Below are 57,671 nucleotides of genomic sequence, written 5' to 3' on the forward strand. Positions count from 1 at the left end.
CCGGTCCCATTCCGAACCCGGAAGCTAAGACCTGGCACGGCGATGGTACTGCACCCGGGAGGGTGTGGGAGAGTAGCACGCCGCCGCATTCATCGTTAGGGGGAGGCCCCGTGGCTCACGCCACGGGGCCTTTCCCGTTACCGGGCTCTTTCCCGGTCCCCGGAAACCGTTCCGGCCGGACCGGCACTGATATGACGGTTCCGGAGGCGGGCTTGTGCCCCTAGCATGCGTGACCGTTTCGGCCCCCTTTTCGGCCACCCATGCTGATGGGCTGTGTCGTCGTTAGCACGTGCGACTCCCTGAGCCTGTTTTATTGTTGGTACTTGATGGATAAGATTGCGACATGCATTATTTCACTCCTAAACGCTGCACTGAGTCAAATAAGATTATGTACCATGACAAGGCACAGGCACTGCAGGGCGCCGAACAAAGCCTGCGCGAACGCGGCGTTGAATTATGGGTGTACCGTTGCGAATACTGCGGCAGTTGGCATCTCACTCACCGTGATCCAGATAGTAGCTACCGTCACGTGCCACTGAATCAACAGCTCAAACCACATTCTCGCAAAAAGGGTTATAAGCCTCGCCGTCGATAGCTATCGTAGGAAGGCAATAGTCGTCACCAAGTAATGCGCAGTTTCTGCACCACTATTAGGCTACAGCCGGCACAATAATCATCATCCCAACACGTGCCGCCTATACAGATTAGCAAGCTTACTAATGCGCATAATAAGACACTTGTATAAATCTAATCGACAAACTAGTCGCTGCCGGCAGACGGTATAACGAGACCCCATAACAGGACGCTTAATCAGCCTTTTTTATTTTGGCGGCGACGATGCCGCATATCAACAAAAGCTTGCGATCCGCGATCGGACAACTGCGACACAACTGCGCCGAACGCTGCTGATAGCGCCGCAAATATCAGCCCCATCAACCACGTATCTTCCCCGCCGTTCTTCGCGCGGCGGCCTGCCGTACCGCGTTTCCACGCGATATCGAATAATTTACCAGCGGCAAGACCAATCAGCGCGGGGACTGCAAATTTGAACATCTTATCGCCCAAAGAATCCGGGTCATTGATGCGCTGCTCACGCATGGCGTCCACCTTTCTATCAATGGCATGAAACATGGCGACGGCGCGGTCGGCCGACGACTCAACTTCATATCCGGTATTGCTTTGAGGAATGCTGCTCATACGAAACATAGTAATAGGTCGCGAGGCAGGGCACCGAACGCGAACGCAACAAACTTAACGAATTCGTTGTAATCATCACAAGAAAACAGCCAAAGTCTACTAAAGTGAGCGATATGATTCAAACGAACCCCGGAAGCAACGAAGCCTCCACCGCAGCAGGCCGACAAGGACGCTTGGTGTTGTTGCGTCATGGACAAACCGTCTGGAGCGAATCCGGACAATACACTGGACGAACGGATATCCCGCTGACTGAAGCGGGAGAAAAACAAGCCATTGAAGCGGGTCTACGCTTACGCGAAACCTTCCCGGACGGATTCGCGCCAGGATGCGTATTCGCAAGCCCGTTACGCCGCGCGCGCCAGACCGCGGCATTAGCAGGCTACGGCGCCCACATGATTTTGGACGGCATTGCGGAATGGGATTACGGTCGTGCAGAAGGCCGCACGCGACGTCAGATCAAGGAAATGAGCGGACTGGATTGGAATGTCTGGTTGCATGGCCCGCAGGCGCTGGATTCGGCCATGGAGGGCGACTGGACGGAAACGTTGCCGTCCGGGGAGGAGATCCCCGTACATAACGGTGCCGGCGAAACCGTACAGGATGTGGCAGAGCGTACGCGCGACGTCATCGAACACGTGTTGCCGCTGCTTAATGAAGGACATGATGTGCTGCTGGTGGCACATGCGCATGTGCTGCGCGTTCTTACCACGCAATGGCTGGGCGTTGATCCGCTGCACGGTCGTCTGTTCCGTCTTGACACTGCGCATTACTGCGTTCTGACACAATATAAAGGCGACAATGTCATCGAGCATTGGAATATGTGAAGCGGCATCCTCAACCAATAATCAACAATCATCAGCGCAAATTTTTTACAAATAAATTATGACAATGCCCGGCGGCCTGCACTGCAGGCCGCCGGGCATTATATTTGCCGTGCTGTATGCGCTGGTATAGCGACGATACATCGCGAAACGCAATGTACGGCGTCATATAGATGATATCGCTATCAGCAGGCAATCCAAACGGAAGCATCCTGCGGCAGCATGCCATCATGCAATTCAACGGATGACAGCAGGATTTCGCCTTGCGGCAGCGACAGATCGGCGGCACCGAAATTCGTGTATGACATAAAAACGCGGCCATCAGACATTGCGCGCGAATACGCGATGACATCGTCACCGGCATCCAGCAGGGTGCAGGTGTGCGCTCCGGTTGCTGTCAGATCGTTTTGACGAATGCGCAACGCTTCGCGATACAGCGACAGCATCGACTGCGGGTCGGCGGATTCAGTGTCGGCGGCGAAATCCTTGTACCAGAGGGGCTGCGGCAAATGCGGGGCGACCGATGGCGTGCCATTAGGCCGTGTGGTCGGGGAGAAGCCGAAGGATGCGCCTTCGCCGAAATTCGCATTCCAAGCGGCAGGCCGCGGCTTATCGGCGGAGCTCCACGGCATTGGCACGCGGCAGCCGTCACGGCCTTTGTCGGTGAAATTGCGCAGCGTATTGAATGGCGTCGGATCCTCAAGTCGATCCCACGGAATGTCGGCGACTTCGAACAAGCCCAATTCCTCGCCTTGGTAGATGTAGACTGAGCCGGGCAGGCCCAGCTCCATCAGTGCGGCGGCGCGAGCACGACGCGTACCAAGCTCGCGATTCTCCACATAGCTGGTGCCGTCGCGCAGCAGCCAATCATGGGCGAGCTGATGATACATCGGCGTTTTCACTTGCGGCAGGCCGTAACGAGACGGACTGCGCGGCACATCATGATTATTCATCACCCACGTCGTGGTCGAATCACCGGTTTCCTCAGCGGACTCCAAGCCTTCGATAATGGCCGTGCGGAATTCATCCGCAAACCAGTTCGCCTTCGCGAATTCAAAATTGAACACCTGTCCCAACTCGGAAGTCGAGGCATACAAATGCTGGTGTTCCGGCACGACCCATGCCTCGCCAACGGCAAAGCGCGGCGGATTGTACTCATTGAAAACCTCGCGCCATTCCTTATAAATCTCATGAACTTCCGGGCGGTCCCACAGTGGGCTGGTGCCGTCATGGCACAAGCCGTTTTGGACCGCGAACGGGTCCATCTGATTGAGCGGCGTGCTTTCAAGGTCCTTTGCCAAACCGTGTGCGACGTCAATGCGGAAGCCGTCTGTGCCGTGATCGCTCCAGAATCGCAGCGTGCGCTTGAACTCCTCATGCACGTCCGGATTCTTCCAGTTCAGATCGGGCTGTTCCTTGGCGAAAATATGCAGATACCATTGGCCGTCTTCGACACGCTGCCATGCGGAGCCGCCAAACAGCGACTGCCAATCATTCGGTGGCAACTCACCGTTTTCACCGCGTCCTTCTCTGAAAATATAACGGTCGCGGGCCGTGGAGCCGCGTCCATCGCGCAAGGCTTGCAAGAACATCTCATGACGGTCGGCCGTGTGATTCGGCACAATGTCAACAATGACCTTGATTCCGGCCGTGTGGGCGGCCTGAGCCATACGATCGAAATCATCCATCGTGCCCAAACGCGGGTCCACATTACGGTAATCGATAACGTCGTAGCCGCCGTCGGCCAGATCGGAGGGATAGAACGGAGACAACCAAATCGCGTCCACGCCCAAGTCTTTGAGATAATCCATTTTTTCGGTGATACCGGCGATATCACCCAGACCGTCGCCATTCACATCCTTGAAACTACGCGGATAGATCTGGTAGACCACCGCCTGCTTCCACCAGTCATCATTGAGATTGTTAGCTGTCATTGATCGTCCTTTCATACTGTGGGTCCTTCATATTGCGGGCGGACGCCGCCATAGGTCGCCCGCCCGCAATATGTGTGCTATGCGCAGCCGTCTATGCGAACATGCCGTGTTTGCCGTTTGTGCAACTTCGCTTCTTCGTCGTTTTCGCCAGAGCTGAATACAGCGAATTCAGCTATTCATAACAGCTGCCAGCGATTTGACGCGAGGAAGCCGGAACACTTCGTCGGTGTGCACAACATGACCGTTTTCATCGGTAAGAGGCATACGCCAATTCGGATATTCCCAGCTCGTGCCCGGTTGATTTTGCGCCCTGCGCTCGCCGACGCCGTCGACCAGCGCGGCCTGGGAGAGTGCGGATGGTGCTTTGCGCAGCATCGCATGCATCGCTTCAACGATCTCCTGAACGTGATGTTCGACATCGTTCGCAGCCTCATCCGTGATATAGCCGCCTTCAAGCAGCAAATCAAGCATCGCCTGGCGTTCTGCGGTGGCGGATGCTCGGAATTCCTCCACCGGGCCATCCAGCAGATGCAACTGTTCGCGTAGCTTCACATGCTCGAACTGCAGATATCCGGCGGTCGGCGGCAAATCATGCGTGGTGACGGATGCCAACGCATACTTGCGATATGTGGACGGATCCGCATACGGATCTCCTGCATTCGGGGAGTCGTCCACGCGGGCAAACCATTCTACAACCGTGCCCAGCACGCCATGATCGGCCAGCACTTTCGACACATATTTCGGAACGGTGCCAAGATCTTCGCCGATCACCAAACCGCCGACACGGGTCGCTTCAATGGTCAGCACTGCCAACATCGCCTCATGGTTGTACATCACGTATGCGCCGCCTCGCGCGCCCTTGCCCTGCGGAATCCACCACAGGCGGAACAGGCCAAGAATATGGTCGATACGGATTGCGCCGGCATGGGAGAACATCGTATGCACCATGTCGCGGTATACGGCGTAGCCGGTAGCCTCAAGATATTTCGGATTAAACGGCGGCTGGCCCCAATCTTGTCCCTGCTGGTTGTAGAAATCCGGTGGGCATCCGACGGTGACCGAACCGACGGCGAAGCGTTCCGGATTCCACCAGGCGTCCACGCCAAGCGAATGTACGCCAACGGCCATGTCCTGCATCAAACCAAGCGCCATGCCGGAATCCTTCGCCGCCTGCTGTGCGGCGACGATCTGCTCGTCGGCGATCCATTGCAGCCAGCGGGTGAATTCAGCCAAATCGGCGTGATCGTGCAGAAGCTGCGCGATTTCCGGCGAGTTGCGGTTCGTATTGAAAATCCACGGATTTGCCTCTTCCCAAGGGGCGCCCCAGACCTCAAACGCCACCGACCATGCAGCGAACGCGTCCAAATCAGGGCCTGCCTGCTGTTTGAAGGCTTCAAACTGTGCCTGGCGTTCCGCGCTGCGCGGCGCGTCGAAAATAATGCGCAGCGCCTGACGTTTCGCTGTCCATGCGGCATTGATATCCAGTGGATTCGGGTCATCGTTCATGGCGGCGACGCTGGTATGCAGCTTGTTCACCGCGTTGAGCTGTTCTGCCGAAAGTTCGTCGTATTCGGGAATATCCTGCGGACGAATATAGGTGGCGTTTAGGAAACGGCGGGATTCCGGCAAGTATGGGGATGGTTCCAGCGGCGGAATCGGCGCGCAAGCATGAATCGGATTGATCAGCATGAAATCAGCGCCGGATTCACGGCCGGCATCCGCTGCGAGGCGCCGCAGATCGCCGTAATCGCCAACACCCCAGGAGTCGGCGGAACGTACCGAATACATTTGCGTCATCCAGCCCCAGCGCTGCTGCTCGGCCACGGCCGGCGGAAGTTCAATGCGGGCGGGCGCGCACAGAATAGTCGCATCCGCATCGCGTGTATTGCCCTCGGCGTCGGTGGCGGTGACATGCAGGGTGTGGTAGCCCATTGGCAGATCATCGGGAAGATTCAGCGTCGTGACGTCGTCGCTTTCGTCCGATACGGTGATGCAATTTGTCAGATCGCCGGCATATTCGTTGCCGTCTTCCAAGGTGATTGACATAGTGACAGCGGCGCCGTGTGCGCGGATTGGCGTTTCGCTGGGGGCTCCAATGAATTTGACAATGGTTGGTGGCACCACAGTATCGTCGATGGCCTGCAGCGTGGCGGCATAGGAACATTCGATGGCCTTGTCGCTGGAAGCGTCCACGCCAAGTGCGGCCAGAACAGAGACCAGCACTTCGTCTTCGATTTCAACATAGGCGCCCAGCTGATCGAAATACGATGTGGAGATGCCGTTTGCTTTGGCGAGGCGAATCAGAGGGCGAGCCAGACGCTCGGGGCGCTCTTGGATGGTGGTGGAGTCTGGAACGTCATTCGTTGCCATAGGTGTCTCCTTGTGTTCGTTTCTTGAAATTCCTTGCGGACGAGATATTGGATCTTGGTATTAGGTTTGCAATGGTGTCTCGTGGTATTGCCCTCGTTAGCGTTATTGGAGTGACATACATTGCTTTTTGTAATGATATATCAAAATGACATCGTTTGCAAAAATGTGGAAGTCGGAGTTTTGCTTGTTGGAGTGAGAAACCTTCGGGACAGCGTTTTCGTGGAATGATTTCTGAATAGTGCTGAATCGCAGTGGGGTATATATACAGAGTGTCAAGCTCGAGTGGCTCGGGTTGTTTTTCGCTGTGCAGCATAGAGGGAGTCTGAGTCGCGAAGCAATAACTGTGTTCCTGCGATTTCGTGAGGTTTTTCCAAGGCTCTGCCTTCGATAAGGGCCAGAGTCTTAGTCGCTGCGCATGCGCCCATGGAATAAGGATTTTGTCGAGTGGTCGTCAAATCCATGATGTCGGTGTAAGGGCTGTCGTCAAATCCGATAATGGAATAATCTGCAGGGGGCGTGGAGGCCATAGCGTGCTAGCTTCACCATGAGAGGGATCGCGATTGAGTCTGTTTGACAGCAGATTGCGTCTGGGAGCTTTTCGTCCGAAAGAAGGCTGGGAAAAGCCTCATTTGCGGAATTTTTGCCTCGGGAAGTGGTAAGAACCCGCCAAGTAAGGGCATTTTTCTTTGTCCTTGCGTTTTCGCATGCCCGTAGAAACCCCTGTGTTCGTGTGTCAATGCTGGCGTCCATGGGTGCGGTTGGCGTGGAACAAATATAAACAAAATCGTGATGTTTAAGATTGATTAAATGTTGCGTTGCTCGTTGCATTGTTTCTCCGTCGTTAATGCTGATCGACGCGTCAAAAGCTTTGGCAGAGGGGACGTTGATTCCAACAATCGGAACATGCGCGCGTTTGAGTTGTTTAACTTCTGAAGGCTCGATAGCAAAGGAACAGACGACAACGGCATCGACATTACGTCGCACTGGAAGATTGGCGAAAAAATCTCGCCGGTTTCTGGCGGTGTCGATGTTCTGGAACAGCGAAATATCGTAGCCGGCTGGATGAAAGACAGATTCAAGACCTGCTACTACCTGATTGTTGAACCAGCTGGTTATATTTTCGTTCATCAGGAGTGCGATGCGATACGTTTGCCCTGATTTCAGTGCTGCGGCGGAACGGGAAATATTGAAATCAAGCCTATCTGCTGCATCCATTACTTTTTGTCGAGTTTTCTGCGATACCAATTCTGGGTGGGTAAATGCACGGGAAACCGTGGAAACAGAGACGCCAGCCAATTCGGCGACTTCGTGGATTCCGGTTCTCTCCATTGGAGACTTCTTGTAGATCTATATGTGCTGAGGCCGGCAGGTTGCCGTTTCCTTGCGCGTGATAGCGGATCTGTTTTGCCATCGTTGGCTAGAAGTGAAATTGTCAGCAAATGCATGCGTAGTGAACGATAGTGATATCGATTGCAGCGCATGTTTGTCAATATAATGCTTTTGCAAATGAGGTTAAATCACTTGCGTGCGTTCTCGTCGTTCTGCGTCAAAGTTTAGCGCGACAGATTATTCTTCGAAATTTTGATTTGCTTGGCGTTTGAAAAATCGGTGAGATACCGCTATGGCGCAGCGTATCGAACGGTGTTGGGGCTGTGATAGTTTAATTTTCCGTTTTTGGGGATTGGGGGAGCATTTCTTGTGGTTGATTCGTCGGATATGTCATAGTTGGGATTGATTTATGGGGGTGCTGTTCCGCAATTTAAGACACAAGGGTTTCGCTGGTTGCGTTCGTTTGCATTTGTGTATATTCTAAATACTGTTCTAATCATTTGCATTCGTTTGCAAAAGAGAAGGTGATTTGAACACGGCGCGACGGAGTGCCGCACCGGTAGCACGCAGAAGTGCTTTAGAAAGGAATAATAATATGAGAAGGACTCAAAAAGCTATTGCTATAACGTCGGCGGCAGTCATGTTGCTGGGTGTGGCGGCGTGCGGCGGTGGCGACCAGACCGCGGCGGACGACGAACAAATTGTCATCAAGATCCAGAGCTTCTCGGGAGGCTTCCATTTCGATGACGGTGAAGGTGGTGTCGGCCTTTACTCTGAGTATGAGAAAGCGCACCCGAACGTTAAGATTGAAGAAACTGCAGTAGCTTCTTCTGATGATGCGCGATCTGCTTTCAATACGGCAATCGCATCGGGCACCAATGCTTTTGATATTTACCAGGCTGACGTTGCCTGGATGCCTTCTGTTACCGCTATGCCGGATAAGTTTGTGGATCTGGAACCGTACGCGGGAGATGACGATTGGCTTGACTGGAAGCAGGCGGACGCTACTTCTGCAGATGGTAAGTTGGTAGGTGCAGGATTGGACATTGGCCCGACTGCACTATGCTACCGTTCTGATTTGTTCGAAAAGGCTGGACTGCCGACGGACCGCACTGAGGTCGCGGAAATGCTTGGCGGAGACAACGCTGATTGGGAAACCTATTTTAATGTTGGCCAGCAGTATTACGAGAAGACTGGCTTGCCTTGGTACGATTCCATGGGCGGTATGTGGGGCGTGATGAAGGCCCAGATTGAAGAAGCATATGAAACCCGCGATGGCGAAATCGTTGCAACGTCGGACTCCATGAAGGAAAAGTTCTTCCAGCTTACGGATACCACCGACATGTCTTCTCACATCACTAACTGGACTGATGACTGGCATGCGGACTTCAGTGCTGACGATGGCTTTGCGACCACGTTGTGCCCGGCTTGGCTGCAGGGAACGATTGAAGCTGATGCCGGCGCAGATTTCACCGGATGGGATGTTGCTGATGTGGTGCCTGGTGGCGGCGCCAATCAGGGTGGCTCCTTCTTGGTCGTTCCTGAAAGCTCTCCGGTGAAGGAAGAAGCAGCTAAGTTGGCTGCTTGGCTCGCTGCCCCGGAGCAGCAGCTCAAGGCTTTCACTGTTCGTGGACAGTTCCCGAGCTCTGTCAAGGCAGCGTCTGATTCTTCTTTGACGACTGCTACCAACGACTATCTCAATGATGCCCCGACGGGTGAGATCTTCTCGAACCGCGCAAAGGCCATTACCGTTGCCCCGTATCGCGGTGCCCGCTACTACGATATCGACACCAAGTTCACTGACGCTCTGAACCGAGTCGATGTTACGCAGGAACAGACTCCTGAAGAGGCTTGGGACCAGTACGTCGATGATGTAAAGGCCCTGTCTTAGTGGCTAGAAGCTGAATCTGTGCGGGGTGGAATCGAATTTTTCGTCCCGCACAGGTTCAGATGTCATTCTTGCAATTTTCGTCATCGCAGACGTTTTGCAACAGCGCCTGCTTGGGAAGGACAAAACAATGTCAGCACGCACATCTTCGCCAAGTGCCGGACGTAACGGAGTTTCCGTGCCTGGAACGTGGCGTAATCGTTTGGGGCAATTTGAGTGGAAAGCTTCGCCGTATTTGTATATTGCCCCGTTTTTCATCTTATTTGCTTTAGTGGGCTTGTTCCCGCTGTTTTACACTTTGTGGATTGCCATGCGTCAGTACAATACGCTGACTGGCGATTCCGGTTGGGCTGTTTGCGGTGCTGTATGCAATGACGACACAGCATCATGGTACGCCAATTTTTCTTGGGTACTGCATCAAGATTCATTCTGGTATGCACTACGCAATTCGTTTTCCATTTTCATTCTGAGCTCTGTCCCTCAAATTATGCTCGCGCTGTGGATTGCGTGGATGCTCAATGCAAATTTGAAGGCTAAAACTTTCTGGCGCATGGGCGTATTGCTGCCTTACGTGATTGCTCCGTCTGCTGCAGGTATCATTTTCTCCCAGATTTTCTCTGATAACATGGGCGCGGTAAACGTTCTGTTGCAGTCTATCGGTATGGAACCAATCATGTGGCACAGCAGCCCATTTTGGGCGCACATCGCAATTGCCACCATCGTGAATTTCCGTTGGACTGGTTACAACACCCTGATTATTCTAGCCGCGATGCAAGCGATTCCTCAGGATGTGATTGAAGCAGCTGTTATTGACGGTGCGGGGCAATGGCGAATTTTCCGTTCTGTGGTGTTGCCCATGCTGCGTCCGACGCTGATTTTCGTGATTATTACATCGACCATCGGTGGTCTGCAGATCTTTGACGAGGCCCAGATGTTCCATAACGGTACTTCAGGTTACGGCGGTCCGAACCACCAGTACCTGACCCTATCGATGTATTTGTGGACGTTGGGCTTCAACAATGTAACCGTGGGACAGCCCAATATGGGTCGTGCGGCTGCTGTGGCTTGTTTACTGTTCGTTATTATCGTCGCGTTGGCAGTCGTGAACTTCTTGTTGACGAATCGAATGGCTTCTGGCGGCATGTCCAAGGTCAGTAAGGAAGTACTGGCAGAACGTGCGGCACGAGCTGAAGCAGAACGCCAGCAGGCTATTCGCACTGGTGTCGAGGGACGTCGTCGTTTGAACGCGTCTGCCATAGGTAATGCGGCTGCCGTGGGCGCCGTGGAAGGAGCTAATTAGTCATGACTGCTCAACGGCTTCAAAAAAATGATCAGCTTACCGACGAAAAAAAGAAAGAATACGGCGTTCAAACCCTGGAACAGGCATATGGTAAAGGCGTTGCCCGTGCTGCTGCGCGTAAGCGCAAGAAGTTGGGAATAACGTCAGAAGGGCGTCACGCTGGCGTGGGAACGTACTGTGCCTTGGGTGTGATTTTGCTGATTTTTCTTTTCCCTCTGTACTATGCGGTTTCCATTGCATCGCAGTCCAGTACGTCTAATCAGTATGGCGTTGCCGCTCTGAAATTCGATAGCGGTTTGTGGAGTAACTTACTTGACGCATTCACCGCCATCGACTTTTGGACGTCGCTGCGTGGAAGCTTGTTTGTCTCGTTGGCGACATCTGTTTCTACGGTATTCTTCAGCGTGTTGGCAGGCTATTCTTTCGCGAAGTTACGTTTCCGTGGTAGGAATGTGCTGCTTACCATTGTTGTCGGCACGATGACTATTCCGCAGCAGTTGAGCGTTATCCCACTTTATGTTCTTGCTAATAAAACGGGGCTTTATGGCTCTTTGTGGGCCGTTATCATCCCTTCATTAATTAGTGCGTTTGGCGTATTTTGGATGACGCAGTACTTGCAAGATGCTCTGCCTTACGAATTGATCGAGGCGGCTCGTGTAGACGGTGCTTCTATGTTCCGCACATTCATATCCGTAGGTGTCCCAGCTGCCCGGCCGGCAGCAGCTATGCTGTTTATTTTCACTTTTATCGGACAGTGGACCAACTACTTCTGGCCGATGCTGGTGTTGGGATCTAATAAGAATGCGACGCTGACGTTGTCTGCTGCCACCTTGAAGGGTATGTATTTCACTGATTACACGTTGGTGATGTCCGGTGTGATTCTCACGACGATGCCGTTGTTGATCATCTTCTTCTTTGCTGGCAAGCAGCTGGTTTCCGGTATTATGGCTGGCGCTGTGAAGGGATGATTACAATGTCTCGACATTTTCCTGAGAATTTCTTGTTTGGGGCTGCGACGGCTGCATATCAGATTGAAGGCGCCTGGAACGAAGATGGCAAGTCTCCGTCGATTTGGGATCGTTTCTGCCGCAGAAAAGGTGTGATTTCTGATGGAACTGATGGCACTGTCGTTTGTGACCATTACCATCGTTATGTCGACGATATCGCTCAGATTGATGCGATGGGGTTAGACGCATACCGATTCTCTGCAGCTTGGTCTCGCGTCCTTCCTGATGGAACTGGTCCGGTGAACCAGAAAGGTTTGGACTTTTACGACAGGCTGGTTGACGGGCTTCTGAGCAGAGGTGTAGAACCAGTTATTACGCTATATCACTGGGATTTGCCTTTGGCGTTGGCTGATCGTGGCGGTTGGCTCAATCGTGAATCTGCTGATTGGTTCGCGCAGTATGCACAAGTCATGGCTGAAACGCTTGGCGATCGTGTCCGCTACTGGACAACATTTAATGAGCCATGGTGCTCGGCTTTCTTGGGATATGGTACAGGAGATCATGCGCCAGGTATCAAAGATCCGGCTGCCGCACTGCAAGCTGCGCATCATTTGAGTCTGGCTCATGGTCGAGGAGTACAAGCATTGCGTGCTGCGCTTCCAGCTGAGGCGCAGGTATCTGTGGTGCTCAACTTGGCTACTCCGTATCCGGCTTCTGATTCGCAGATGGACAAGCAGGCGACTCACCGTCGTAAGGTGGTTGCTAACGATATCTTTCTTGCGCCAATGCTGGAAGGAACATACCCTGACGAGTTAAAGCGACTCACTTCTGATTTTACTGATTGGTCTTTTGTCCATGATGGAGATCTTGAAACAATCCATCAGCCGCTGGATAGTCTGGGAGTGAACTATTACTCGTCCCCTGCGGTGGCGTACCGTCAAGGTCCTCGTGATAAATCGGTGGATGAAGGAGCTGTGCCCGGTACTGGGGATACGGTGGATGTTGACAAGCATTTACCGGTCAGTGATATGGGATGGCCGATTACTCCTGATGGTTTGACAACATTGTTGCTTGAGCTGTCTGAGCGCTTCCCGGGGCTTAAGCTCATGGTTACGGAGAACGGTATCGCACTTAAAGACAAGCTTGAGAACACGAATGGTTCTCTAGCTGTGCATGATCAGACAAGGATCGACTATTTAGCCGCGCATATCGAGGCTGTCGGTAAGGCAATGGACGCCGGCGCTCCTGTTGTGGGTTACTTCGTCTGGAGTCTGATGGACAACTTCGAATGGGCTTTTGGCATGAGCAAACGTTTTGGTTTGCTGTATGTGGATTACGAGACGAAGCAGCGTATCTGGAAGGATTCCGCTTACTGGTATCAGAAGGTTGCTTCATCTCATATCGTGTCATAGCCGGTAAGTTGTGACATAGCAATATAACTTGAGCGTCATTCAGAAAAGGGTGATGCTCAAGTTGTATTTGAAGCATGCCGCTGAATGAGATTGGTCGGAGTTGACGAATTTTTGGCGCATGCGTTTGAGTAAACACTAACTGAGAAAGAACATGAAATGCGTGTAGAGAACCCTATACTTGCAGGTTTCCATCCAGACCCTTCCCTTATTCGCGTAGGAAATGAGTATTACATTGCTTCGTCAACTTTTGAATGGTATCCAGGAGTTCGGTTGCATCGGTCAACTGATCTGAAACATTGGATACCTGTACCGGGAGCTCTACGGACACGAGATCTGCTTGATATGCGAGGCATCCCTTCCTCGGCAGGTATCTGGGCTCCGGATTTATCGTACGCTGATGGTCGTTTTTGGCTTGTGTTCACTGTCGTCCGACAGCCGAATAATCCATTCAAGGACGTGACGAATTATTTGACTTGGGCTGATTCAATTGAAGGGCCATGGTCCTCTCCAATTCGTCTGAACGGAGTGGGCTTTGATCCGAGCTTGTTCCACGATGATGACGGTCGTAAGTATTTGGTGCAGCAAACTTGGGATCATCGTGAATGGCATCATGCCTTTAACGGAATTACTTTGACTGAATTAGATAACGTCACGTTCAAGCCTAAGAAGAACACCGCTCGCATTATATGGCGTGGTGATGATACGGGGTATATCGAAGGCCCTCATTTGTACAAGATTAATGGACGATATTACCTGTTTGTGGCACAAGGTGGTACGGGATATTCTCATCAGGAAGCGGTGGCTCGATCAGAGACATTGGACGAGCTTTCGTTTGAAGGAATGCCCGATAACCCTCTCATTACTAATATCGATACGCCACGTTTTGGCTTGCAAAAGCAAGGGCATGGGTCGTTGACAAATACTCCTGATGGGCGTTGGTACTACGCGTCATTATGCGCTAGGCCATGGCATCATCCGGAGGAGTCTCGGGTCGACCCACGTGGTTGGTCTTCTCTAGGCCGTGAAACTTCGTTGCAAGAAATTGTTTGGGATGAAGATGGTTGGCCTAAAGTAGTAGGCGGTCGCGCGGGATGTCTGGTGATTGATGTGCCTGATGTGCATTGTGCTTTTAGTGATGGGGCAGCGGTGCCTGAGGAATGCGGTTGTTCCTTGGACACAAGTTGTTTAAGGCATCAGCATGATGATTTTGAATCAGAAGTATTAGATAATGAGTGGAATACGTTGCGCGTTCCTTTTGATGAGGGGATGGGACAAGTTGGGAGTGGACGTCTGATATTGCGCGGTCAGGGGTCTCTCCGAGATACCTTCGAGCTGTCTTTAGTCGCCCGTCGTTGGCAGGCTTACTATTTTGATGCACAGACGAAAATCAAGTTTGTCCCGGACACGTATCAGGCGATGGCGGGCCTTACAAATTATTACAATGATCAGTGCTGGTCATGGGCATACATTACCTATGACGAAAAGAGAAAGTGTCGCGTAATTGATGTGGCGCAGTGTGATCATGGGGCCTCTCGGACATTTCTTCGTGATCAAGCTGTCGAGATACCAGATGATATGGAGTGGGTATGGCTGCGTACTCGTGTACGTTGCCATTGTTATGAATATGACTATTCCTTTGACGGTGCATCATGGAAGACATTACCAGTGACGTTGGATGCAAAATTGCTAACTGACGAATATGCTCCAGCTGGCAGCTGTGGATTCTTCACTGGGGCATTTGTTGGTATGGCCGCGGTGGACTATTCTGGTTACGAAGAACCGGCTGTCTTTGACCATTTTGATTATCGCGAGCTTGACGCTGATTGATTGCATTGTGTAACAGTGATGTCTGAATAAGAATTGTGGAGGGAAGGGTAATCCCTTCCCTCCCGCTTTGCGGACTTTAGCTTTCTGCTGAGGGGGCGTATGTGCATGGCTTAGTGGTGCTGGCTCGCATAATTAGTTGGGGACGGAACGTTACGAACCTTTGTTCAGGCTCGTTGCCGTTAATCAGATCAAGCGTGATATTAGCGGCCGTTTGAGCCATAGCAACTGGATCTTGTCGAATGGTCGTCAGCTGGGCATCTTCTGCATAAAAACTGTCATCGTAGCCGATGACTGATATATCGTTGGGAATATCGAATCCACTGCGTTGCAGCAAAAACATCAATGGCAGTGCTATGCTATCCTCTTGACACACAACGGCTGTTGGCATTGATGGTGATATCGTAAGTTGCGCAACGGCGTCAGCTACTCGCGATTCGTTTTCTTCAATGCTGATGATGTGAGGCTCAATGCCCTCTTCATGGCAGCAATCCAAAAAAGAGCGGAAACGGACGTCAACGCTGAAGCGTAAGGAACCACCGCTGGTTTTTCGAATATAAGCGATATTGCGGTGTCCAAGTGAGACAAGGTGTCGAACGGCCATTCTTGCGCCTTGAAAATCATCGATGTTGACGGAGGCGGAGAATCCTTGACAAGTTGACGGTAGCACTGAATTGATACCGATAATTGGCACATCTATTGTTGCGAGCTGTTGTGTCTCTGCTTCATCGACATCGAAAGAGACCACGATTACAGCATCGGCATTGCGAAGTACCGGTAGTGTGGTGAAGAATTCACGTCGCTCATCTATGCTGGAAATTTGGAAAATCGAGATGTCATACCCCTGCTGGTGAAAGATTTGATTTAATCCTTCAATGACAGAGGCGCTGAACCATAAACGAATGTGATTGCTTATTAATAAGGCGATGCGCAGAGCCTTTCCGGACTTGAGTGCGACTGCAGATCGAGAGAGGGAAAAATTTAGCTCATTGGCAATTTTCAGCACTTTTTCTCTTGTTTTGTTAGATACGAGTTCCGGCCGAGTGAATGAGCGGGATACTGTCGATGGGGATACGCCGGCTTCTTTGGCGATATCTTGAATATTAGTAATCATCAAGTCCTGTCTCTACATAGGTCAAATAAAGTAGGTTTTCTTGCTGCTGGACTACGAAAAGCACACAAATGCCAGCATCTACGAAAACCGACAGCGGAATCATCCTTTGACTGCGCTTCATTAGGTCAAGCAGATTGACATCTTAACACTTCGCCAGTCTATCATTGAACGGGGGGGGGGACGGTCTCTTTTTAGAAGAAATTTGAGATATTTGGCTTTACGCCTCTCTATGAGGCGATGCTAGTACGTAGGCGAGTGGATGTGGGGAAATTTACGTGTTGGAGTGTCGGAATAACTTGATTTATGTTTCACCTGCAGAACGCGGTAGACATAGTGATTACATGCAATGGTTGTGCCCGAAGTCTTGCGCAAAAGCGGTCTGGCCCGTTGCCGGGCCGGTTTCAGTCGGTTGTCTGCATGGTGTCACCGAGTCGGGACATGTCCAGGTAGCGGCGGCTCGACCAATCGTTGGCGGTGACGTATCGGATCCTGGCGCAGACGAGCATGAGCGCGCTCCTGCCGTCGGGGAAGCTGCCGACGACCCTGGTGCGTCGGCGGATCTCCCTGTTGAGGCGTTCGATCATGTTGTTCGTGCGGATCCGCCGCCGGTGCTCCGGGGGATACTCGTCGAGCAGATAGGTCGTGGTCTCGCCGATACCTTCCCTCAGGCAGGAGGCCGCCGCTTTCAGTCTCCTGGACTCCATCTCGCGGGCGACCTCCTCGGCCTTGGCGAGGGCGGACGCGCGTGATTCCATGGCGAAGATCGCCTTGAGCGCGGCGGACGCCCATTCGCGGTGGGTGGGCGGCACCTTGGAGAGCACGTTGCGCATGAAGTGGACCATGCACCGCTGGTATCTGGCCTGCGGCAGCATCTCGCCGACGGTGGCGACGAGCCCGGCGCACCTGTCGCTGACCACGAGCCTGACGCCCTTCAGGCCGCGCTCGATCATGGACCGTATGAACTGCTCCCAGCTGGCCTTGTCCTCCTTCATGCCCTCGGCCACGCCGATGACCTCCCGGTGGCCCGTGTCGTCCACGCCGATGGCGACCAGCACGCTCACGTTCTCGACCGACCCGCCCCATGAGCGCTTGTGCCACACACCGTCCATGAACACGTACGGGTACTCGCCCCCAAGCGGCCGGTTGCGCCATTCGTCGATCTGGTCGTACACCTTCCTGAGCTTGTCGGAAAGCGTCTGCGAGGGCATCCGCTCGCCCCACAGCAGCTGACTGATGTCGTCCACGCGGCGCGTGCTGACGCCGGCCAGATACATGTCGATCAACGACTCCTCGACGCTCTGCTCCCGCCGCCGGTAGCGTTCGATCACCGCCGACTCGAACAGGGCGCCCTTGAGCTTGGGCACCTTGAGTCCGAGCCTGCCGGCCTTGACGGTGAACCTGCGCGCGTAGTGGCAGGCCCGGTACGCCTTGCGTCCATCGCTTCTCTCGTATCTGGCGGCGTTGGCGATTAGGTCGGCCTCCTCGTCGAGCATCGCGTTGACGATCTGCTCGACCTTGTCGCGCACCATGGCGTCGAGCTTGGTCTCGAACATGGCCTGGTCGAACTGTATGATTTCCTTGGACATGGCCCGTGCCTCTTTCCAATCGCGGTTTTCCTGTGTTAGCGACTGAAAATCGTACCCGGTGCGGGCCATGTCCATATCCGGGAAGCCCGAATCACAAAGTGCGCAAAAACCGGGCCTTATCACTGCAATGAAGGAATATATCATGGCGAGTAATGGCAGCACCTCATCTCCCTTCGCGCAATATGTAAAGAATGCTCGGCCAACGATGCCGGCAGCGGTCACCATTCAAGGCGACCACTGGCGGATCGGCATCCTCACCGAATCGCTGATTCGACTTGAATGGTCCGACAGCGGCGAATTTGAAGACAATCCGACGCAAATCGTTGTCAATCGCACATTCGACGATGCGGAAACGCCACAATTCACCACATCTGAACGCGATGGCTTGCTCGTCGTCGATACGCCGTATCTGCATCTGACCTATGATCGCAAGCCTTTCAGCAAGGAAGGCCTGAGCATCGTCGTCAAAGGCGTCAGCTCGTCCCAGTTCAACACATGGCATTACGGCGACGAAGCAAAGGGTAATCTGAAGGGCACCGCCCGTACGCTCGACGAAGCCGATGGTGCGATTCCGCTGGGTGATGGCGTTATTTCCCGCGACGGATGGGCTGTCATTGACGATTCCGCGTCCAACGTGATTGTCATGAAGGACAGCATCAAGGGTAAGAAGAATCCATTCGGTGCGTGGATCAGCCCGCGCGGCCATGCTGAAACCGACCTGTATTTCTTCGGTTACGGCCACCGTTACATCGAGGCCGTGCAAGACTTCTATAAGCTGGCCGGTCCGACGCCGCTGCTGCCGCGCTATACGCTCGGCAACTGGTGGAGCCGCTACTACCGCTACCGTCAGGACGAATATCTGCAGCTGATGGACCGTTTCAAGAAGGAAGGCATCCCTTTCAGCACATCTGTCATTGACATGGACTGGCATCGTGTCGACGACGTCGATCCGAAGTATGGTTCCGGGTGGACCGGTTATACGTGGAATGGCGAACTGTTCCCCGATCATGTGCAATTCCTGAATGACCTGCATAAGAAGGGTCTTAAAACCACGTTGAACGTGCATCCGCGTGACGGCGTGCGCGCATTCGAGGACGCCTATCCGAAGGCTGCGAAGCGCGTCGGCATCGATCCGGCCGGCGGAGATACGGTCGAGTTCGACCTGACCAATCCGGATTTCGTCGACGCATACTTCGACATGCATCATGACATGGAGGACGAAGGCGTCGATTTCTGGTGGATCGACTGGCAGCAGGGCGGCGTCACCCGTCAGCCGGGTCTTGACCCGTTATGGGCGTTGAATCATATGCATTATCTTGATTCCGGTCGTGATGGTCGGTGGCCCCTGACTTTCTCGCGTTATGCCGGACCGGGGTCGCACCGTTACCCGGTCGGCTTCTCCGGTGATACCGTGATCACTTGGGAGTCGCTGGCATTCCAACCATATTTCACTTCCACCGCGTCGAATATCGGTTACGGCTGGTGGAGCCATGACATCGGCGGACACATGTTCGGCTACCGTGATGAAGAGTTGGAGGCGCGCTGGTATCAGCTGGGCGCGTTCAGCCCAATCAACCGCCTGCACTCCAGCTGCTCGCCGTTCTCCGGCAAGGAACCGTGGAATTTCAATGCGACCACGCGAGAATCAATGGTGCAGTCCCTGCGTCTGCGCCACATGATGCTGCCGTACTTGTACACGATGAATTACCGTGCCGCCGAAGAAGGCCTTCCGCTGGTCGAACCGATGTATTGGCAGGCGCCGGATAACGGCAGCGCCTACGATGTGCCGGACGAATTTCGCTTCGGCACGGAGCTGATTGTTTCGCCGATTGTCTCCGCAAACGACAAGGCCGTGCAGCGCGGCCGCGCCGACGTGTGGCTGCCGCAAGGCGAATGGTTCGATTTCTTCAACGGCCGTCGCTATGTGTCTACGCCTGCTGCCGGTCGTCGCCTTGAAGTATGGCGCTCGCTGGATACGATGCCGGTATTCGCCAAGGCCGGTGCGATCGTGCCGCTGCAGGAGCTGGCCGACGGGGAAGCGGTGAACGATATCGCCAATCCGCGCGCGCTGCGCGTGCTGGCCTTCCCGGGCGCCGACGGATCCTTCGTAATGCGCGAGGATTGCGGCACGTTGGGCGCTGCCACTGCGGATACTGAAATGTCGCTGGTTTGGAGTGACGCTGCTGGCGCTACGACATTCGAAGTCTCCGCCGTGCGCGGCGACGTCGCCGCTGTGCCTGAACGCCGCGATTGGACCATGGTGTTCCGCGGCGTGGCTGCCGTTTCGGATGCTGCCGCTGTGCAGACGACGGTTGACGGACAGGCTGTGCCGTGCGAAGTGTCATACGACGAAGACACGTTGTCACTGTCGGTGACGCTGCATGATGTTGCCGTGGCGTCTGTTGTGCGAATCGCAGTGCCTGCAGGATTGACGATTGCTGAAAATCCTGTTGTGAAAGATGCGACTGACCTGCTGTTGCATGCTGAAATGCTGTATATGACCAAGGAGGCTGCGCTGAACGCGGTGCGCGAATTGGGCGTGGCGGCGATTGGCACATTCCGCACGATGGAACGCCCTGCACGCGACGAGCATGATTTCTTCATCGGATCGATGCCCCAAACCGTTGCCGGCGCGCTGTCTGAAATTCTGCTGCGTAGCTGATTGGAGTTGGTGTAGTCAATGTAGTCGTCGTTGATTAAGGCCGCTATGGTGATACGCCGTAGCGGCCTTTTGTTGTATGTGGTGTTGTGTCGGTGCTGGTGCAATACGCTCACAAAACTTGAGTGAAGATTTATCAAGTTTCAGGGAATAAAAATTTGCTTTTGGAAGTTGAGTGGTGTAGGCTCAAGTTTTGGAAGCGAGAGAACCGCGAGGGAACTCGAGCAAGGACGTATAAGAAGCGAACCTATCTGCAAAGGAGATATGTTATGGGACGCGCAGTTGGCATTGATCTTGGCACCACTAATTCCTGCATCGCAACTCTGGAAGGTGGCCAGCCCACCGTCATCGTGAACGCCGAAGGCGCTCGCACCACCCCGTCCGTCGTGGCTTTCAGCAAGTCCGGCGAAATCCTTGTCGGCGAAGTCGCCAAGCGTCAGGCCGTCACGAATGTCGACCGCACCATCAGCTCGGTCAAGCGCCACATGGGCACCGACTGGACCGTGGAAATCGACGGCAAGAAGTGGACCCCGCAGGAGATCTCCGCGCAGATTCTGATGAAGCTCAAGCGCGACGCCGAAGCCTATCTGGGCGAGCCGGTCACCGACGCGGTCATCACCTGCCCGGCCTACTTCAACGACGCACAGCGTCAGGCCACCAAGGACGCCGGCACCATCGCAGGCCTGAACGTCCTGCGTATCATCAACGAGCCGACCGCGGCAGCACTGGCCTATGGTCTCGAAAAGGGCAAGGAAGACGAACGCATCCTGGTCTTCGATCTGGGCGGCGGCACCTTCGACGTGTCCCTGCTGGAAATCGGCAAGGACGAAGATGGCTTCTCCACCATCCAGGTGCAGGCCACCAACGGCGACAACCGCTTGGGCGGTGACGACTGGGATCAGAAGATCATCGACTGGCTGGTCGGCGAAGTCAAGAACAAGTACGGCGTGGACCTGTCCAAGGACAAGATCGCCCTGCAGCGCCTGAAGGAAGCCGCCGAGCAAGCCAAGAAGGAGCTGAGCTCCTCCACCTCCACCTCCATTTCCATGCAGTACCTGGCCATGACCCCTGACGGCACCCCGGTGCACTTGGACGAAACCCTGACCCGTGCCCGCTTCGAGGAAATGACCTCCGACCTGCTGGGCCGCTGCCGCACCCCGTTCAACAACGTGCTGGCCGACGCTGGCATCTCCGTGTCCAACATCGACCACGTCGTGCTCGTCGGCGGCTCCACCCGTATGCCGGCCGTTAAGGAACTGGCCAAGGAACTGACCGGAGGCAAGGAACCGAACCAGTCCGTGAACCCGGATGAAGTCGTGGCCGTCGGCGCAGCCGTGCAGTCTGGCGTCATCAAGGGCGACCGTAAGGACGTGCTGCTGATTGACGTCACCCCGCTGAGCCTCGGCATCGAAACCAAGGGCGGCATCATGACCAAGCTGATCGACCGCAACACCGCCATCCCGACCAAGCGATCCGAAGTCTTCTCCACCGCGGAAGACAACCAGCCGTCCGTGCTCATCCAGGTCTACCAGGGCGAACGTGAATTCGCCCGCGACAACAAGCCGCTGGGCACCTTCGAACTGACCGGCATCGCCCCGGCGCCGCGCGGCATCCCGCAGATCGAAGTCACCTTCGACATCGACGCCAACGGCATCGTGCACGTTTCCGCCAAGGACAAGGGCACCGGCAAGGAACAGTCCATGACCATCACCGGTGGCTCGGGCCTGGGCAAGGATGAAATCGATCGCATGATCAAGGAAGCCGAAGCCCACGAAGCCGAAGACAAGAAGCGCAAGGAAGACGCGGAAACCCGCAACCAGGCCGAAGCCTTCGCCTATCAGACCGAAAAGCTCGTCAACGACAACAAGGACAAGCTCTCGGACGACGTGGCCAAGGAAGTCACCGACAAGGTCAACGAGCTCAAGGAAGCACTGAAGGGTGAAGACATCGAGAAGATCAAGACCGCTCAGAGCGAGCTGATGACCTCCGCCCAGAAGATCGGTCAGGCCCTCTACGCCCAGCAGGGCGCCGCCGACGCTGCAGGCGCCGCCGGTTCTTCCTCCGCCCAGTCCGACGACGATGTGGTTGACGCTGAAGTCGTGGACGACGACAAGGACAACAAGTAATCATGTCCGAGTTCAATAAGGACGAATATCTCAACGACCTGCCCGATATCGACGACCTCGTCAACGGGCAGGCCGGCTCCGCCGACGCAGCGGCCAACAATAATGCCGCCGCATCGGCCACGGATGCCGCCGATTCCGCTGAATCATCCGCAGAATCCGACTCCGCGAACGCAGCATCCGAAGCGGCCGACACCGCCGACGGCGCTGCCAATGGCGAAACCGCTGAATCCGACGACAACACGCTCACTCCGCTTGGACAAGCCAAAAAGGAGGCCGCCGAATATTTGGAGGCTCTGCAGCGTGAACGCGCCGAATTCATCAACTTCCGCAATCGCGCCGCCAAAGAGCAGGACCGCTTCCGCCAGCACGGCATCATCGACGTGCTGACCGCACTGCTGCCCGCCCTCGACGACATCGATCGCATCCGCGAACATTCCGAAATGGACGACTCGTTCAAAGCCGTCGCCGCAAAAATCGACAAAGCCTTCGAAAAATTCGGCGTTGAAAAATTCGGCGAAAAAGGCGAAGATTTTGACCCGACCAAGCATGACGCGATTTTGCACAAGCCGGATCCGGAAGCTGAAAAGGAAACGGTCGACACCGTGGTGGAAGCCGGCTATCGCATCGGCGACCGCGTGATTCGCGCCGCCCGCGTCGTCGTCGCATCCCCGCAAAACTAAATATTCCAAACACTGAAACTGAGCGGATGCCGGGTCGGCGCGGTCACAATGGCACATGTCGCCAAAGTGATGCAGCGCAACCCGGCATCATCAATAATGACAGCAAAAACTTTCACCAAACCTCGAAAGGAGGCACGGCATGGCTGAAAACGAATGGCTGAGCAAGGATTTCTACAAGGTCCTCGGTGTCTCCAAAGACGCCTCTGAGGCGGACATCACCAAGGCATATCGCAAGCTCGCCCGTAAATATCATCCTGATTTGAACAAAACCAAGGAAGCTGAAGAGAAATTCAAGGACATCTCCGAAGCATACGATGTGCTGAGCAGCAAGGAAACGCGTCAAAAATATGACGCCATCAGGCAGTTCGGCGCAGGTGGTGCGCGCTTCGCAGGCGGTGCCGGCGGATTCGACGCCTCCGGATTCTCCGATATTTTCGGATCCATGTTCGGCGGAGGCCCCGGCGTACGTTACACGACCAGCGGCGGGCCGACCAATCTCAACGACATCTTCTCCATGTTCGGCGGCGGCGCTGCTGGCCCGGCCGGTCATGCTGGCGGTGCATCGTATGGCGCATACGGTGCAGGCCAGCCATATGGCGGCGGCTACGCGTCGATGCCGCAACCGGAGAACGGCGAAGACCGCAATTCCAACATCAAACTGACTTTCCGACAGGCCATCAAAGGCGCAACCGTCTCGTTGAGCGCCGACGGCAAGAAATTCAAAACGCATATTCCGGCCGGTGTGAAGGACGGGCAGAAAATTCGTCTTGCCGGCAAAGGCAAGCCCGGAAGCAACGGCGGCAAAGCCGGCGACCTGTACTTGCATATCAGTGTCGCCGACGACCCGAAATTCACGATGCGCGACCATGATCTCGTCATGACGCTGCCGATCACCGTCGGCGAAGCCGTGAACGGCGCGAAAATCGAGGCACATGATTTCGACGGGCAGTCCGTCACGTTCAAGGTTCCCGCCGGCACATCCAGTGGCGACGAAGTGCGCGTAAGCGGCAAAGGCGTCACCGTTGGAGGACACGCCGGCGATCTGATCGGACGCATCGCCATCCGCGTGCCCGGCAAGCCGGGCCTTGGCCTGAAGCATGCCGCCAAGGAATTCGACAAGGCCAGCGGTGATTTCGCCGAACAAATCGCACAGGAGCGCTGACTGCGATGGCGCGTGTAGCACAGCAGATCAGGCAACTGTATGAAATGTGCGCCATGGCTATCGTGGCCGGTCGAGCCGATTTGGACGGCGCAGACGAAGTCGGATTCGACGTCGTCATGCCAGTCTTCACCGTCGGACGCGCCGCCGAATTGGCGGATATCCACCCGCAGACGCTGCGACAATACGACAGGCTCGGCCTCGTCGTGCCGCAGCGCACCGAAGGCGGTGCCCGTCGATACTCATTACGCGATATCGATCGTCTTTCCCAAGCGCAGCAGCTCAGCCAGGAAGGCATCAACCTTGCCGGCATCACGCGCATCCTGCAATTGGAAGAGGAGAACCGTGAACTGCGCCGCCAAAACGAGCGGCTACGCAAGCCCGAAGGCGCCAGCATCTTCGCTGCGGACGCCGACGGCGGCATCGTCGAAATCGAACAATCCCGCCGCGCCCGTATGTGGCGACGCCAACTGCGGTCGCAGGCGCGTGAACTGCCATCCGGTACAACCGGCACATATGACGGTGACTCGGACGATTCCAAATCCGTCGTATTGTGGCGCTGGTAGTTGGCTGCCGTAATTGGTGGGCGTAGTTGGTAGGCTTTGTAGCGATTGACCGCAAACGTGACGTAACCACGATGCGGCATCACGCGTGGGCTCATTTTTGGTGGCCCTTTGACGATTTTGAAAGGACCAGACATGCTGAAAGCCGTGTTTTGGGACATGGATGGCACCCTCATCGATTCCGAGCCGTATTGGCATGAATCCGAAATGCGCATCGCCAAAGCGCACGGCGGTTACTGGGATCTTGATTTGGCATGGCAGGGTTCGGGTACGCCTGTGCCCGACGTGGCGCGTCGCATGATCGAGCATGGCTGCCAGCTGTCCGTTGAAGAAATCGGCCAAGGCATGATCGACTACGTTGCGCAGGCTGAAGCCGCGCATATGCCGTGGGTCGACGGCGTTACCGATGTGCTGCATTCATTGGTCGAGGCGGGGATTCCCTCCGTGCTGGTGACCACGTCGCCGCGCCATTTGGCGCAAGGACTGATCGATCAGGCTCCTGAAGGCGCTTTTGCCGGTTTTATTTGCGGCGATGACGACGTGGAGAAGAAGCCGTCGCCGGAACCGTATCTGGCCGCGGCACGCATGCTTGGCATCGCGCCGGAAGACATGCGATATTGCATCGCCATTGAAGATTCGATAAGCGGCCTTACCTCCGCGGCGGCGTCCGGCGCCACCACACTTGCGCAGACCGCATATATCCAGACGGACAACTCCCACGGCCCGCAATTCGCGTCTATCCACGGCTATGACGGCATCACCGCCACCTCATTGGAGGAATACGTGCGCCGGCGTGTCGAGAAGTGATTACGTGTGAGGCACCCGAGATGCGGGAGCCCGGCAGAAACTCTGCAGAGCCCGGAGAAGACTAAAAATAAATAAAGAAGGCCTCCCGCGGTGGAATGTGAGCGGGAGGCCTCCAAGTGGAGCTGATGGTAATCGAAACCACGACCTCTTCGATGCGAACGAAGCGCTCTACCAACTGAGCTACAGCCCCTTGGAATGTTGTCTTGCTTCGCAGGACAACATCGGTTACTATAGTGCGACCCGTCCCCAAACGCAAATCGACGAGGTTCGCGTGTGCCGTCATTCTGCGTTTGACACGATGGATTCAGGAATGCCCGCGCCGGTTGGCTGCTTTTTCCCGAATTTTGCTTTGAACAGTCCGACGAAGGTGGGGATCAGGGAAACTACCAGAATGGCGATGATGACCAGTTCAAAATTGTCCTGCACCACCGGAATGCCACCGAAGAAATAGCCCAGCAGCGTGAACAGCGTCGACCAGCACAGGCCTCCCAACACCGAGAACGGTGTGAAACGCGCCCATCGCATGCCGGAAATGCCGGAAATGAATGGCATGAACGTGCGGATGAACGGGAAGAACCGTCCGAGAAATACGGCAAGCGGCCCCCATTTTTCAATCATCGCTTCGGTTTTGGCGATGCGATCGGGAGTCATTGCCTTGACCCTGCCGGATTCGATAATGCGACGTCCGAAGAAATGACCGATGAAATAATTGCATTGGTCGCCGATGATCGGTGCGGCCCATACGACAGGCAGCAGTACCTGTAGCGGCAGCGCAGACGTGCCGGTTGATGCGTCGGGTGCGGCGAAGAAGCCTGCTGCGAACAGCAATGAATCGCCCGGCAGGAACGGGAAGAATACAACACCGGTTTCAATGAACACGATCAGGAAAATAAGGCCAAGCGTCGGCGCCACACCCATGGCGATCCAGCCGGCAATCGCGGAGCGTGGATCTTTCAAAAGACCGATGATGAAATTGATGAAACCCATATTTGCGTACACTTCCCATGTATGGTGTCGTCGCCGTTCGAGGATGGGCGACCTGGTCTGCGTCGGAATCGTCTATAACCATAGCGTCGTACGACGATAACCCTTCATCCGTCTTTTTTCGCAGGGGCCGTTGCATGTGGCTTGATGCGCCGGACGGCTCCGTCTGGAGCGCATGATTTTCGGCGCCCCAGACGGGAAAGCATGCCGATATGGCTATTTCATTCCGCAGATGTCGTTGTCGGCCAACGCCGTCGTAGGCGTGAACCCTAGTAGATTGACGGCGCTCATGGGGGAAGTCCCGGATTCGGGGGGCTCCGCGAAGCTGGATGCGGATGCCGAAGAGTCCGTTCCGATGCCCGCCGCGCGCGAAGGCGTGGTTGAATTTGAATTCGCGACAGAGGCCGCCATGGCGGGTGGAATGGCGGACGGCACCGTCTCTCTGAAGGACGTGGCAGGTGCGTCGGGACCCTCCTCTTCGTCCGTGACCGCATGGGTCGCATAGTACATATTCGTATCAAGCTGCTTCTCGCTGGCCGCAACGATGACGGCGGTATTGGCCGCTCCGGACACATTCAGCGCGGTGCGGCCCATGTCGACAATCTGGGAGATCGGTTGCGTCAGCGCAATGAACGCCACAGGCAGTCCGGCGGCTGCGAACAGGGACGTCGCCGTGACGGTGGCGGTGCCGGGAACGCCTACGGTGCCAATGGAAACCAGCAGCGTCAGTGCGACCAGGAACGCGTACTGCCAGGGCGAATACTGCAATCCCTGTGCGTTCACGGCGAATACGGCCAACAGCATCGGCCATACGCCGGCGCATCCGGGCATACCCAGGTTGGCTCCGAGACTGGCGACGAACGATGCCACGTCACCGGGGACGCCGGCGCTGCGAAGCTGTTTGACGGTGACCGGAATAGTGCCGATGCTGCTCTCCGATGTGAACGCGACCACGCCAGCCGGCCAGTACGCTTTGAAGAACGGAATCGGATTCAGCCGTGCGACGGCCGCGAGGATGAGCGGCTGCGCGATGAACAATTGCAACGACATCGCGGCATAGGCGACGACAAGCACGAGCAGCAACGGCAGGAGAGAGGCGACGTCGCTTGCTGAGATGGCATCGGCGATCAGCGAGATGACGGCGTACGGGGTGAACCCGACGATGATCTGCGTCGCCTTCGACATGACGGTATTGCCGGAGTCGACGAACGCCTTGAACGGTTTGACTGTGTCGCGGCTGTTCTCCTGCGCTGCGACGGAGTTGTATGCGATGGCGATGAGCATCGCAAACAACACGACTGGCACGACTTGGTTCGATGCCCAGTTGCCGATCAGATTCGACGGGAACAAGCCGGTGATGGTGTCGATGATGCCGGGGACTTCGCGGGCTTCATAATCGGTCGGCAGTTCGTATTGGAATCCGTGTCCGACTCGGAAGAACATCGCCAAGGCCAGTGTGAGCAGGGAGGCTGTAAGCGTGTTCAACAGCAGCAGCGCAACCGTTTTGGCGGCGATGCCGCGAAGGCGAATGGACTCGCCGAGGTTGGTGATGCTGGCGATGACGCTGAAGAGCAGCAGCGGCACGACGACGGCGGATATGACTTGTGACCAGACCGTGCCGACGATGGCGATGTAGGTGGTATGGCCTTTTGCGATGATGCCGAGAATGACGCCAAGCGCGGTCGCGATGATGACGCGCGCTCCGAAACCGGCTTTATGCGTGCGCTTGAGCTGCCATAATGCGGCGAATATGATGATGGCGGCGGTGAGGGCCGCCCAGTCGAAGAGCTGTCCGGTGTCGGAAAGGGGAGTCATAAGGATCCTTGCGTTTCGAAGCTGTAATCTCCCTTGGAAGATTACGAAATTGGGGCTGTGCGGGCCGGAAAGCGTAAAGCCCTAGGGAGAAAAATTACATTTTGCGTGCGGCTTGGCTGTCTAAAACGTCGCAACGGTGCGGTTGTGACGTTTTGAATCAGGTTTTGCGGCTTTGTGATTTAGTGCTTGCGGTTTTTCATTGAGATTCTGAATTATTGCGATTGAGACGCAGTTGGAAAGCGCAAGAATGTACGGTGTTGAGCGCATATTCTGTTGAATGCTTGTTGAAAGCGTCGCAATGGCGCATTCAGACGACCGCGTGGAGCGGCGTCTTATCGACAACAACAACAGAACATAAACATCATGTGAGTCAGCGTAGCATACGAGGGTGGATGAGCTGACAGCCTATTTTCGATCATTCGGGCTATCAGCGTGATGATGCGTGACGTTCGCTGATAATGATCTGATGTTGATTCGCCCGTATACCGTTGGGATTCTGCGGTATTGCAGTGCCTGCGCATCATGTCGCACCGCATTCTGCCGATGCCGCGGCATGACGGCATTGTGTGCAATGTCACAATGCCACCGTTGCGCTAGTCCAGTATCAGCGTCGGTGCGAGCATTACGTGATCGTTGTCGGGGCTGCCTGCGTTGTGGGCGGGATTGGATGTTTCGGCATCGCCGTTGTCGTGACGTGTCCGCCGGTGCTGCGCGTCACGTTGGGCGAGTCGTTCCTGGACGATGCGGATGATTTCGTGTGCTGATGCCGCCAACGGTTGTTCGACGGTGAGCAGTCCGATTGACTGGGCCGCGGCGGAATTGTCGAATCCTGTTATGGTGATGCCGGTGTCCGCAGTGAGGGCGAATTGTGCGCCGACCGCGATGGTGTCGCTGACGCATACGATGGCGTCGAGGTCCGGTATGCGGCGCATGAGTTCGATACAAGCTTGTTGGCCGCCGCCGAACGTGTCGTTGGATTGCGCGCATAGAGCCCCGAGCTCGTCCTCCGTGGCCATCTTTGCGTTGAGCATGACCTCGCGCCAGCCTTCGTAACGGTCGTTGCCGGTGCCGGATACGCCGGCCCACCCTATGAACCCGATGCGTTTATTGCCCTGCAGAATGAGGAACCGCGTCATGTCCGCGATGCCTTGTCTGCCGTCCACATCGACCCAGGGGACGTTGGGGGCGTACATATCGGAAAGTCCCCATGGGCGGCCGAACAGCACGAATACTTGGTCGTGTTCGATGAGCCAGGCAAGGCGTGGGTCGTCGTGCGCGGTGTCGGTAAGAATGAAGGCGTCGACGTCGCCGCTTGCGGAGAGCGCGCCAAACTGGCGGATCTCGTCCTTGTAGTTGTTGGTTTTATACAGCATGACACGCATGCCTTGTGCGTCCGCTTCGGTCGCGAGGGCGTGCAGCAGTCTGTCGTATACCATGGAGCCCGTGACGGGGGCGATGCCGATTGCGATGATGTCGCTGCGCTGTTTGCGCAGCCTTCGTGCGGACGCGTTTGGCGTATATCCAAGGCGTTTGATTGATTCGGCGACGAGGGCGCGCGTCGCCGGTTTGACGATGCCGGGATTGTTGATGCAGTTCGAGACGGTCTGCGGTGAGACGCTGGCGTCCTTGGCGACGTCCTTGATGCTGACCATTTGTTCTCCTGTTCGGCGTGTTCTTTGCGTTTGCAAGGATAGACGATATCTCGTTTGACATGAATGTGTGTCTTGCTTTATTATATAACTACTTTTAGAACGTAAAAATTTTTGAGATGCGACACGGAAGTCGGTATTTCTTTGAAAGGAAATCGCTTCTTTATTGAAAAAGGGTAATGTCGATGCTCTTTTTTGTTGCATCAAATTAGAACGTTCAAAAAGAAAAAGGAATGGCATATGACAGGAAGGACTCGACGATGAGGAACAAGTTGTTTGTCGGCGCTGCCGCATCCGTTGCGTTGATGACCGCCTTGGCCGGATGCGGAGGCAGCGGATTCGATGATGACACGAACACCACTGCTGAAGGTGGACTGACCGATGACAGCTCACAGGAGCTGACTGTGCTGATCGGCTCTTCCGGTGACACGGAAACCGAAGCGGTCAAGAAGGCCGTGGCCGCTTGGAGCGAGCAGTCCGGACAGAAGGCCACCGTACAGGTCGCGAGTGATTTGACGCAGCAGCTGTCCCAGGGTTTTGCCGGCGGCGATCCGGCCGACGTGTTCTATCTTGCGCCGGAGCTGCTGGCCGGCTACGCTTCGAACGGTTCTCTGCTCGCGTACGGCGATGAGCTGGAGAACAAGGATGATTTTTACGATAACCTGCTGCAGACCTTTACTTACGATGGCAAGCTGTATGCAGCCCCGAAAGATGTATCCACATTGCAGCTCGTCATCAACACCGACATGTGGACTGAAGCGGGGTTGACCGATGCCGATTACCCGACTACATGGGACGAGCTGGCCGATGTCGCGGCGAAACTGACCACTGATGATCATGTGGGATTGACATTCAGTGGCGAATACGCACGTATCGGTGTGTTCATGAAGCAGGCGGGCGGCGGTCTGGTCAGCGATGACGGCACCACGGCCATTGCTAATGACGACGCGTCCGTCGCCGGTCTGGAAGAGGTCAAGACCCTGCTTGACAGCGGCAACGCCGCCTACGCTGCTGACCTTGGCACCGGCTGGGGAGGCGAAGCGTTCGGTTCGGGCAAGGCCGCCATGGCAATTGAAGGCAACTGGCTCACCGGTAGCATGTCCGCCGATTATCCGGATATCAGTTATAAGGTCGTGGAACTGCCGGCCGGCCCCGCAGGCAAGGGCACGCTGCACTTCACCAACGGCTGGGGCATCGCTGCGGATAGCCCGAACCAAAAGGGCGCCGTCGACCTGGTGGAATATCTGACCAGTGATGATGTGGTGATGGATTTCGCTCGTGCGTTCGGCATCATGCCAGCCACGACGTCGCTTGCGGACACTTGGAAGAACGAGTTCCCGGAGCTGAGCGCGTTCATGGACGGTCTGGATTACTCGGTCACCGTACCGACCGCCAAGGGCGCATCCGACGTCATCTCCGATCTCAATGCGCAGCTTGAAAGCCTGAAGGATTCCGACGCGAAGTCGATTCTGGACAAGACCCAGACGAATCTGGAAGCCATCCTGTAATAGCCAGTTTGTGCTGAGCGGGCGCCCGCGCTGATTCCTCCGTGGATGTGCGGGCACCCCTTATGACGGCATATCGCCGTGTTGAAGTGTTCGGTGGAGGGACATGAGGCAATGAAACAGCCAGTATTCGGTAAAAAGTCAAACAAAGGGAAGCAATCCCGAGCAACACAGCGCATCAATCGTCGTGGAGAAGAGATCTCTGGCTGGCTGTTCTGTCTGCCGATGATTGTCATCCTTGGCGTGTTCCTGTTTGTTCCGATCGTTATGGCCTTGTGGGTCAGCGTTTCCGATTGGACAGGCCGCGGCAATCCATTTGGCGGCGGCGTGAATTTCGTCGGCCTGCAGAATTATGAAGAGGTGCTGACGACCCCGGGCCTTGCCCAGAGCGATTTCGGCACGGCGTTGCGCAACAACGCGTGGTACACGCTGTTGGTCATCCCGCTGCAGACCCTTATCAGCCTGCTGTTGGCGGTGCTGCTTAACCGTAGGATCCTCAAGGCCCGCGGCTTCTTCCGTACTGCATTCTATTTTCCTTCCGTTACCAGTTCCGTGGCCATCACCGTGCTGTGGCTGTTCTTGTTCAATGCTTCCGGCAGCATCAACGCGGTCCTGGGCTGGTTCGGAATCAACGGGCCCAATTGGTTCAACGATCCACGTGGGCTGATCCACATCCTCCTCTCTCGCTTCGGCATCGATAACGGTCCTGCGGCGCTTACCGACCACGGTTTCCTGGGCGTGAGCTGGTGGGACTGGCTCGCAGGCCCGTCCGTCGCCATGTTCGCCATCATCCTGATGGTCATCTTCACCACGTCGGGCACATTCATGCTGATGTTCATCGCCGCTCTGCAAAGCATCGGTGAGGCGACCGAGGAGGCGGCCATCATGGACGGAGCCTCCGCATGGCAGCGTTTATGGAAGATCACTGTGCCGCAGCTCAAGCCCACCATCTTCACCGTGATCACTTTGGGCATCATCGGTACGTGGCAGGTGTTCGACCAAATCTACACGGGCACGCAAGGCTCTCCAGCAAAGACGACGCTCACACCGGCCTACCTGTCGTATAGTTCCGCTTTCAACAGCCAGGAATGGGGGCGCGGCGCGGCCATCTCGTTCATTCTGTTCTTCATCATCATCGTTATGACTTGGGCGCAGCGTCGCATCATGGCGGACAAGAAGATGTCTCGTCGCCGTCGTGCCGAATACGACGCCATGAAAGCGGAGGCCCATGCGATGACCCGCGAAGAAGTCATGTCGCTCGGCAGCCGTCATGCGAATAACGGTTACGCGAATTCGAAGGAGGTAATCTCATGAGCGCAACAACAGGGGAACGTATCCGCCGTAGCGGCGAGCCGTGGTATAAGCGTCTGATCCATAGCGGCGTCATCTTCTACATTCTGCTGATTGCATTGGCGGCGATTTACATCATGCCGTTCATCATCCAGATCGCGACGTCATTCAAAACCGACGCCGACGCCACGGCGAATCCGGTATCGTTGATTCCGGAAAACTGGACGACGGCCGCCTATCGGAAGCTGTTCCTTAATTCCGATTTTCCGGTGTGGTTCAAGAATTCGGTGATCGTTACCGTCGTGGTCACGCTCGGTCGAGTCTTCTTCGATTCCTTGGCGGGCTATGCGTTGTCCCGTCTGAACTTCCGCGGGCGCAATTTCGTGTTCGCCGTGCTGGTCGCCGTGATGAGCGTGCCGGGCGTCGTTCTGCTGATCCCGAAGTTCCTCATTATCAAGACTTTAGGCATCTACGACAGCTACGCGGGTATGATCCTGCCGCTGCTTATCGACGCCTCCGGTGTGTTCATCATGAAGAATTTCTTCGAGTCCATCCCGCGTTCCGTGGAAGAGCAAGCGATGATCGACCGTGCCGGCACCTTCCGTATTTTCTGGTCCATTGTGTTGCCGATGGCGCGTCCCGCGATTGTGACGATTTCGATTCTGTCGTTCCAGGGTTCGTGGAACGAATTGAGCCATTTCATCGTCTCCACGCAGTCGACGGAACTGACCACTCTGACCAAGGGCGTCGCATCGCTGGCGTCCGGCCAGTTGTCGCAAGGCAATCAGTATCCGGTCAAGCTTGCCGCCGCCGTGGTGATGACCATACCGGTCGCCATTTTGTTCTTCATCTTCCAGAAGAGAATCATGAATAGCTCTGAAGGTTCCGTCAAGGAGTAGCGGAGCGATGGATGCGGCCGGCCGTGGTCTTCGCGCGCGGTCCCGGTGCGCATCATCGGGCGTATGCATACGAGATATGCGTGTAACGAATATCAGATAACAACAACACAATGGAGTAGTTATGACCACCAACACAACGTTTTGGCGTAATCGTCAGCCGTGGATGCATGACATGAAGGCGCTGGTTCTGGCTCCTGCACAACTGTGGTGCAATGCGGACGGCACGATGGACGGCACTTCATCGCATGCAGGCGCTCCGTCCATCGGCGGATTCTATGTGGGTGACACTCGCATCCTGTCCGCGCTGACTCTGACGGTCAACGGCGAGACGCCCACCCCGCTTTCCTGGAGCACCCCCGCCAAAGGCGTTAGCGTCACGGCATTGAGCATCCGCAACATCGAAGGGCCTGTGGTCGACCCGCAGGTGAGGCTTGAAGAACATCGTGAAGTGCTCGCGGACGGGCTGATCGAGCGTTTTGCCATCACCAGCGCCCTGACGGAAGCGTGCGACATTGAGCTGTCCGCGACCTTGCGCTTCGACATGTCCACCATGCAGGAAGTGAAGGGCGGCGCCGAATCGGCGGCGATGCAGGAGGGGGCGGTCTGTCTGACCGCCTGTGAGGATGGTTTTGAAGCCATGTATAACGGCATCGTGGTGGATGTCGATGCGTCGGTGGGAGACGCAAAAGCGTCACAGGTATGCATCGACGGCGTTGAAGCCATGCTGACCTGGCGTGTTCAGGTGCCGGCGCGCGGCGGTGTTGAAGCTGGCCTGCGCATGGCGGTGCAGGTTCCCCGCACGGCTGTCCAGGCCGCCTCTTCGCGAAGCGATTGGGATGATGTGCGTGTGCATGCTGCGGATTACCGCGTCGAATCCTGGGCAAACATGTCATTGCGCGATCTTGACGGCCTGCGCATGGCCATACCGGCCCTTCCGGATGATGAGTTTTTCGCCGCAGGCGCACCATGGTTCTTTACCCTGTTCGGGCGCGACTCCATCTGGGCCGCGCGTTTCATGCTGCCGCTCACCACGCGTACGGCCATGGGCACCCTGCGCACTTTGGCGCATTTCCAGGCCGTGGAAAGCGATCCGGAGACCAACGCCGATCCGGGCAAAATAATGCACGAGCTGCGTGCCGAACCGCTTGTGTCCACCGGTGCGTTCGCTGAAGACCATATGGCGCTGCCTCCGCTGTATTACGGCACGATTGATGCGACGCCGCTGTGGATCATACTGCTCGCCGACGCGCTGCGCTGGGGCGCCGACGAGGCGGAAGTCGAAGCGCTGCTGCCCAATCTGGAAGCCGCCCTCGCGTGGCTGCGTGATTACGGTGATTGCGATGGCGATGGATTCCTGGAATATATCGATCGTACCGGTCGCGGCCTGAGCAATCAGGGTTGGAAGGATTCCGGCGATTCCGTGCGCTGGAACGACGGTGCCATTGCGCAAGGGCCGATTGCGCTGTGCGAGGTGCAAGGCTATGCGTATCAGGCCGCCATGGACGGTGCCGATTTGCTGGAACGCTTCGGACGTCCCGGCGCTGACGAATGGCGCGCCTGGGCCGCTTCGTTGAAGGCTCGTTTCAATGAGTCCTTCTGGGTGGATGACGGCAAGGGCCGCTATCCGGCCATCGCGTTGGATGCGGACAAGAAGCCCGTCGACTCCCTGACCAGCAATATCGGTCATCTGCTGGGCACCGGCATTTTGGACGAGGACGGCGTTCGCGATGTCGTGACCCGACTGATGGGCGATGACATGCTTAGCGGCTATGGTGTGCGCACAATGAGCAGCGAAGCGGGCGGCTATTGGCCGCAGAGCTATCACTGCGGTTCCGTGTGGGCGCACGACAGCGCGATCGTGATGCGTGGCCTGTACGCGGAAGGCTATGTGGACGAAGCGCTGCATGTCGCCGAAGGTCTGGTAAGCGCCGCCGCCGCGTTCGGATTCCAGATTCCGGAACTGTATTCCGGAGACAGTGCCGATTCCGCTGCGGGAGTTCCGGTGGCGTATCCGGCCGCATGCCATCCGCAAGCGTGGTCGGCCGCGTCGTCGGTGGCCGTGCTGTCGGTGCTGATGGGACTGCATCCGGATGGCGCTGCGTCGCCAATCGCATCACCGTTGGCACGCGACTTGCGTATCGAACGGCGGCGGTGATCTTCCCGCATGTCGTTCGATGCCGTCTGACCTGACTGTGCCGGATCCGACTGATGGGGAAACGTATTGCCGTCGTCGGCGGTTCGACTGATAGACGTGGCCGGCCCCGTTGCCTGTGAACCTGTTCCCAAGGCAACGGGGCCGGCCATATTCCGAGGGATGATCGTCCTCCTCTGCGCAGGGATATGTAGAGAATGCGGGCATATAATGCAGTCGGCACAACGAAAATCCGATGCCGTTGTCCGATGCCGTACTCACTGTCGCGACGGTGTCGTGCAATGCATTCACTGGAGAATAGCGAGGCAATCATGAGTCATGAAATTCGTACGATCGCCAATATCGGTTCCGGGACCATGGGACACGCCACCGCATTGCTGTTCGCGATGGCCGGCTATCCGGTTCATCTGATTGACCAGAGCGACGAAGCGCTGGCGTCCGGCATGGAGCGTATCCGTGAGGATGTGCAGGAGATGGCCGATTATGGATTGCTGCGTGACGGCGATACGGTCGAAGACGTGATCTCCCGCATTACGACGCATGTCGAGTATGCGGATGGTGTCGCGGATGCCGATTTCATCATTGAATCGATTGTCGAAAAGCTGGACGTGAAACAGTCCGTCTGGCGTAAGGTCGAGCAATTTGCGCCAAAGGATGCGATTTTCGCCACGAATACTTCCGGATTGAGCCCGACGGCCATTCAGTCCGTGTTGGAGCGTCCCGAACGATTCGTGGTCGCGCATTTTTGGAATCCGGCGCATCTGATGCCGCTGGTCGAGGTGGTGCCGGGGCGTGACACCGCTCAGGCTGTGGTGGATGGGACCTTTGATTTAATGACGGCCATCGGCAAGAAGCCGGCGAAGCTGCAGCGTGAATCCTTGGGATTCGTCGGCAACCGCATGCAGCTGGCGTTGCTGCGTGAGGCGTTCCATATCGTCGAGGAGGGCATAGCCGATGCCTCCACGGTGGATGATGTGGTCAAATACAGTCTGGGACGTCGCTGGAATCTGGTCGGTCCGATCGCCAGCGCCGACTTGGGCGGTCTGGACACCTTCTACAACATCAGTACGTATCTGTTTGAGGATACCGATAACGGTATGAAACCGAACAGGCTTCTGGAGGCCAAGGTCAAGAGCGGAGAACTGGGGGCAAAGACGGGACGTGGATTTTTCTCCTGGCAGGGTGAGTCGGGACGCCGTGTGATTGAAAAGCGGGATAAGGCATTGATGGCCGCGCTGGTGGAGGATCATAAGGGCGAGAACTGAGCCGCCGTACGGCGTGAGCAACCCCTTTTATTTGGGGATGCGTCACGCCCCGCATCGTCGTGGTGTCGGTCCGATGCCGTCGGCATGACGATGACCGTTGTCCCGACGACGATGTCGGTGTATGTCCGGATGGTGCATCCGACCATTGGCGAGACACAGTACATGCCTTGCGCCTTGGATTGATGTTTTCCGGATGATGTGATAATGAAGGGGCATCGAGAAGGAACATCGGTCAAAGGAGTGTATTGGGGATGCAGGGCGTGAACGATCAACCCCATCGTAAACGTGTGACATTGCAGCAGGTCGCCGATGCTGCGGGCGTGTCCCGTTCGGCGGCCTCTTTCGCGTTGACGGGGCGGACTGACCAGCGCATCGCCAAGACCACGGTCAGGCGGATTCGTGAGGCGGCCGAGAGGCTGGGGTATCGGCCGAACCAGACGGCCAAGACCTTGCGTACGGGAACTTCGGGAACGGTCGGCCTGATTTCCGATTTCATCGGCACGTCGTCTCATGCCAATTCCCTGGTGCGCGGTGCTTTGGAAGAGCTGCAGAAAAGGAATCTGCTGTTGTTCGCAGTGGATACCCAAGGTGACTCGGACATGGAGAAGAAGGCATTGCGGGCGCTGCTCGATCGGCAGGTGGACGGTATCCTGTACGCTTCCATGTTCACTCGTGAAGTGGAGGCGCCTGAAATGCTGCAAGGCGTTCCGATTGTATTGCTGAATTGTCTTGACCCGTCCCGGCCCTCGGTGCCGTGCATTGTGCCCGACGAATACGAGGCCGGATGCTCTGCGGCCCGGCTGCTTGTGGAGGCCGGGCATCGGGACATCGCCTTCGCCGGGCGGTTCCCCGTCGGCATGACCGGCGGCGCACAGTGGCGGTCATGGCGCCCTTGGGCGTTGCAGCAGCGTCTCGACGGTATTGTTCGGACGCTGGCCGAATCCGGATTGCGTTTGACCCGTCAATATGAGTCTTCCGATTGGGAAGTCGAATCAGGTAGGCGTCTTGCCGAGGAGATGCTACGGGAGGCGTTGCCTTCGGCGCTGATTTGCGTCAACGACGCCATGGCTTTCGGCGTCGTTCAGACATTGCGGAACCATGGGGTCCGTGTGCCGGAGGATATATCCGTCGTCGGATTTGACGGCAGCGAGTGGGCGGGGGCCTGCGAACCTGAATTGGCAACGGTCTGCCTGCCGCAAGAAGAAATGGGGCGGCTCGCGGTGTCTTCTTTGTTGGGTGGTATGTCTTCCGGTGTGACGAAGGTGCCGATGCCGGTGCGTAAGGGTGCAAGCGTGGCCCCTGTGCGCGTGTGAATGCTCTTCCTCGGTAGTCATCGTCTCCGCTATGAACGGCCGTTCCGCGCGTCGGACGTGTCTCCGATGACAATGGCTTAGCGGGTTTCCGAATTCGTCCCGACATGTGGTTTCATGCCGGTTTGCAAAGGTCTTTCATGTTGTGCTATATTGATTTAGCACTAAAGCTATATGGATTTAGCTATGTCGTAAACGATGTGGTTGATGGCGCATGGAGACTGATGATGGAGAACGAACTCGCGTTGATGGACGTCCGGTTCCCGAAGGGGGATGCGCTTGCACGGCTCGATTCGTTCTTTGTCGAACGTCTGCGTCTCAACAAAGGCGGCATGGGCGCGGACGTGCTGCCGGATGATTTCATGGTCCCATCCGGTGAATGGCGCATGCCCATGAACGTAATGGTTGAGGATACGGCTGTCGGACGGGTGCCGATTCGCATCTACCGCAACCGGGATGCCCGTTGCCAGGCTTTGTTGCTCTGGCTGCATGGCGGAGGATTCACGCAAGGCGATCTGGATCTGCCGGAAGCGCATGCTTTCTGCGCGGAAATGACCTCCCGTCATGCGGTGACCTGCGTTTCCGTCGATTATTCGTTGACCGCAAACGGCGAATCCGTATATCCAGCGGCAATGCATGAAGTGATGGAAGTCTGGGATTGGATGTCCGCACAGACGTTCTCCGATGGCGGCCTCATGCCGGTCCTTGCTATCGGTGGTGCAAGCGCTGGCGCGAATCTCGCAGCCGCGGCTTGCCTGTCCATGGAGTCCGATTCCGTCCCTCATGCCGCGCCGGAACTATTCTGCGGCGCGTACGGGGTGTATCACGATATGCAATCCACTCTGGTCGAGGGGTGGAATGAGAACACGGTGATATTGCCGCAGCCGCTGCGGTTCACCTCGGACGTCTGCCGTGCGATGTATGCGGACTACGTGGGCGTCGCTGACGAGTTTCCGGGCTACAGTACGCCGGGCTCGTGCGATCTCGCGAATTTCCCGCCCTCCGCGCTGGTATGTTGCGAATTCGATGATCTGGCTCCTTCCAGCATCGCGTTTGCCGACCAGCTGCGCGAATCCGGTGTACCGGTATCGATTCGGATGGCGCCCGGTGTGTTGCACGGCGTCCTGAATTGGTACCCGTCGTCCACACTGCCGCAGAACGCGGCCATCATAGAGTTTTTCGCAGCAAATATCAGAAGCCGTTTCGATGAGGAAAGGAACGTTCCGATGTCGGACCGTCCCGTCGAACCGGCTGATGTGAAGGCGGAATGAGACGCCGCCGTTTGGTTGGTGTCACAAAACAAACACGCGTGGATGATCACGCATAGAGAATCGAGGAACAATGTCATCAACAACGATGCCTGTTGACACTGTCGCAAAGAAGCGGAAGCCCAACCCATGGTGGGTTGGATTCGTCTGTGGCATGGCCACATTCGTGGACAACGCCGCAACCACCGGTATCGCCACCGCACTGGTGCTGTACCAGACCGGCGGCGCACTGACCGGTGACCAGATTGGCGCACTCACTGCATCCCTGACCATCGGCGTTGCCGTTGGCTCCTTCTTGGGAGGCCGACTGGGCGATCGTTTCGGTCGTCGTCACGTGTTCATCGTGACCATGGCGATCATCATCCTTGGCGCTTTCATCCCGTTTGTCAGCACTCATTTCGCCTTCATGCTGCCGGGCGTCCTGCTGCTTGGCCTTGGCATCGGCGCGGATCTGCCGGTGGCCATGGCCACCATTTCGGAAACCGCCACTGACGCGAACCGTGCGAAGATCCTGGTGTTCTCGAACCTGTTGGGCGGCTTCGGCATCCTGATGTCGGTTGTGCTGGGCATCATCTTCGGCAACGCCGGCACCATCGGCGGCCATGTGATCTTCGGCGCGTTCGGTGTCGTCGCCGTCATCGTGCTGCTGCTGCGACTGACCATTCCGGAAACCGAAAGCTGGCTCCGCGCCCATGAGGAACGCAAGGCCGGAATCCGTACGGAGCGTGCGGAGAACGCCAATGCCCGCGATCTGATGAAGCCGCAGTGGCGCAAGCCGTTCATCACCTTGGTGGTGTATTACAGCCTGGTCGCATTGGCTGTGTCCGTGTCCTCGAACTTCGGTACCTATGTCGCCTACAATGTCGCCAATATCCCGGTATCGACCTATTCGGCAGCGACCCTGGCCTGCATGCCTCTGGCCATCATCGGCGCGGCGTGGTTCATGGCCGTCGCCGACACCAAGTGGCGTATGCCCTACTACGTGGTTGGTGCCGTGCTGGTGACGGTCGCAAGCCTCATCCCCGTCTTCTTCGGATTCAATTTGGTGACGTTGTGCGCGTTCACCTATCTGATCACCTTCGCGGGTGCGTTCTGCTACGAGACCATTATGAAGGTGTGGACTCAGGAATCCTTCCCGACCATGCTGCGCAGTACCGCACAGGGATACATCTACGGCGTCTCCCGCGTCCTGACCGCCGTGCTGAGCACGGTGACCCCGGCCTTGCTGGTCTTCAGCCCGAAGATTCTGTTTGTCGGCGTGACCGTGGTGACCGGCGCTGGCTTCCTTGTCGGTTGGCTTGGATTCCACAAGAAGACGGGCAGCACGTTCGAGACGGAAATGCAGATCGAGGAGGCATAACCCATGAAAATCCAGTCCATCGAGTTTCCTGTTGAAGGCTTGACTCTGCGCGGTTCGTTGTATGAACCGGCCGGAGGGATCGAGCCCGGCAAGAGCTACCCCACGGCGGTGTTGTTCCACGGCTTCGGCGGCAACCGCATCGATTTCTCCGGTTTCATGGTCCAGATGGCGAAATCGCTGAGCCAGCAGGGCCTGATTGTGGTGACGTATGACCGTGCCGGTCAGGGAGAAAGCGACGGAACGTTCTTCGATGTTTCGATCACCCGTGAAGTCAGGCAGGCGAAGGAAGTCGTAAGGCAGATCGCCGAGCTCGACATCGTCGATGCCGACAACATGCACTTCGGCGGCTTGAGCCTTGGCGCGGTGATTGAATCCATCGTCGCGACTGAAGGCGAAATCACTCCGCGCAGCGTCGTGATGTGCTCCAGCGCGGCGGTATGCGTCGACGAGATCAAGTCCGGGAAGATTCAGGGCAAGTCGTTGGAAGGCTTGGAGACCGATGGATATTTTGATTTCATGGGCGTCAAGATGGGACCTGCCATCGTCGAGGACGTCAAGGACCTCGACCTGTATGCTCGTGTCGCCGACTGCCGTAGCGATGTGTTGTTGATGCATGGCACGGCCGACTTCGTGCCGATGCAATATGCGGAACGGTACAAGGAAGTCTTCGGCGATCGTGCCGAGCTGCTGGTGCGCGAAGGCGCCGATCATGGTTGGGGAACCGCCGCCGACCGTGAATTCGTGATGAGCAATGCGGCGCGATTCATTGCCGAACATGCCGGTCTGTCCTATGCCGGCATCGAACTGTGAGAAGGTATGACCATGCGGAATGACATTTCGAACGTGAGCCGGGTTCTTGAATTGCCGGAAGGCGGATCGGTCCGACTCCATGGTGCGTTTGACGTGCAGGACATCGTCATCGGAGATGTCCGTGGCCTGAGACCCATTCGACTTCCTGAGTCCAGCTTTGTGCAGTTCGCCCCGTATGAACGCGAAAGCATGCGCACAGTGATTTCCGGATGCTCGGGCGTGCACCTGCGCGTCGAGACGGAAGCGACGTCCGTTGCGTTGAAGGTTCGTTGCTTCCGTGTCGATTACGGCGAACTGAAGAGCACCGCAAATGGGTTCGTCGCATGCGTTGACGGCAAGACCGTCAGCGAAGTCGAGTCATCGGTGGATTTCATCGAGCATGTGGAAGGCCGTGATGGTCGCACCAGCGTGAGCGAAAAGGTCAAAGAGTCCTCGACCGTGGTGTTCGATGGTCTTCCGGCAGGTCGGAAGACGGTGACGATCTGGTTGCCCCAAACGATGATGGTCGATCTGATTGGCATTCAGGGCGCTGACGGCGAACCGGTCGAAGCCGCTGCGGATTCCATGTCGCCGCGATGGCTGCACTACGGCAGCTCCATCAGCCATTGCCACACGCCTGCCCTCCCGACGCAGGTGTGGCCGGTGATCGTCTCGGAAAAGAACGGACTGGAACTGACCAACCTGGGATTCGCCGGTCAATGCATGCTCGATCCGTACGTCGCACGGGCGGTTGCCGCCAGCGATGCGGATGTCATCACGATGTCCGTAGGCGTCAACATCACCGGTGCAAGGACCATGAACCAGAGGACGTTCGTTCCGGCTCTGCACGGGTTCCTCGACATCGTCCGCGAGAAGCACCCGACCACGCCGATCGTGCTGATGTCGTCGATCTATTGGCCGGAAAGCGATGACGTCCCAGGCCCGGCGGATGTCAGGTTCAACGACGATGGGTCGGTGACCTGCTATTGCTACGGAGACAAGAAGGACATACCGCTGGGGGCCCTTACCTTGGAGGAATCCCGTAATGAGCTGCGTGAACTCGTTCAGACGCGACGCGAGGCCTACGGCGAGCCCCTGTATTACGTCGATGGCCTGACCATGTTCGGCCCGTCCGATGTGAACGACTACACGCTTCCCGACGGTCTGCATCCCGATGCGCGTCTATATGCGGAGATCGCGCGTCGATTCTCCGCAAGCGTGTTCGGTGAGGACGGATTGGTGCCGGCTTCCTCGCTGAAGTGACGGTCATCCGCCGCTCGCATTGAACGGAACGATTCTCCACGTGATGTCAAGGCCTGTTGTCCCGTAGACCGGGATAACAGGCCTTGATGGTAGCTGCGAGCATCCTCCACGATTATTGTCGGCCCTGTCGGCCTATGTCCAGGGCAGCGGTGCCGAGCGCCACGCCGATGGCATTGGTTGTTCAGCGGAAGGTTCTATGCAGCCATTCGACGGCCAGCTGCGGCCAGGCCTGCACGCACTCGACCACGCCGCTGCCGTCGGATCGGCGTGTCTCATCGGTGCCAAGCGCCAGACCATGCTCGCCATCGGGGAACAGGTGTGCCTCGATGGGGACGCCCGCCTCCTTGCAGCTTCGGATGAGCATCATGGTGTTCTCGAACGGCACCGCTGCGTCCGTCACGGTGTGCCAGACGAAGACGGGCGGCGTCTTCGCGTCGATATGTTTTTCGATTGACAGTGCTTCCAGCATCGTCTCGTCATCGCGCAGATCGCCCAGCAGGGCTTCGAAGCTGCCGCGATGGGCGAGCGGACCGGATGTGATGACAGGGTAGCCGAGCATCAGGCCGTTGGGACGAACCGCATCCGGGTCATAACCGTGATCGCGTATGATGTCGTCGCTTGTGCTTGTCGCGAGGTTGGCCGCCAGATGCCCTCCGGCCGAAAAGCCGCATATCACGATGGCATTCGGGTCGACATGCCATTCATCGGCATGCTCGCGGATACGTTTGACGGCTTCTGCGGCTTCCAGCAAAGCCGTGGGGAACACCGAGGGAGTGACGGAATAGCGCAGCACGAACGCTTGATACCCTGCCGCGACGAATTGCATGGCGATGGGCTCCGCTTCGCGGTCCGATGTCATGGCATAGCCGCCGCCGGGAATTACCAACACTGCAGGACGGGTGCGCCGCGCGTCCATCTCCGCACTGTTGTCAAGGCAGTATCCGACGAATTTTGCCGTAGAACCGTCTATGCCGTCCAGAACGTCTTCAAAATATTTCATATCGTCTTTCCTGTGGTCATGATGTGCAAGGTCGGCGCAATATATGCAGACCGATGGGCTCCGCCGCCATTGTACGCTTGCGTCGGCGCCGCAGCATCAGTGCGATACTTAAAGCATGGAAGCACTTATGGAAACGAATGATTTGAGCCAAACCGCCAGCGTCCCAAGCGGCACTGTAATTCTTGCGGCGACGCCGATCGGCAATACCGCCGACGCCTCGGCCAGACTCGTCACGCTGCTGGAACGCGCCGACATCGTCGCAGCGGAGGACACCCGCCGTCTGTACGCGCTTGCAAACCGACTTGGCATACACGTTTCAGGTCGCGTCATCGCATATCACGACCACAATGAACGCGAAAAATCCGACGGCATTCTCGATCAGGTCGAAGCCGGCTCCAGCGTCGTCGTCGTATCTGATGCGGGCATGCCGACCATCAATGATCCCGGATTAGCCATCGTGCGCCGCGCCATCGAACGCGGCATCCCCGTCACCTGCGCGCCCGGCCCTTCCGCCGTATTGGACGCGCTCGCATTGTCAGGCCTGCCCACTGACCGCTTCTGCTATGAGGGGTTCCTGCCGCGCAAACACAGCGAACGCGTGCAGCACCTGCGCGCACTGCTTGTTGAACGGCGCACCATGGTGTTCTATGAGACCCTGCATCGTATCGACGAATCCATGGCCGATCTGCTGGAAGTCTTCGGGCCTGACCGTCGCATGGCGCTCTGCCGCGAACTGACGAAGGACTACGAGCAGATCCGCCGTGGCACCATCGCCGAAATCCGCCGAAGCGTTATCGACGAACCGCCGCGCGGCGAAATGGTGCTGGTGATTGCCGGCGCCTCCGACGAGGAAGTGACGGTGGCATCTCCCGCGGCGCTTTCCGTCGAAGATCTGGCGGCGTTGGCGATGGAACGTTCCGAAGCTGAAGGCCTGCGCATCAAGGACGCCATCACCGAAGTCGTCAAAGAACATCCTCTGCCCGACGGCAGCTATGCCAATCGCAAGCAGGTATATGCCGCTGTCCTCGCCGCCAAAGCGTGATTTCGCCGGCTAGTGCTGCTGTTCGAAATCTTCGATTGACTGCAGCAGCACTTGCAAAGCGTGTTTGACGCCGGGGCCACCGACCTGCGAAATATATTCCAACAATTCCGCATCGGCGGCCGGATTGGCGACCAGCCAACGCCGTAGTTCAGGCACTTCGCGGGCGATATGCCACAAAATTTCCATATCCGTATCCGGATCGCAGGCGACGACCGGTGTCAACGCCAGCGGGGGAGAGGGCGGCAGCTCCTTCGGCGCGGCGTTTTTGGAAGGGCGAATATCGCGCAATCGTTGATTGCAGGCAGTGCGGCGCAATCGCCGTGAATGCTGACGCCGTTTGCCAAAGTGTCCAAAATGGCGTTTCACATGTCGTCGTGTCATCGAAAACACCCCCGCACTTTCTCGAAAAAAGCGCGGGCGCGCGGCGCATTACGCCAATACCGATTCGCCTGCAAAATCGCCAGACAGTCATCCGGGCGAAAATGATAATCCTGCATCAACGTGCACGCGAATTCAATCGCAGTATCCATCGAAAGCCCGTCAATATCAATCAAAATCAAATCACAAGCAGTGCGCGCAGGCGTCGTGATTTTCAAATCGCCAATATTAATCAAATGTTCCGGCGGCGCCTTGCGATTGAACACACGTATTTTTCGGCCGTATACAAGTGCGCGAAAATGCGAAGACGAAATCACGTCAATCGTTGACGGAAAATCGCCACCCAACCACACCCAAACCGCGCTCATCGCGCAAGCGGCTGCTCTTTTCGGCGTAATTCCGGCGATAATCGACGCGCGGCCGTACAGCGTATTGGCATCCTGCGTCAAATATGCGCTTGCCGTATCGATTTTATGCAGCGATCCAAGCGCGGAGAGACGATTAAGACTGAGTGGGCCAGGCAAATCCGAATCCTTCAGCAGCGACGGCAGCGCAAATGATTGGGCGTTTGACGGCGTGTGATTCATGCAGGTTGCAGTGTTTTCGTCGTACGCGTCGTTCTCTTTGTGAGCGGCGTATTTCTTGCATGCATCACGCCCGGCATGTTCGTCGTACGCGGCGGAAGAATCAAAAATATCTGTCATATTCGTCATAGTCTCGACCGTAGTAGTCGCGCGAAGTGTGCAGTCAGATCGTTGCGGGAAACTGTGGAATTGTGGATAACGCATACGCTGAATCAGCGAAATGTGGATAAGGTGGGGAACGCGTCGGCAAAAATCGTTGCCGACAATACATATGCGATTATGTGATTGAATGTGCGGCTGAACGTACAATTGGCCGTGCGATTAAGTATGTGATTGATTGTGCGCGTGATTGCATGACGATTACGTGATAGTTGCGTGACGATATAAAAATGCGATTTCAGCGACACTGCGACTGTCCCCGCTGCACCTGATAATCGGGCTTATGACTCATATTTTGGTGAATGTTGCATGGCCGTATGCAAACGGCCCGCGTCATATCGGCCATGTCGCAGGATTTGGTGTGCCGTCCGACGTGTACGCGCGATACGAACGCATGAAGGGAAACGACGTGCTTATGGTGTCCGGCACCGATGAGCACGGCACGCCGATCCTGGTGGAAGCCGACAAGGAAGGCATTACAGCGCAGGAGCTGGCCAACCGATACAATCGCGTGATTGCCAAGGATCTGTGCGATCTGGGCCTGAGCTACGATCTGTTCACCCGCACCACCACCGGCAATCACGAGCAGGTCGTGCAGGAAATGTTCCGCCAGTGCCTGGAAAACGGCTACATTTACAAGGGCACGCAGCAGGTCGCGATTTCCCCGTCCACCGGCCGTACCCTGCCGGACCGTTATGTTGAAGGCGAATGCCCAATCTGCCACACCGACGGAGCGCGCGGAGACCAGTGCGACGCCTGCGGCAACGAACTCGACCCGGACGAACTGATCAACCCGGTTTCCAAAATCAACGGCGAAACCCCGCGCTTCGAAGAAACCGAACACTTCTTCCTCGATCTGCCGGCGCTCGCCGAAGCGAATCTCGCATGGCTGAAGACCCGCGAAGGCTGGCGTACCAACGTTATCAACTTCTCCGTCGGCCTGTTCAAGGAAGTCAAGGCCCGCGCCATCACGCGCGACATCGACTGGGGCATTCCGGTTCCGGTTGAAGGCTGGATCGACAACCCGAACAAGAAGCTGTATGTATGGTTCGACGCCGTTATCGGCTACCTGTCGGCCTCCATCGAATGGGCCCGCCGCAAGGGGGACCCGGAAGCGTGGCGCGCATGGTGGAATGACCCGAGCGCACCAGGCTACTACTTCATGGGCAAAGACAACATCACCTTCCACTCGCAGATCTGGCCGTCCGAAATGCTCGGCTACAACGGCGCAGGCTCCAAGGGAGGCGAGGTCGGCAAACTCGGTCCGCTGAACATGCCGGAGCAGGTCGTCGCCTCCGAATTCATGACCATGGAAGGCAAGAAGTTCTCGTCTTCCCGCGGCATCGTGATTTACGTGAAGGATATTCTGGAGCGCTATCCGGTGGACGCCGTGCGCTACTACATTTCCATCGCCGGTCCGGAAACCTCCGACGCCGACTTCACGTGGGCGGAATTCGTACGTCACAACAATGAGGAGCTTGCCGCGGCTTGGGGCAATCTCGTCAACCGTGTGGCCAATCTGATTCACAAGAACTTCGGCGAGATTCCGGCCATCGACGAAGCATCCATGACTGACTCCGATCGTGCACTGCTGGCTGAAAGCGCCGGCGCTTTTGACGCTGTCGGCGGCATGATCGAAAAGCATCGTCAGAAGAACGCTCTGACTGAAGCCATGCGCATCGTCGGAGATATCAACAAGTACATCTCCGCCGAAGAGCCGTGGAAGATCAAGGATAATCCGGCTCGCCTCGGCACGGTGCTGCACGTCGCCGCTCAGGCGGTGTCGGATGCCAACCATCTGCTGGCTCCGTTCCTGCCGCACTCCGCTCAGAAGGTGTGGGAGGCTCTCGGTGGCACTGGTGTGTTCTCGCCGCTGCCGCGCTTGGAAGAGGTCGAGGACCTCGACAAGCCGGGCTTCACGTATCCGATCATCACCGGCGATTATGTGCTGGGTGAGACCGTGCATCCGTGGAAGAGCGAGCCGATTGTGGTCGGTATGCCTGTCGCCAAGCCGTCGCCGATCTTCGCGAAGATTCCGAAGGAGGCCGTGGAAGAGGAGCTGGCCCGTTTCGACGCCGCTTTGGCTGCTCGCCGCGAGGCAGAAGCCCAGCGTCTGGCCGCCGAAAAAGCCAAGCTGAACGGCTGACGTAAGGGCGGTTGCCTGCGGTGCGGCTGTCATGTGTGGCGGCTGTTGTGCTGCGTGTTGCCGCTGTTGCGTATTACGGCTACTGCATATTGCGGTTGACGTGCTGTGCGGTTGTTGTGTCTTGTGGCTGATGCGCATTGCGGTTGCTTAACTGGGGTGCTGGCCGTGCGATTGCTGATTGCATACGGTCGGCGCCCCTTTGTTTTTCTTTGCTGACTGCGGCTTCTGGTTTGCCGTTCCTTCCCGTGCGCAATGTGTTTGTGCCACCCGCGCAATGTGTCAGTGCCGCCTGCGTAATGTGTGAGTCACCCTTGCGTTGCGCATCCCACATTGGCGCGTGGAGGGTTCAGCACATCCTCGATACAAATTTTTCAGGATTTTGACAGGAACACGTATCATTCCTCCAAGCATCGAGCGGTTGTATAGAGCATGTCAGCAGTTACAAGCTACTGATGAGGTCCACCCGGACCCCATAACTGAACCCTTCTTCTCTCTTCTCTCTCAGCCGGCGGTTCCTTTTCCGCCGGCTTTCTCTTTTCTTGGGATTGTTCTTTGAGGAAGGGAGTGCGGAGATTGCTTGTTGGAGTTGCCCGTTGGGGTTATCTTGAGGTTTGCGCTTGGGAATGTTTATTGGGGTTGCTTGTTGGAGCCGTTCCGGGGCTTGTTTTCAAGAATGTTTATTGGGATTGTTCTTGGGAGTGCTTGTAAGAATCGTTCTGGGGCTTGTTTGTGAGAAACGCTTTACACGACGATGAAAAATCTGTTAGGATTGTTTACATATTTTGAAACCGACATGCATGCATAGGCGCTACATGTTGAGTTCGTCTCATCAATGATGAAGGGGGACGACATATGACGTTTCGTCGTAGTAGGTCCAAAGCGGATCCTTCCGATGTACGTGCCGCCAATCGGCTACTGATGTTTGATTTGTTATTCCCCAATCACACTATGTCTCGCGTGGAGTTGGGACGCCAGACCGGCCTGTCGCGAGTAGCTGCATCGGAAGCCGTCGGCGATATGCTTGACAAGCGCATTCTGCGCGAGATTGGCATTGATGAGCGCTCCGGTCGTGGCAAACGAGCGGTGATGCTAGCCATCAATCCGGATGTGTGGCGCATTGTTTCCGTCGATCTTTCGCAGCCGTACGTGTTGCGTGGCGCTCTGGTGAATCTGTGTGGCGGCATCGTGCAGCGCGTGGAAGTGCCGTTGGAAGATGAGGGCCGAGTCGACCTTGATGAAGTATTCGACCTGATTCGCAGTCTGATTGCGCAAGCCGGTGAACATGTTCTTGGCATTGGCGTCGCCGTCCCGGGCGTGGTGACCAGGGAAGGACGCGTTGTGCAGTCGACGAATTTGAGCTGGTCCGATTTTGAATTGCGTGACATGATTGAAGGCGAATTCGTGTTGCGCACGATGGTATGCAATGAGGTGAGAGTGGCGCTGCTCGCGGAGCGCTTCCTCGGCAAGGGGTCGTCGGATTGCCTGTTCGTGCGCTTGGCGCGTGGCGTTGGCACCGCTGTGCTGGTCAATGATCAGTTGGTGTATGGCACTTCATATGCGGCTGGTGAAATCGGCCATGCCGTTGTGGACCCGGAGGGGCCGCAATGCGCCTGCGGTAAGCGTGGATGCTTGGAGACTTTGATTTCCGCGGTGAGGTTGCATAAATTGTTGGAGCAAGAGCCTGGAAAGCGTCGCGAAATTCTTGAAGGGGCCGGCGTGGTGCTTGGCGATGCGCTGGCGATGCCTACATGCTTGTTGGATGTGGATGATGTCGCGGTATTCGGCCCGGCCGATGTTGTGGGTGACACGTTCCTTGATGCGGCGACGTGTCGATTGTCGGAGTTGACGGATTCGCGTTTCCATCACGCTCCGAAAGTGCGTCGTTGCGAGCTGGGTGACGATATTGTGCTGTGCGGGCAGGCTGTCGCCGTGATACAAGCACGAGTGGCCCGGCTGTGAAAAAGCTGTGTAGGTGCTTGAAACGTTTGCTGTAAACGTTTTCTGAAAAATGTGATTTTCAGGAGTGTCGCGTTTGGTTCGACGCTATACTAGAGCCACTAAGACGTTGTAACTGGGATTGTTACTCCAACGAGGCAAGACCCGGGCGGCACATGAAGTGCCGCCCGGGTCTTTTGTTGCCTCAGCAACCCCATAGTGCCGTCGCTCCGGCCGCGAGCCGCCCTACGTATTTATCAATCAATGAAGATAGAAGGATTTCGCACATGACCGCAGTACAAGGATCCCGCACTACTCCGGCTGCAATATCAGATATTGCTGTGACCGACGCCATCGCATCTGAAATCGCCTCCTTGCCGGACGACATCAGGGCGAAGACCTCAACTCGATTCCCGCTCAACAGCGCATTCATTTTCACGTTCGGCGCTCTTGGCGGTATGCTGTTCGGCTTTGACACTGGCATCATCTCCGGCGCATCCCCGCTTATCGAATCCGACTTCAGCCTTTCCGTTGCGCAAACCGGCTTCATCACATCGTCCGTGCTGATCGGCTCCTGCGTCGGCGCATTGTCAATTGGCTCGCTGTCCGATCGGTTCGGTCGCAAAAAGCTGCTTATCGTCTCCGCACTGCTGTTCCTGCTTGGATCCGGCCTGTGCGCAACCGCAACCGGCTTCCTTATGATGGTCGTCGCCCGCATTCTGCTCGGCCTCGCAGTCGGCGCAGCCTCCGCGCTGACTCCCGCATACTTGGCTGAACTCGCCCCGAAAGAACGTCGCGGCTCGCTGTCCACGCTGTTCCAGCTGATGATCACCTTCGGCATTCTGCTGGCGTACGCATCGAATCTGGGATTCCTCGGACAGAACATCGCCGGCATCCGCGACTGGCGCTGGATGCTGGGCTCTGCACTGATTCCTGCTGCGCTGCTGCTTATCGGCGGCCTGCTGCTGCCGGAATCCCCGCGTTATTTGGTCAGCAAGGGCGATGATCGCAACGCCTTCAAAGTACTCACGCTGATTCGCAAGGATGTTGATCAGGCACAGGTCGTCGCCGAGCTCGACGAAATCAAGGCCGTCGCCGAACAGGACGCCAAGGGCGGCGTGCGCGAACTGTTCCGCATCGCCCGCCCGGCATTGCTCGCCGCCGTCGGCATCATGCTGTTCCAGCAGCTTGTCGGCATCAACTCCGTGATCTACTTCCTACCGCAGGTGTTCATCAAAGGCTTCGGATTCCCGGAAAATCAGGCGATTTGGGTGTCGGTGGGCATTGGCGTCGTCAACTTCGCCAGCACCATCATCGCCACGCTCATCATGGATCGATTCCCTCGCAAGAAGCTGCTCATATTCGGTTCCATCGTTATGGCCGTGTCTTTGGGCGTGCTGGCTGTGATGAACTTCTTTGGCGACGTCGCCGTGCTCGCCGTGCCGACCATGATTCTGATCGCCGTCTACATTCTCGGCTTCGCCGTCTCGTGGGGTCCGATCGCCTGGGTGCTGATCGGTGAAATCTTCCCGCTGAGCGTGCGCGGCATCGGCAGCTCCTTCGGCTCCGCCGCCAACTGGCTGGGCAACTTCATCGTCTCCCAGTTCTTCCTGATGCTGCTATCTGCATTCGGCAATAACGTCGGCGGGCCATTCGCCATCTTCGGTGTGTTCGCAGCGCTGTCGATTCCGTTCGTCATGAAACTCATCCCCGAAACCAAGGGCAAGTCCCTCGAGCAGATCGAAGAAGAAATGACCCGTCGCTAATCTCCGTCAGACTCTGACCGTCAATGCTGCCTCATATGGCCGCCTCTGTTGAGGGTCTTAGCGGTCACATCTGCTGATTTGAACGAAGCCCATCAGCAAATGTGACCGCAATTCGGCCTTAAAACGGTCACTTTTGCTGATGGGGCTGGTCGATATCAGCAAATGTGACCGTTGCGAGGTTTTGTGTTGCGAGGTTTTGTGTTGCGGGGTGGTCGGATTGGGTGGTCGGCGTTGCGTGAATTAGCAGCGAGCGTAGGAGAAGCCACGAATGCGCTTGAACGCTTCGACGCTTTCATCCAGCCACGGCATGCCAATCACGAACACGTGGCCAAGCGCATCATGCCGCCTGACTTTCGGATCGTACAATTCAAAATCAGCGCCCTTGCGCGACAGCGCAGTTGCCAGCGCCAAATTATCGGCTTCCAAAAAATCATCACTGCACGTCACAATGAACAGCGGCGGCAAATCAACGTTATTCACTAATCCTTCAACACTCATAAAGCGTTGCGCGTCTTCAAGACCGGCGAAAAATTCCTCGCCCAACATATTGACCAGCGAATAATGCAATGCTGCATCATACGAAATGCCAGCTTGAATGCCAGTTGAAACGTCGGCCGAAACGTCGGCTGACGAGACGTCAATACCCGACGCAACAGCTTCCGGTGCCGCCAGACTGTAGATACCGCACACTGGTGTCGCGCCGGCGAAATGAATGCCGGACGGTTTGCCGATACCGAAAGCGGCGGCGGCTTCAGCGTTGTTCTCAACCGCCAACGTCAGCATCGTCAGCGCGCCGCCGGCGGAATCGCCGGTCAGGAAGAAAGCGTTCGGATCAGCCGGGTAATCACCGATATGATCGCGAATCCAGCATAATGCCGCCTGAATATCGGCAAGCTGTCCTTTCAAATCGGTTTGCGGCGCCGGACGGTAGCTCAAAGAGAACACCACGAAGCCCTGCTCGGCCAAATGCACATTGAAATGACGATTCAATTCCTTGTATCCGTACGTGAAGCCGCCGCCGTGAATATCAATGTACACCGGCATCGTATGCCCGCCTCGCAGCACCGCGTCATGCGGCAGATACACGTCCAGCATGTGTCCGCGGCATTGGCCGGCAGCCTTGTCGTAGCCGCCATCCGGCAGATACGGAATATCGGCGATCATGTCGATGCCGTCCGGAATATGCCAACGTTCGGCGCGCGGCGTATCCGCTGCGACGGAGCCCAAGCGGGATTGCAGAATCGCGTCGGCGCGCTCTTTCGGCAATCCCGCAAGATCGCCGTCGATTTCGCTCCACGCTTCGGCCTCTTTGATCTGTTCGGGGGATAGTTGATGAGGATACGCCTTCATTGTCGTCCTTTCGCTTGCCATATGCGAATGATGCGTGACCACATCTTATGCAGTGTGCGCGGAATATGGTTTACGCCTTGCATTGTGACGTTTGATTGCAGACAGTGATTGCGGCAGACGGAAGTGATATCGCAGATGATGAGGCGAGAAAACAACACGCCCCAAACAGCATAGTTGCATCGAATACCAGTTCGCATAAAATAAACCGCGTTTGCGAATCCGAACAGGGGTTTCGGCCGGCGAAGAGAGCGCCGGTGACGGGATGCTCGAATACACGACGGACGTGAATCGTGGCGGCAACGAATGGCCGCAACACAGCGAAAATACTCAACCAAGCAAGCAAACAACAAGACAAGGAACGAGAGGGTTCTTCGAACCATGTATGTCGATCCGAATCGTAACAAAAGCAAGGGCAATCTCAGGTGGATTCTGCCCTACTGCAAACCCGATCTGCCACGAGTCTTCGGCTCGCTCGTGCTGTTCTGCGTGAACAACACGATGGCGCTGATCATTCCGTTGCTGTCCGGCATGATCGTCGACCGCGTCATCATGCAAGGCCGTGTCAATGAGCTCGGACGCCTGTGCACGATGATGATCGTATTCACCATTGTGCGCGTCACCTCGCGATACGGCTATCAGATGTGGATGGAGCGCTTCGGCCAAAATTCCGTCTACCGACTGGTCAGCGACGAATACGAAAAGCTTCACGAGCTTGACTTCACCTACTTCAACCACACGCGCACCGGCGACATCATGAGCCGCATGACGTCCGACACCGACGCCATCCGTCACGCCTTAAGCTGGGTGAGCTACCAGGTGCTCGACTGCGTCGTCATGTTCATCGGCGCACTGTGCGTCATGTTCGCCATCGACTGGAGGCTCGCATTGGCGCTCGCCTGCGTGACGCCATTCCTGTTCTTCCTGACACGAGGTCTCTCCTCGCATGCGCATCCGCTGTTCTACGCAATCCGAAACTCGCTGGCATCGCTTAACTCGATGGTTGAGGAAAACATCGAAGGCAATCGCGTCGTCAAAGCATTCGTGCGCGAAGACCACGAAACCGAAAAATTCGACGAACGCAACGAAGACTACATGCAGCGCAATATGGATTTGGCATACAATTCCCGCCGCTACATGCCATGGCTGGACGGCCTCGGATTCTCGCTGCAGCTTATCACGCTCGGCATCGGCGGTTTCCTCGTCATTCGCGGAGACATGACGCTCGGCAACCTCGTCAGCTTCAACTCCTTCCTGTGGATGATCGACGGCCCGGTACGCCAATCCGGCTGGCTTATCAACGATTGGCAGCGTTTCAACGCATCCTGCATCAAAATCCGCAAGCTGCTCACCGCAGAATCCCGCATTCAGGAAAAGCCCGACGCGGAAGAATCCGTCAAACAGGCCGTCTCCATCGCCAGCCAGGTCGGCGGCTCCCATCCGGCAGCGCCTGATCGCATCAGCGGCGAAATCCGTTTCGATCACGTCAGCTTCGCCTTCCCCGACGATCCGGAAACGCCAATCCTGAAGGATCTTGACTTCTTCGTCCCCGCAGGCGGCAAACTCGGCATCCTCGGCGAAACCGGCGCAGGCAAATCCACACTGGTCAACCTGATCTCCCGTTTCTACGATCCAACCGTCGGCCACGTGCTGATCGACGGCATTGACGCACGCGACTGGCCGTTGAGCACCTTGCGCTCGCAGGTGTGCGTCGTGGCGCAAGACACCTTCCTGTTCTCCGATACCATCGGCGGCAACATCGGCTTCGGTGCCAGCGGACAGGCCAGCCGCGACGAAAATTACATTCGCCGTATGGCCGCCATCGCAGGCGCCGACAACTTCATCCGCGCAATGCCGCAAGGCTACGACACGGTTGTCGGTGAACGCGGCGTCGGCCTGTCGGGCGGCCAAAAGCAGCGACTCAGCCTTGCCCGCGCACTTGCCGACGACCCGTCGATCCTCATCATGGACGACACCACCAGCGCAGTCGACATGGAAACCGAAGCGGAAATCCAAAAGCATCTGCGCGAAATGGACGACAACAAAACCATCGTCACCATCGCCCACCGTATTTCTTCGATCAAGGACGCCGATCTGATTCTCGTGCTTGAACGTGGACGCATCGTCGAACGTGGCACGCATGAGGAATTGGTCGCCGCACACGGCCGGTATTGGGAGATCTATCGCAAGCAGCTTGGCCTGCAGTCCGGCTGCGCGCAAGGCTTCGAGGAGTGAGGGAAGGGAGGAACCGTCATGGCGCAACGCAATACATATCGTGAAGACGAAGAGCTTGAAGAGCAGATCAATTTTCATGACATTATTCGCATCGGTGCATATTTGAAGCCGTACATGAAGCAGGTGGCGCGCATTCTTGTTGTGGTCGTCGCTATGAGCTGCATCGCGGTCAGTGTGCCGTATCTGACCAAAATCATGATTGATGAGGCGATCCCGAACAAGGATTTGGGCCAGCTGGGCATGCTTGCCGGAATCCTTGCCGTGCTGATTGTGATTTACGAGTTCGGATTGCGCTACCGTACCGTCGCCATTACTCGCGTCGGCCAGTTGATGCTGAAGGATATGCGTCGCGATATCTTCACACATATTCAGACGCTGCCGTTCAGCTATTTCGATTCGCGCCCGCACGGCAAAATCCTGATTCGCGTGGTCAATTATGTGAACACGCTGTCCGATACGCTGTCGTCCGGCCTGATCAACGTGATCTCCGACGTGTTCACGTTCTTCATCACGCTGATCGTGATGTTCGTCATCGATTGGCAGCTGGCATTGTGGAGCTTGGTCCTGTTTCCGATTCTGATCGCGTGGGTGGCGGTGCTCCAGCATTTCCAGCGTCGCGCCTACCAGAAGCTGTCGAATAAGCAGAGCAACCTGAACGCGTATATTCATGAGTCGATCGCCGGCGTGAAAACAACGCAGACCTTCGCTCAGGAGCAGGTACAGTTCCGCACGTTCCAAGAACAGCAGGGCGAAGTGCGTACCGCTTGGATGAAGGCGGTGCATATTCAGTTCCTGCTGTGGCCGGGCGTGCAGAACATTTCCGTGATGACCATTTCGCTGATCTATTTGGTGGGTGTCATGGGATTCGCCGGCGTGAACGTGACCACTGGTGTACTGATCGCATTCGTTGGCTATGCAAACAATTTCTGGAATCCGGTTATCAATATCGGCAACTTCTACAATCAGCTCATCACTTGCTCCGCCTATCTGGAACGTATTTTCGAAACGCTGGACGTCAAGCCGGAAATCGAAAATCGCAAGGGGGCGGCCGACCTGCCGCAGATTCGTGGCAAGGTCGATTTCAACGATGTGGTGTTCCGCTATGAGGAAGGCGGCCGCAACATTCTGAATCTGGTCGACCTGCATGTTGAGCCTGGTCGCACGGTTGCGCTGGTCGGCCCGACGGGCGCCGGCAAGACGACGATCATCAATCTGCTGTCGCGCTTCTACGATGTGGCCGAAGGGTCGGTGACGATCGACGGCTATGACGTGCGTGACGTGACGCTTGAATCGCTGCGTCGCCAGATGGGCGTGATGCTGCAGGATACATTCATTTTCTCCGGCAATGTCCGCGAAAACATCCGCTACGGCAAGCTGGACGCTACGGATGAGGAAATCGAGGCTGCAGCGAAAGCCGTGCACGCGCACGAATTCATTATGGAATTGCCCGACGGATATGACACTGTGGTGGAAGAGCGCGGCTCGACCCTGTCTGCAGGCCAGCGTCAGCTCATTGCATTCGCCCGTGTGCTGCTCGCCGATCCGCGCATTCTGATTCTGGACGAGGCGACGTCGAATATCGACACCCGCACGGAAGAGGCGCTGCAGGCCGGCCTTGCCGAACTGCTGAAAGGCCGCACGTCGTTTATCATCGCTCACCGTCTGTCCACCATCGAGAACGCGGACGAAATCTGCTATATCGACCACGGCCAAATCGTCGAGCATGGCAATCACGAGGAATTGCTGGCGTTGAAGGGCGCATACTATCGTCTGTATGAATCGCAATATGCGATGATTAAGGCGGGGCAGTAGCG

At 56.5% G+C, this 57,671-nt stretch carries 41 protein-coding genes, 1 tRNA gene, 1 rRNA gene and 1 pseudogene; 30 read left to right on the forward strand and 14 right to left on the reverse strand.

Annotated features, from left to right (window positions below):
* Together rrf and AC1AWD_RS07660 are read left to right on the forward strand one after the other, a co-directional pair.
* A 5S ribosomal RNA gene (rrf, locus tag AC1AWD_RS07655) occupies positions 1-89 on the forward strand; the annotation flags it as partial.
* Between the two features lie 254 nt (positions 90-343).
* On the forward strand, positions 344-595 hold the full coding sequence (locus AC1AWD_RS07660) for a hypothetical protein (RefSeq protein ID WP_476565280.1): 252 nt from the start codon (positions 344-346) through the stop codon (positions 593-595).
* A 215-nt stretch (positions 596-810) separates the two neighbouring features.
* Here the strand turns inward: AC1AWD_RS07660 and AC1AWD_RS07665 are convergent, their stop codons facing one another.
* On the reverse strand, positions 811-1,197 hold the full coding sequence (locus tag AC1AWD_RS07665) for a DUF4235 domain-containing protein (protein WP_476565281.1): 387 nt from the start codon (positions 1,195-1,197) through the stop codon (positions 811-813).
* Between the two features lie 113 nt (positions 1,198-1,310).
* Between AC1AWD_RS07665 and AC1AWD_RS07670 the strand changes: the two genes are divergently transcribed.
* Positions 1,311-2,021 (forward strand): histidine phosphatase family protein, encoded by a 711-nt coding sequence (locus AC1AWD_RS07670; protein WP_476565283.1) that lies wholly within the window; start codon positions 1,311-1,313, stop codon positions 2,019-2,021.
* A 182-nt stretch (positions 2,022-2,203) separates the two neighbouring features.
* Here AC1AWD_RS07670 and AC1AWD_RS07675 read toward each other — a convergent pair whose 3' ends face one another.
* From AC1AWD_RS07675 to AC1AWD_RS07685, 3 genes and pseudogenes are all read right to left on the reverse strand, one after another.
* Positions 2,204-3,952 carry a glycoside hydrolase family 13 protein gene (locus AC1AWD_RS07675; RefSeq protein ID WP_476565285.1) on the reverse strand — a complete coding sequence of 583 codons (1,749 nt, stop codon included), beginning with the start codon at positions 3,950-3,952 and terminating at the stop codon, positions 2,204-2,206.
* A 168-nt stretch (positions 3,953-4,120) separates the two neighbouring features.
* Positions 4,121-6,322 (reverse strand): 4-alpha-glucanotransferase, encoded by a 2,202-nt coding sequence (malQ, locus tag AC1AWD_RS07680; RefSeq protein ID WP_476565287.1) that lies wholly within the window; start codon positions 6,320-6,322, stop codon positions 4,121-4,123.
* Positions 6,323-6,594: 272 nt separating this feature from the next.
* A pseudogene (locus AC1AWD_RS07685) lies at positions 6,595-7,651 on the reverse strand (LacI family DNA-binding transcriptional regulator).
* Between the two features lie 595 nt (positions 7,652-8,246).
* Between AC1AWD_RS07685 and AC1AWD_RS07690 the strand changes: the two are divergent.
* The 5 genes from AC1AWD_RS07690 (at position 8,247) to AC1AWD_RS07710 (ending at position 15,025) form a co-directional block, all read left to right on the forward strand.
* Positions 8,247-9,542: an ABC transporter substrate-binding protein gene (locus AC1AWD_RS07690; protein ID WP_476565289.1), complete on the forward strand. Its 1,296-nt coding sequence runs from the start codon at positions 8,247-8,249 to the stop codon at positions 9,540-9,542.
* Between the two features lie 25 nt (positions 9,543-9,567).
* Entirely contained in the window at positions 9,568-10,839 is a 1,272-nt protein-coding gene (locus AC1AWD_RS07695; RefSeq protein WP_476565291.1) for a carbohydrate ABC transporter permease, read from the forward strand.
* Positions 10,840-10,841: 2 nt separating this feature from the next.
* Positions 10,842-11,807 carry a carbohydrate ABC transporter permease gene (locus AC1AWD_RS07700; RefSeq protein ID WP_476565293.1) on the forward strand — a complete coding sequence of 322 codons (966 nt, stop codon included), beginning with the start codon at positions 10,842-10,844 and terminating at the stop codon, positions 11,805-11,807.
* Positions 11,804-13,198 carry a GH1 family beta-glucosidase gene (locus tag AC1AWD_RS07705; RefSeq protein WP_476565295.1) on the forward strand — a complete coding sequence of 465 codons (1,395 nt, stop codon included), beginning with the start codon at positions 11,804-11,806 and terminating at the stop codon, positions 13,196-13,198. Before AC1AWD_RS07700 ends, AC1AWD_RS07705 begins: the two co-directional genes overlap by 4 nt.
* A 156-nt stretch (positions 13,199-13,354) precedes the next feature.
* On the forward strand, positions 13,355-15,025 hold the full coding sequence (locus tag AC1AWD_RS07710; RefSeq protein ID WP_476565297.1) for a glycoside hydrolase family 43 protein: 1,671 nt from the start codon (positions 13,355-13,357) through the stop codon (positions 15,023-15,025).
* Positions 15,026-15,101: 76 nt separating this feature from the next.
* Here AC1AWD_RS07710 and AC1AWD_RS07715 read toward each other — a convergent pair whose 3' ends face one another.
* Positions 15,102-16,136 (reverse strand): LacI family DNA-binding transcriptional regulator, encoded by a 1,035-nt coding sequence (locus AC1AWD_RS07715; protein WP_476565299.1) that lies wholly within the window; start codon positions 16,134-16,136, stop codon positions 15,102-15,104.
* 401 nt (positions 16,137-16,537) lie between these two features.
* The gene (locus AC1AWD_RS07720; protein WP_476565301.1) at positions 16,538-17,722 is read right to left on the reverse strand and encodes an IS256 family transposase; all 1,185 of its coding nucleotides are present in this window, start codon (positions 17,720-17,722) and stop codon (positions 16,538-16,540) included.
* 142 nt (positions 17,723-17,864) lie between these two features.
* On the opposite strand from AC1AWD_RS07720, the gene AC1AWD_RS07725 reads away from it, so the two are divergent.
* From AC1AWD_RS07725 to AC1AWD_RS07750, 6 genes are all read left to right on the forward strand, one after another.
* Positions 17,865-20,384, forward strand: a complete 2,520-nt coding sequence (locus tag AC1AWD_RS07725; protein WP_476565303.1) for a glycoside hydrolase family 31 protein — start codon at positions 17,865-17,867, stop codon at positions 20,382-20,384.
* 266 nt (positions 20,385-20,650) lie between these two features.
* Positions 20,651-22,507, forward strand: a complete 1,857-nt coding sequence (gene dnaK, locus AC1AWD_RS07730; protein WP_476565305.1) for a molecular chaperone DnaK — start codon at positions 20,651-20,653, stop codon at positions 22,505-22,507.
* Positions 22,508-22,509: 2 nt separating this feature from the next.
* The gene (gene grpE, locus AC1AWD_RS07735) at positions 22,510-23,187 is read left to right on the forward strand and encodes a nucleotide exchange factor GrpE (RefSeq protein WP_476565307.1); all 678 of its coding nucleotides are present in this window, start codon (positions 22,510-22,512) and stop codon (positions 23,185-23,187) included.
* Between the two features lie 139 nt (positions 23,188-23,326).
* A complete protein-coding gene (locus AC1AWD_RS07740; protein WP_476565309.1) occupies positions 23,327-24,349 on the forward strand; it encodes a DnaJ C-terminal domain-containing protein in 1,023 nt (340 codons plus the stop codon).
* 5 nt (positions 24,350-24,354) lie between these two features.
* On the forward strand, positions 24,355-24,912 hold the full coding sequence (locus tag AC1AWD_RS07745; protein WP_476565311.1) for a heat shock protein transcriptional repressor HspR: 558 nt from the start codon (positions 24,355-24,357) through the stop codon (positions 24,910-24,912).
* Between the two features lie 132 nt (positions 24,913-25,044).
* Positions 25,045-25,716: an HAD family hydrolase gene (locus tag AC1AWD_RS07750; RefSeq protein ID WP_476565312.1), complete on the forward strand. Its 672-nt coding sequence runs from the start codon at positions 25,045-25,047 to the stop codon at positions 25,714-25,716.
* Between the two features lie 117 nt (positions 25,717-25,833).
* Here the strand turns inward: AC1AWD_RS07750 and AC1AWD_RS07755 are convergent.
* The 4 genes from AC1AWD_RS07755 to AC1AWD_RS07770 form a co-directional block, all read right to left on the reverse strand.
* Positions 25,834-25,906, reverse strand: a tRNA-Ala gene (locus tag AC1AWD_RS07755).
* 89 nt (positions 25,907-25,995) lie between these two features.
* Entirely contained in the window at positions 25,996-26,703 is a 708-nt protein-coding gene (locus AC1AWD_RS07760) for a DedA family protein (RefSeq protein ID WP_476565314.1), read from the reverse strand.
* A gap of 213 nt (positions 26,704-26,916) precedes the next feature.
* Positions 26,917-28,515 carry a dicarboxylate/amino acid:cation symporter gene (locus AC1AWD_RS07765; RefSeq protein ID WP_476565316.1) on the reverse strand — a complete coding sequence of 533 codons (1,599 nt, stop codon included), beginning with the start codon at positions 28,513-28,515 and terminating at the stop codon, positions 26,917-26,919.
* Between the two features lie 593 nt (positions 28,516-29,108).
* A complete protein-coding gene (locus tag AC1AWD_RS07770; protein ID WP_476565318.1) occupies positions 29,109-30,167 on the reverse strand; it encodes a LacI family DNA-binding transcriptional regulator in 1,059 nt (352 codons plus the stop codon).
* 257 nt (positions 30,168-30,424) lie between these two features.
* Between AC1AWD_RS07770 and AC1AWD_RS07775 the strand changes: the two genes are divergently transcribed.
* The 10 genes from AC1AWD_RS07775 to AC1AWD_RS07820 all read left to right on the forward strand — a co-directional run bounded on the left by AC1AWD_RS07775 (position 30,425) and on the right by AC1AWD_RS07820 (position 43,265).
* Complete coding sequence (locus AC1AWD_RS07775; protein ID WP_476565320.1) at positions 30,425-31,672, forward strand: sugar ABC transporter substrate-binding protein; 1,248 nt, start codon at positions 30,425-30,427, stop codon at positions 31,670-31,672.
* A gap of 111 nt (positions 31,673-31,783) precedes the next feature.
* Positions 31,784-32,983 carry a carbohydrate ABC transporter permease gene (locus AC1AWD_RS07780; protein ID WP_476565322.1) on the forward strand — a complete coding sequence of 400 codons (1,200 nt, stop codon included), beginning with the start codon at positions 31,784-31,786 and terminating at the stop codon, positions 32,981-32,983.
* Positions 32,980-33,858, forward strand: coding sequence for a carbohydrate ABC transporter permease (locus AC1AWD_RS07785; RefSeq protein ID WP_476565324.1), 879 nt, complete (start codon positions 32,980-32,982; stop codon positions 33,856-33,858). Before AC1AWD_RS07780 ends, AC1AWD_RS07785 begins: the two co-directional genes overlap by 4 nt.
* Before the next feature lie 121 nt (positions 33,859-33,979).
* Positions 33,980-36,013 carry a glycogen debranching N-terminal domain-containing protein gene (locus tag AC1AWD_RS07790; protein WP_476565326.1) on the forward strand — a complete coding sequence of 678 codons (2,034 nt, stop codon included), beginning with the start codon at positions 33,980-33,982 and terminating at the stop codon, positions 36,011-36,013.
* A gap of 308 nt (positions 36,014-36,321) precedes the next feature.
* On the forward strand, positions 36,322-37,275 hold the full coding sequence (locus AC1AWD_RS07795; protein WP_476565327.1) for a 3-hydroxyacyl-CoA dehydrogenase family protein: 954 nt from the start codon (positions 36,322-36,324) through the stop codon (positions 37,273-37,275).
* A gap of 251 nt (positions 37,276-37,526) precedes the next feature.
* Complete coding sequence (locus tag AC1AWD_RS07800; protein ID WP_476565329.1) at positions 37,527-38,588, forward strand: LacI family DNA-binding transcriptional regulator; 1,062 nt, start codon at positions 37,527-37,529, stop codon at positions 38,586-38,588.
* Between the two features lie 221 nt (positions 38,589-38,809).
* The gene (locus tag AC1AWD_RS07805) at positions 38,810-39,856 is read left to right on the forward strand and encodes an alpha/beta hydrolase fold domain-containing protein (RefSeq protein ID WP_476565331.1); all 1,047 of its coding nucleotides are present in this window, start codon (positions 38,810-38,812) and stop codon (positions 39,854-39,856) included.
* Positions 39,857-40,007: 151 nt separating this feature from the next.
* Positions 40,008-41,213 (forward strand): MFS transporter, encoded by a 1,206-nt coding sequence (locus AC1AWD_RS07810; RefSeq protein ID WP_476565333.1) that lies wholly within the window; start codon positions 40,008-40,010, stop codon positions 41,211-41,213.
* A gap of 3 nt (positions 41,214-41,216) precedes the next feature.
* Complete coding sequence (locus tag AC1AWD_RS07815) at positions 41,217-42,023, forward strand: alpha/beta hydrolase family protein (protein ID WP_476565335.1); 807 nt, start codon at positions 41,217-41,219, stop codon at positions 42,021-42,023.
* 12 nt (positions 42,024-42,035) lie between these two features.
* Complete coding sequence (locus tag AC1AWD_RS07820; RefSeq protein WP_476565337.1) at positions 42,036-43,265, forward strand: SGNH/GDSL hydrolase family protein; 1,230 nt, start codon at positions 42,036-42,038, stop codon at positions 43,263-43,265.
* Positions 43,266-43,446: 181 nt separating this feature from the next.
* On the opposite strand, the gene AC1AWD_RS07825 is transcribed toward AC1AWD_RS07820, so the two are convergent.
* Positions 43,447-44,265 (reverse strand): alpha/beta hydrolase, encoded by an 819-nt coding sequence (locus tag AC1AWD_RS07825; RefSeq protein ID WP_476565339.1) that lies wholly within the window; start codon positions 44,263-44,265, stop codon positions 43,447-43,449.
* A 115-nt stretch (positions 44,266-44,380) separates the two neighbouring features.
* Here AC1AWD_RS07825 and rsmI point away from each other — a divergent pair, with 115 nt between their 5' ends.
* Positions 44,381-45,307 (forward strand): 16S rRNA (cytidine(1402)-2'-O)-methyltransferase, encoded by a 927-nt coding sequence (gene rsmI, locus AC1AWD_RS07830; RefSeq protein ID WP_476565341.1) that lies wholly within the window; start codon positions 44,381-44,383, stop codon positions 45,305-45,307.
* 9 nt (positions 45,308-45,316) lie between these two features.
* On the opposite strand, the gene AC1AWD_RS07835 is transcribed toward rsmI, so the two are convergent.
* Positions 45,317-45,595, reverse strand: coding sequence for a variant leucine-rich repeat-containing protein (locus AC1AWD_RS07835; protein ID WP_476565343.1), 279 nt, complete (start codon positions 45,593-45,595; stop codon positions 45,317-45,319).
* 89 nt (positions 45,596-45,684) lie between these two features.
* Positions 45,685-46,389, reverse strand: coding sequence for a hypothetical protein (locus AC1AWD_RS07840; protein WP_476565344.1), 705 nt, complete (start codon positions 46,387-46,389; stop codon positions 45,685-45,687).
* Between the two features lie 322 nt (positions 46,390-46,711).
* On the opposite strand from AC1AWD_RS07840, the gene metG reads away from it, so the two are divergent.
* From metG to AC1AWD_RS07855, 3 genes are all read left to right on the forward strand, one after another.
* Positions 46,712-48,574: a methionine--tRNA ligase gene (gene metG / locus AC1AWD_RS07845; protein ID WP_476565346.1), complete on the forward strand. Its 1,863-nt coding sequence runs from the start codon at positions 46,712-46,714 to the stop codon at positions 48,572-48,574.
* Between the two features lie 948 nt (positions 48,575-49,522).
* Complete coding sequence (locus AC1AWD_RS07850) at positions 49,523-50,533, forward strand: ROK family protein (RefSeq protein ID WP_476565348.1); 1,011 nt, start codon at positions 49,523-49,525, stop codon at positions 50,531-50,533.
* 263 nt (positions 50,534-50,796) lie between these two features.
* Positions 50,797-52,275: a sugar porter family MFS transporter gene (locus AC1AWD_RS07855; protein ID WP_476565350.1), complete on the forward strand. Its 1,479-nt coding sequence runs from the start codon at positions 50,797-50,799 to the stop codon at positions 52,273-52,275.
* Between the two features lie 240 nt (positions 52,276-52,515).
* Here the strand turns inward: AC1AWD_RS07855 and AC1AWD_RS07860 are convergent, their stop codons facing one another.
* Complete coding sequence (locus tag AC1AWD_RS07860) at positions 52,516-53,625, reverse strand: alpha/beta hydrolase (RefSeq protein WP_476565352.1); 1,110 nt, start codon at positions 53,623-53,625, stop codon at positions 52,516-52,518.
* Between the two features lie 378 nt (positions 53,626-54,003).
* Between AC1AWD_RS07860 and AC1AWD_RS07865 the strand changes: the two genes are divergently transcribed.
* Both AC1AWD_RS07865 and AC1AWD_RS07870 read left to right on the forward strand, forming a co-directional pair.
* The gene (locus tag AC1AWD_RS07865) at positions 54,004-55,857 is read left to right on the forward strand and encodes an ABC transporter ATP-binding protein (protein ID WP_476565354.1); all 1,854 of its coding nucleotides are present in this window, start codon (positions 54,004-54,006) and stop codon (positions 55,855-55,857) included.
* A gap of 18 nt (positions 55,858-55,875) precedes the next feature.
* Entirely contained in the window at positions 55,876-57,669 is a 1,794-nt protein-coding gene (locus tag AC1AWD_RS07870) for an ABC transporter ATP-binding protein (protein ID WP_476565356.1), read from the forward strand.
* Positions 57,670-57,671 lie beyond the last annotated feature (2 nt).

This window comes from Bifidobacterium sp. LH_512 (genome assembly GCF_056356435.1).

Coding starts and splice junctions, on each gene's coding strand:
- AC1AWD_RS07660 (WP_476565280.1), top strand. CDS start 344: ATGCATTATTTCACTCCTAAACGCTGCACTGAGTCAAATAAGATTATG.
- AC1AWD_RS07665 (WP_476565281.1), bottom strand. CDS start 1,197: ATGAGCAGCATTCCTCAAAGCAATACCGGATATGAAGTTGAGTCGTCG.
- AC1AWD_RS07670 (WP_476565283.1), top strand. CDS start 1,311: ATGATTCAAACGAACCCCGGAAGCAACGAAGCCTCCACCGCAGCAGGC.
- AC1AWD_RS07675 (WP_476565285.1), bottom strand. CDS start 3,952: ATGACAGCTAACAATCTCAATGATGACTGGTGGAAGCAGGCGGTGGTC.
- malQ (WP_476565287.1), bottom strand. CDS start 6,322: ATGGCAACGAATGACGTTCCAGACTCCACCACCATCCAAGAGCGCCCC.
- AC1AWD_RS07690 (WP_476565289.1), top strand. CDS start 8,247: ATGAGAAGGACTCAAAAAGCTATTGCTATAACGTCGGCGGCAGTCATG.
- AC1AWD_RS07700 (WP_476565293.1), top strand. CDS start 10,842: ATGACTGCTCAACGGCTTCAAAAAAATGATCAGCTTACCGACGAAAAA.
- AC1AWD_RS07705 (WP_476565295.1), top strand. CDS start 11,804: ATGATTACAATGTCTCGACATTTTCCTGAGAATTTCTTGTTTGGGGCT.
- AC1AWD_RS07710 (WP_476565297.1), top strand. CDS start 13,355: ATGCGTGTAGAGAACCCTATACTTGCAGGTTTCCATCCAGACCCTTCC.
- AC1AWD_RS07715 (WP_476565299.1), bottom strand. CDS start 16,136: ATGATTACTAATATTCAAGATATCGCCAAAGAAGCCGGCGTATCCCCA.
- AC1AWD_RS07720 (WP_476565301.1), bottom strand. CDS start 17,722: ATGTCCAAGGAAATCATACAGTTCGACCAGGCCATGTTCGAGACCAAG.
- AC1AWD_RS07725 (WP_476565303.1), top strand. CDS start 17,865: ATGGCGAGTAATGGCAGCACCTCATCTCCCTTCGCGCAATATGTAAAG.
- dnaK (WP_476565305.1), top strand. CDS start 20,651: ATGGGACGCGCAGTTGGCATTGATCTTGGCACCACTAATTCCTGCATC.
- grpE (WP_476565307.1), top strand. CDS start 22,510: ATGTCCGAGTTCAATAAGGACGAATATCTCAACGACCTGCCCGATATC.
- AC1AWD_RS07740 (WP_476565309.1), top strand. CDS start 23,327: ATGGCTGAAAACGAATGGCTGAGCAAGGATTTCTACAAGGTCCTCGGT.
- AC1AWD_RS07745 (WP_476565311.1), top strand. CDS start 24,355: ATGGCGCGTGTAGCACAGCAGATCAGGCAACTGTATGAAATGTGCGCC.
- AC1AWD_RS07750 (WP_476565312.1), top strand. CDS start 25,045: ATGCTGAAAGCCGTGTTTTGGGACATGGATGGCACCCTCATCGATTCC.
- AC1AWD_RS07760 (WP_476565314.1), bottom strand. CDS start 26,703: ATGGGTTTCATCAATTTCATCATCGGTCTTTTGAAAGATCCACGCTCC.
- AC1AWD_RS07765 (WP_476565316.1), bottom strand. CDS start 28,515: ATGACTCCCCTTTCCGACACCGGACAGCTCTTCGACTGGGCGGCCCTC.
- AC1AWD_RS07770 (WP_476565318.1), bottom strand. CDS start 30,167: ATGGTCAGCATCAAGGACGTCGCCAAGGACGCCAGCGTCTCACCGCAG.
- AC1AWD_RS07775 (WP_476565320.1), top strand. CDS start 30,425: ATGAGGAACAAGTTGTTTGTCGGCGCTGCCGCATCCGTTGCGTTGATG.
- AC1AWD_RS07780 (WP_476565322.1), top strand. CDS start 31,784: ATGAAACAGCCAGTATTCGGTAAAAAGTCAAACAAAGGGAAGCAATCC.
- AC1AWD_RS07785 (WP_476565324.1), top strand. CDS start 32,980: ATGAGCGCAACAACAGGGGAACGTATCCGCCGTAGCGGCGAGCCGTGG.
- AC1AWD_RS07790 (WP_476565326.1), top strand. CDS start 33,980: ATGACCACCAACACAACGTTTTGGCGTAATCGTCAGCCGTGGATGCAT.
- AC1AWD_RS07795 (WP_476565327.1), top strand. CDS start 36,322: ATGAGTCATGAAATTCGTACGATCGCCAATATCGGTTCCGGGACCATG.
- AC1AWD_RS07800 (WP_476565329.1), top strand. CDS start 37,527: ATGCAGGGCGTGAACGATCAACCCCATCGTAAACGTGTGACATTGCAG.
- AC1AWD_RS07805 (WP_476565331.1), top strand. CDS start 38,810: ATGATGGAGAACGAACTCGCGTTGATGGACGTCCGGTTCCCGAAGGGG.
- AC1AWD_RS07810 (WP_476565333.1), top strand. CDS start 40,008: ATGGCCACATTCGTGGACAACGCCGCAACCACCGGTATCGCCACCGCA.
- AC1AWD_RS07815 (WP_476565335.1), top strand. CDS start 41,217: ATGAAAATCCAGTCCATCGAGTTTCCTGTTGAAGGCTTGACTCTGCGC.
- AC1AWD_RS07820 (WP_476565337.1), top strand. CDS start 42,036: ATGCGGAATGACATTTCGAACGTGAGCCGGGTTCTTGAATTGCCGGAA.
- AC1AWD_RS07825 (WP_476565339.1), bottom strand. CDS start 44,265: ATGAAATATTTTGAAGACGTTCTGGACGGCATAGACGGTTCTACGGCA.
- rsmI (WP_476565341.1), top strand. CDS start 44,381: ATGGAAGCACTTATGGAAACGAATGATTTGAGCCAAACCGCCAGCGTC.
- AC1AWD_RS07840 (WP_476565344.1), bottom strand. CDS start 46,389: ATGACAGATATTTTTGATTCTTCCGCCGCGTACGACGAACATGCCGGG.
- metG (WP_476565346.1), top strand. CDS start 46,712: ATGACTCATATTTTGGTGAATGTTGCATGGCCGTATGCAAACGGCCCG.
- AC1AWD_RS07850 (WP_476565348.1), top strand. CDS start 49,523: ATGTCTCGCGTGGAGTTGGGACGCCAGACCGGCCTGTCGCGAGTAGCT.
- AC1AWD_RS07855 (WP_476565350.1), top strand. CDS start 50,797: ATGACCGCAGTACAAGGATCCCGCACTACTCCGGCTGCAATATCAGAT.
- AC1AWD_RS07860 (WP_476565352.1), bottom strand. CDS start 53,625: ATGAAGGCGTATCCTCATCAACTATCCCCCGAACAGATCAAAGAGGCC.
- AC1AWD_RS07865 (WP_476565354.1), top strand. CDS start 54,004: ATGTATGTCGATCCGAATCGTAACAAAAGCAAGGGCAATCTCAGGTGG.
- AC1AWD_RS07870 (WP_476565356.1), top strand. CDS start 55,876: ATGGCGCAACGCAATACATATCGTGAAGACGAAGAGCTTGAAGAGCAG.